Below are 54,432 nucleotides of genomic sequence, written 5' to 3' on the forward strand. Positions count from 1 at the left end.
GCAAATTCCAGTCGTTGCTCTCGGCATGGCGGCCGGGGCCGTCCTGAGCCGCGGCCGGTACCGCGACCAGCATCAGTCCGGCGATGACAACGGACAACACGGCGACGACATGACGCTTCACAGTTCCTCCTCGACGACGACAGTCGACCCGCCCTGCTCCGAGCCGGGGCATGACCGCCGCATGCCCCGGCGCTGGGGCGCAGCGGGGCATGCGGCAACTGCCGAAAACCGGCATGTATGGGGGGAGTCGCCCTGGGGGCGTAGTGCGGTCGGGTCTATCGCATCCCGCCATACGTGGCCACGGCGTTGGCCTGCGAGCTGGCCACCGCGGTGCCGCCTCCCATGGCCACGGCATTGGCCTGCGAACTGGCCACCGCGACGGCCCGCGGATAGGCGTCGTAGCCGCCGTAGCCGTCGGCGAAGCTGACGCCGACGCTGAGGGCGGACAGCCCCGTAACCGCTGCGACTACGACGGCAGCGCGCTGAAACTTGCGCATGGTTTGGCCCTTTCTTACCTGGGCGTGAGAAGCCCTGGGTTGATTGCTCAGCGTGAAGATATATATAAAAATCGCGGCAATCGGGGATCTTTGCCCTGTCATATGTCGTGTCGACCTAGGGCGGGACGCCCCTCAGCCCCTTCGCTGCATGGTGAGGCGGCCGCTGGCTCAACATGGGCCGGAGGGCGTGGAGTTGGTTGGTCCGGGACCGCTGGCGGTGACCAGCAGGACGCTGTGGTGACCCGCGAGGCGCTACCGAGAGCGCTCTCATGCATCGAGGACGGCGGCGACGGGCACGGTCCGCATGCCCGAGCCGGTCGGCCGGAAAGAAATTCCCCTCCGTCTGTCACACCCTCCCGCCGGCCCGTGTCAGGGAAGTGAGAGGAAGCGACGCCGACACCAACATCCAACACCGACCCGTCCGATGGGCCCGCCAAGCGGATTGGACATCACCATGCTGACCAACGTCATGTACGTGACCATCTACGTCACCAACCAGGACCGCGCCCTCGACTTCTACACGGAGAAGCTCGGCCTGGAGAAGCGGCTCGACTTCCCGGGGCCCGACGGACGCTTCCTCACCGTGGGTGCCCCCGGCGGTGGGTTCGAGTTCCTTCTCTGGTCGCACGCGGCCTCCGCGGGGCAGCCGGTCGATCCGGGTGCCACGCCCGGGCCGGTCATCCTCGAATCGGACGACCTACGCGCCGACTTCAAGGTGCTGCGCGACCGCGGCGTAACGTTCGATCTGCCCGAACCGGAGGACTACCCCTTCGGAGTACGCATCGAGGCCATGGACCCCGACGGCAACCGCATTTCGCTGCGCCAGCGCGGCGGGGCAAGCCGCAACAGCTGACCAGCCAGCGGGGGCAAGGGCCCGCTTGCGGAACCGCGCCGCTGGTGTGCGGCGTCCGGCGAGAGCGTCTCGTACCGGCCGTTGCCGCGGTTCTGCTTCACGAACGCGGCCTTCCACGCCTTGTACTTGCCGGTCGACCGCCGCCTGACTTCCGGACGGCCTCAACCGGGCGACCTCAACGCCCCTTCGACGTAAGGGTTTTGGTGACTTCCGAAGGGGATGGCGGGGCCGCTCGGTGCGGCGGTCGCGTAGGGCGCGGCCGTCAGGGCGCCCGCCATGAGGCCCGCCGCCGAGGCAAGGGGCTGAGAGCGCTCTCCTGCGGTGCTGATGGGTCGTGCCGGCCCGCCCTCAACCCGCGTACTGCGAGACGATTTTGGTGAAGGCGTACGGGGACTGGCCGACCCCGCCGCACGAGTCGCCGGCACTCCCGCCCCCGGAGCACTGCCGGTCGCGGTTGACCGCCCAGAACGTGAAGCGCGCTATGTGGTGCTGTTTTGCGTAGCCGAGCATGGTCTGGAAGTCGCCGGTGGTGACGGTCTCGTCGGACTCGTCGGTCTTACCGTTCATGGAGGAGAGGCCTATGTGCCGGTAGGCGGCGCCGTCGTCGTAGCCGTAGGCGCTCTTCACCGCGGCCTTCAGGCCTTCGAGAGCGCTCACTGTGGCCGAGCCCATCGATCCGCTGTGGCTGCCGAAGTCGAACGGCATGATCGTCCAACCGTCGTTGGCGAGCCCGGCGGCCGCCCCCTTCTTGATCAGATCCTTGCCGTTGGCGTCGGGCCCGTTCGGGGTCGTCCCCATGGTCACGTAGGTGACGACGCCGGGGTTGCTGGACTTGACGATCTTCAGCGCACCCACCACCCGCTGCCGCACGGTGGCGTTCGAGAACTCGGTGTCCTCGATGTCGATGTCCAGCGCCTTCAGGTGGTACGCGTTGATCACCTTCTGGTACGCACCCGCGAGGGCCGAGGCGCTGGAGCACTTCTCGCCGAGCTTGTTGCCGCTCCAGCCGCCGACGGAGACGACCACGTCGCCGCCCGCGCCGCGGATGGATTTGATCGCGCTCTCATCGGAGCCGCCGGTCAGGGCGCGCGACCCGTCCCACTTCGGGTTGCAACCGCCGTCGGACAGGATGAAGGCCAGCGTGAACCACTTGACTCCGGTCGCCGCCATGACGTCAGTGGGCTTCTGTGGATTGCCCCAGCCGAGGTACTCGTACGGGGCGACCGCCATCGCGCCGGAGGCGGCCGCCTGCGGGGCAACAGCCGCGCCGGCCCGGGGGGCGGAGGCGATCAAGGGCAGGAGCAGACAGCCGGCACCGGCGAGGGCCACGGTGAGACGGCGCTGGGGTACGACAGCGTGCACGGGGGTTCCTTTCGTGGGACTTACGGGGGGGCGTGGAGCTTTTATGGGGTGCGGGGAAGCGGGCGGTTGCTATGGGGCGCTGGGAAGGTGCGGCTTTCTTGAGACGGATGCGCTCGGGCTCTCGGGGCTACTGGGGACCAGGGGGCCGTGGGGCCATTGCGGGAGCCGCGAAAATCGCCACGTTAGGAAAGGTTCCTAACCATCACTGCATCGCAGCGCCTGGAACGCTTGGTGTCAATGACTCGCGCGGGACCAAATCGCTTTCTCCGTACACGAGTTGAGCGTCGGAAGACAGGCCGGGGACCGGGGTCACGGCAGCCCCGCCACCCCGGCCCGCTTCGGCAGGAGCCGCCCCCCGGCGGCCCTGCCGAAGGTCTCGACATGTCGAAGGCATCGTCAGCCCCGGTACGGGTAGTCCCGGTCCGGGTGGTCCAGGTTCGGGTAGTCCCGGTTCGGGTAGTCCCGGTTCGGTGCGTCGGCGGCGGCGCTCGCCCCGCCTCCCACCTGGCCGGGAGGCGGGCTGAGAGCGCTCTCAGCTCCCTTGTGGGCCACGGGCACGGCCGAGCCCGTCGACGCGTAAGCGCTCCCGAGCCATGTCTCGTCGATCCGCAGCCGCTTGTAGCGGGCGGTGTCCGTCGACGCCGCGTAGGTACTGGTCACCTCCAGGCGGACGTGGCTGATGGTGACGGCGGGGATGTCGATGAAGGCGACTCCCCGTGCGCTCGGCAGGGTGCCGGACTTCACCGGGCTCCCCCAGTTCTTGCCATCGGCGCTGACGTACACCTCGTAGCCCTTGATCCGCGCCGACTGCTCGGTGTCCGAGCGGGCATAACTCACCGAGTCCTCACGCTGGTTGATGCCGAGACAGCGGACGGTCTTCGCCGTACCCAGGTTGAAGTCGAGCCGCACCGGGAGGGTCCTGTCGCTGTCCCAGTAGGTGAGGTAATCGGCATCCGCGGCGGCCACCGCGTCGTGACCGTTTGCCGAGGCCGAGGCGCTCATTGTGTAGCTGGACGGCGGGATGATCCCGCTGCGCCCCTTCGTGATCACCTTGAACACGGTGTCGTACGGGTCCCAGCCGGACAGCCGGGTGAGACTGAGTGTGCCGCCGGACTGGCCGTACGAAATCGCCTCTCCCGTACGGAGGTTGGTCACCGCCGTGACTTGGTAGCCGTTGTCGCGCAGTTTGAGGGTGGAGGTGTTGGGCGGGGTGATGACATGGATGTACTGGAGGCTCGGGTCGGCCTTGCTGATGGTGGTGACACCCTGGGCGCCGTCGTTCCACGACCCGGGTTTGAGGCCGCCGTACATGTAACCGCCGCCCTCGACGCCGTGCAGGGACTGCCAGATCGGGGCGAGGTAGCCGTTCGCGAAGTCGTTGAATGCGCTCTGATTCGAGGGGAACTTGCCGTTCACCTGAGCCGTTTCCGCCATGAGGGCCTTCACCGACGACCCGGCGTTAGTGATGAGCCGTCCGAGGGTGAGCTTCTTGTCCACCGCCGGGTTCGAGCCGTCGTACCACCAGGCCCCGGTGGACGGCAGCTTGAAGTCGGCCTCGGTCAGGCGTGGTTGTGCGGTGTAGAGCGCCTGGGGGTAGTCGTACGACGGTGTCATACCCGTCTTCTGCTCATTGCTGATCATGTCCATGATCGGCGTGTCTTCGTTGTTGTTGCTGATCGTGTAGTTGGGGCGCTGCTGGTAGATCTGCTGGTACAGGTGGTGGCTCAGCCAGTAGTCGTTGTCGTTGTCGATCCAGAAGCCGCCGAGGTCCGGGTATCGGTCCATGACGTCGAAGAAGTTGTCGTAGCTGAACTGCCCGAAGCCGTCCCGGGTGGTCAGGTCGACCTTGCTGCCCTTGTACGCCGAGTAGCCGGCCGAGTCGAGCCATTCATGGCCCCCGTCGGCGTGCCACTGCGGGTCGTCCGTCATGTACAGGATGGTCCTGAGGCCCTTGGCCTTGGCGGCCGCGATCAGCTCGCCGAGGAAGTCCCGCTTGGTGGCGCAACTGCCTGGGATCTTGGACGGCCAGGGCCGGGCGTAGCCGAGGCGGCTGTGGAAAGTGGCGAGTACGAGGTACTGGGCGTGCAGCTTCTGCGCCTCGTTCACCCAGTAGTCGGGGGTCCAGCCCCCGGCCGTGACGTCGGACTCCCAGGCGGCGCAGTTGGTGTGGGCGGGGGCGGTCCGCTCGCCCCAGTGCAGGAAGAGCCCGGAGGTGGAGGCGCGCAGGAAGTCCTGGCGCGGGTTCTGCAGATCGGCGCGAGCGGGAGCCTGGAACGACAGGGCGCCGAGCACCAGGGCCACCACGATCAGGAGTCTTGTGGTCAGGCCACCGCGCCCGACTGAGGGCGCGTATGGGCTCTGGCCGCCGCGCTGGACATGGAGGGCCGCGGACAGTGCGGCGAGTGCGGTGGTCGGTTGCACCAGAGCCAGTAACCCGGCAGGGAGCAGTCCCACGGGTGTGGGCCATCTCTTCATGTGCGGGCGCATGTATGTGTCTCCCCCTGACTAGTGGTCAGACGAGCAACGATGCGGGCGAACGGTTCGGTGGGCGGCCGGAGGAGCGGGCGGATGGGGGGTCGGATGGGTGGTCAGACGAGCTGGTAGCCGCGCAGGTTGGTCAGCAGCAGATACGTGTTCCGCAGGGACCCGGAGGTGTCACCGAGGGAGCGATAGATGCCCCACTTCGGGCGGACCCGGTCGGCGAGAAAGGTGTCGACGCCGGTCACCGACTTGTCGATGACGGTGGCGCCGCCGCTCTTGAGGATCCAGCGCACGGAGCCCGCGGTCTTGTCGCCGACCTTGATCTGGAAGTCGACGTCGGTCCACTTGTCGTGCAGTGGATCGAGGCTCGTACGGCCTACGAGGGTGCCACTGATGGGGAGTTGGAGCTCGATGGTCCCGGAGCCGTTCACCCGGCGCAGCGACTGCACGACGATCGGCGAGGTGCCGTTGCCGGGCTGCTTCATCTGCATGATGTGGGTGAAGGTGGTGGTCGCCTCCAGCGAGCTCGGAATGAACATGGAGTACGTGAGCCGCCAGGTCTGGCCGGGCAGCCACTTCAGGTACGAGCCGCCGTTGCGGAGCCCGGTGACCTCCTGGCGCTGCCGGTCGGTCATGGTGTCACGGTCGACGGTGTGCATGGTGAAGCGGAAGTTGTTGCCGTCGGGAAGGATGTGGGGGTGACCGTCGGGGTGTGAGTTCGCCCGGTCGTCCTCGACCGTTTCGAAGGCCTTGAGCCCGTCGGTGGCCGCCGACGGCGCCCATTTCTGCTGCCAGGACGCGGCATGCGCGCCGACGCCTGCGCCGGGAAGCCCGGCCGCCGCCGCGCCGCCCAGTGCGGCCGAGAGCAGGGCCCTGCGGGTGGGAGTCATCTGGGAGTCACCTCGCCCTGAGTTGTTCGTTCATGATCAGGAAGGCGCCGAGGCCGTGGAAGTCATTGGTGGCCCGAGTGCGCCCGACGTAGTAGGAGTAGTCACCGACGCCGGTACCGATGGAGATGTCGGTGAGGTTGGTCCGGCCGCCCGAGCCGAGCGAGATCCTGGCGAGGACACCTTGGTAGCCGCGTTGGGCGACCGTCTCGAAGTGTGGGTCGATGTAGCCCTGTTGGACGGATCGGTCGAGCGCGTAGGTGAACATGCTGGAGCAGGAGGTCTCGGTCCAGTTGTCGGACTGGGATCCCTTGTCGACGACCTGGAACCAGCGGCCGGTCTCCGGATCCTGATAGCGCTCCAGCCCGCTCGCCAAGTTCCTTATGTACGCGATGAGTTGAGGGCGGCGGTGATGGTTGGCGGGGAGGGCATCCAGGACGTTGACCATGGCCATCGAGTACCAGCCGATGGCTCGACACCAGTGCTCGGGGGCGAGCCCGGTCGCGGGATCGGCCCAGCTCTGGGTGCGCGACTCGTCGTACGCGTGCTTGAGCAGCCCGTTGGCGACCTGCAAGTGACCGCCGTAGACGGCGAGTTGCTTGGCGGCCTCGTCGTCGGTGTACGCCGAGTCCTTGAACTCCCTGCCGTACTCGACGAGGAACGGGTTGACCATGTAGGCCCCGTCCGCCCAGAGTTGATGGGCCCGACTGGCGGAGTCGGCGTGCCAGAAACCGCCGTCGGACGTGCGGGGGTAACTGTTCAGTCGGTTGCGGATCTTCTGGGCGGCGATCCGGTACCGGTCCTGGCCGGTCTCGTGGTGCAGGATCACCAGGAGCCGCCCGGCCTGCATGCTGTCGAGGCTGTCGAAGCTCTGGTTGACGCTGCCCTTGCTGTCGACGAACCGGTCGACGTAACTCTTGATGAAGGACAGCAACTTGGCATCGTGGGTGCGCTGGTAGACCTCGTACTGGCCGTAGAGATACAGGCCGACCGGGTACGACCATTCGCCGATGGAGGTCGGGCTGAAGCGGGCCAGCGTCGACTTCGTCATCGCGACCGACCAATCGGCGGCCTTCGCGTCGCGGGGCTGCGATGCGGTCGCGGGACCGACCGCACCGAGGGCGAGGCCGGCGACGGTGAGGAGCGCGGCGAGCAGGGTCCCTAAAAGCTTGCGGGGTCGACGGCCTCGGGTGCTGTGCCCTGGGCGGGCCGGGGAGCTGATCATGGTCACCTCAGGGGGAAGGTGCGGGGTTGGCTGTGCCGCGTACGGACTTGGAGGGCGCACGGGCATGGAGGGCGGGCGACTCCGTCCGGATCCACTCCCGAGAGCTGGGCGTTGGCGAGCTCGATACGGTCGACTTCCCTGTTGAGACCCGGCTCGACGAGCACCTGGCGGCGAGGGAGGCGTACCCGACGGCGGCGCCGCGGGTGGACGCGCGTACCGGCACGGCCGGGACACCCGCAGCTCCACCGGGGGCACCGCCACCCGCCGCGGTGCCAAGCACCTGCAGCAGCATGGCGCGGCGCCTACCGGTCGGCGTGGAAGTGGCCGGTGACTTCGGGCGCGGTCTCGGCGACCGTGCACCCGGGGGTTTCCCAGACCGCGACCGCCGCCGTTTCCTCCGATGTCTCGTGCGTGTCCTTCATGGGGTGTACCTGCCTTCCTGAGAGGTGGGGTTCAGGAGTGAACGGTGTGTGTCGCGCACATGAGCAGTCACCTGAGCTGGACAGACAGCGTGTTCACATGAGTGTCCGGCGTTCAGCTATGTGCCATAGCGTCGCGCCTTGCCGAGGCATGGTCAATGGTTCGGACCGAGAAGGTCGGAGCTATATCGGCCAATCATCCTGAGCCCCACATCACGCGTTACTGAACGGTGAGTCAGGAGCCGCGCCGACCGGGAGCCACGAGTGGTGCTGAACCGCAGGTCAGCCGCGATCGGACGGTCCCGTTGGGAATGCGTCGCTCCGCTCGTTCGTTGACCATGGGAGTACCAACCGACGACGTAAGGATCGACCGCTCGTGAGCAAGGTCCCCTCCATCACCCTCAACAACGGCGTCGAGATGCCGCAGCTCGGTTTCGGTGTCTGGCAGGTGCCGGACGACGAGGCCGCGAAGGCGGTCGCTACGGCCATCGAGTCCGGGTACCGGAGCATCGACACCGCCGCGATCTACGAGAACGAGCGGGGCACCGGCAAGGCCGTCGCCGCTTCGGGGGTCGCCCGCGAAGACCTCTTCGTCACGACGAAGCTCTGGAACTCGGAGCAGGGGTACGACTCGACCCTGCGGGCGTTCGACGCCTCGCTCGACAAGCTCGGCCTGGACTACGTCGACCTGTACCTGATCCACTGGCCGGTGCCGGCCAAGGACGCGTACGTCGACACGTACAAGGCGTTCGAGAAGATCCTCGCGGACGGCCGGGCCAGGGCGATCGGTGTCTCCAACTTCCAGCCGGTGCACCTGGAGCGGCTGCTCGGCGAGACCTCGGTGGTCCCGGCCGTCAACCAGATCGAGCTGCACCCGCAGCTCGCCCAGGCGGAGTCGCGCGCCCTGCACGCCAAGCACTCCATCGCGACCGAGGCCTGGTCGCCGCTCGGCCAGGGCCGGGGGCTCCTGGAGGTCCCGACCGTGGTCGCGATCGCACAGAAGCACGGTCGCACCGCCGCCCAGGTGGTGCTGCGCTGGCACCTCCAGATCGGCAACGTCGTGATCCCGAAGTCCGTGACGCCGTCGCGGATCAAGGAGAACATCGATGTCTTCGACTTCGAGCTCGACGCGGACGACCTGGCCGCGCTCGCCGCGCTTGACGAGGGCAAGCGCCTGGGGCCGAACCCGGCCGAGTTCAACCTCGGTGCCTAGTCACCTGCACTGACCAGCACGTGACCAGCGCGTAAAGACGTGACCAGCACATAGAAGGGGCGCCGTCCGACCCAGTCGGGCGGCGCCCCTTTTGTCGTTTTTTGACTTTGGTTGGTCAGGGACCAACCAAGAATGTTCATTCAAGTGCACTGCCCAGGCAAAGCGTTCGACATCAAGCACTAAATCCTCTTGTCCTGCGCATGACCTTCCCGATGGGATCGCGAAGACCGCCCCGCGCGGCTTCACCCCACACAGGGAGCATTCATGCGCATAGCTCGCCCCCGGACTCGTACCGCAGCAGCGACAGTCGGGGCCACCGCCCTTGCCGCCGCCGCGGTGATAGCGACCCCGCTGTCCGGGTCCGCCACCGCCGCACCTGCCGTCCCGCAGGTAAAGCCCGTCCCGGCCATCTCCGGACAGCACCTCGCCCACTCGACCAGCGGCCCGCTCAGCACCGAGCAGTGCCAGGCCAAGTGGAAGATCGCCTGCTACGGCCCGCTGCAGTACCGCCAGGCGTACAACCTCAACCCGCTCTACAAGGCGGGCATCACCGGCAAGGGCCGCACGATCGTGATCGTGGACTCCTTCGGCTCGCCGACGATCCAGCACGACCTGGACGTGTACAGCAAGCAGTACGGCATTCCCAGCAGCAAGGTCGACGTGGTCAAGTGGGGCAACGTTCCCAAGTGGGACCCCAAGAACAAGGACATGACCGGCTGGGCCGGTGAGTCCACGCTCGACGTCGAGATGGCTCACGCGGTCGCCCCGGACGCGAAGATCATTCTGGTGGAGACCGCGGTCGCCGAGACCGAGGGTGTCACCGGCCTTCCCGAGATGATGGACGCCGAGAAGCACCTCATCGACCAGGGCATCGGCGATGTCATCACCCAGAGCTTCGGCGCCACGGAGAACACGTTCCCGGGCTTCGACAAGGGCGACTTCTCCAGCATCAAGAACCTGCGGTACGCGTTCAAGGACGCGGCGGCCCACGGTGTGACCGTGCTCGCCTCCTCCGGTGACGGCGGCGCCACCGACAACACGGCGGACGGCAGCGGCTACTACAAGGAGCGCGTCAACTCCTGGCCCTCCTCCGACCCGCTGGTCACGTCGATCGGCGGCACCCAGCTGCACCTCGACGACAAGGGCAACCGCCTCAAGCCCGAGAGCGTGTACAACGACAACGGCGCGGGCGGTGGCGGTCAGTCGCACGTCTTCGAGCGGCCCTCCTTCCAGAACGGCGTGCGCGGCATCGTCGGCAACCGCCGCGGCACCCCGGACATCTCGATGGCGGCCGCGGTCAACGGCGGCGCCTGGGTGTACTCCAGCTACGACCCGACCGCCGTCGGCTGGGACGTGTCCGGCGGAACGAGCGAGGCTAGCCCGCTGTTCTCCGGCATCGTCGCCCTCGCCGACCAGGCCGCCGGCCACCGCCTCGGCAACATCAACGACGCGCTGTACTCGCTGTACAAGCACGAGGGGTACAAGCCCGGCTCGGGTCTCGTCGACGTCAACGACGGCACGAACAACAGCTACCAGGGCGTCACCGGCTACACCGCGGTGAACGGCTACGACATGGCGACCGGCGTCGGCACCATCGACGCGGCCCACTTCGTGACCGCGCTGGCCCGCGAGAGCCGCCACCACTGACGGCACCGCACTGTCAGGTGACCGCACTGTCACGTGACTACGCCGCCGCCCGATTCCTCCGTGCGGCGGCGTTGTCATGACCGTATCCTTCGAGATCATGAATGACACGCGGAACCCCGCCCTGCCCGAAGGCCGCTACCTGGTACGCAACGTCGCCAGCGGGCTACTGCTTGAGGTGTACGGCGGCGCCAAGGGCAGCGGGGCCAATGTGCAGCAGGGCAAGGAGAGCGGTTCCACCGCGCAGCAGTGGCACATCTCCCCCGTGCACAGCGGTGGCGGGCTCTACCACCTGGTGAACGTCAACAGTGGCAAGCGGCTCGACGTCGCCAACGCCTCCACCGAGAACGGCGCCAATGTCCAGCAGTGGAAGGCGAACAACTTCGGCGCCCAGGAGTGGCTCGTGGAGCGGCACTTGGACGCGCCCGGCCGAGTCACGCTGGTCAGTTACATCAGCGGGCTGCTCCTGGAAGTCGCCCAGGGTTCGGCCGAGGACGGCGCGAACGTACAGCAGTGGGAGGACACCGACTCTCCCGGGCAGTGGTGGGAGTTGGAGCCTGTTGTCGAGTGAGCGGGGCCTTTGTCGAGTGAGTCCGTCTTTCGGCGGGCGAGCGGATCCCTTGGCAGGTGGGGCGGGCGGCCCGGCGAGAGCGCTCTCAGCCGGCGGCGGAACCCCCATGGAGCCTCGGAACCTCCGGCCCATGGAACGCCGGAGCCATGGAACCCCGGAGCCGAATCGACCATCAACTCCTTTGACATGGGCCCCATTTGATACGCGAGGGAACGGCACAAGGAGAGGTGCGAAGGTGACTCAGGAAAGCGGACCGAATCGGCGGGCAGTGCTGCTCGGACTGGCGCTGGCCGCGCCGGTCGTGGCGGCGGGCTGCGGCGGCGGCCACGACGAACCGTCCGCATCGAAGAGTTCGGCTCCGCCCGATTCCGGGCGCGACACCACGATCCTGATCATCAGGCATGGCGAGAAGCCCCGTTCCGGTGATCCGGGCTTCGACGAGTCCGGGAAGCAGGACAAGAAGTCGCTGACCAAGCGGGGCTGGGAGCGCTCTCACGCGCTGCCCCGGCTCTTCGTCCCCAACGGCAGTGGCTCCCCTGCCAGTTCTGGGGCGGCGCCGCTCCCCCGCCCGGCCACCATCTACGCCGCGGCGGACCAGGGACCGCACGCCGGTGCGCACCGGATGCGGCAGACCGCGACGCCGCTCGCCGAGGCCCTCCATCTCCGGGTCGACACCGAGTTCGCCGAGGGCAAGGAGAAGGCGCTGGCCGCCGCCGCTCTCGCGGCGACGGCCCCTGTGCTGATCTGCTGGGAGCACTCCAAGATCCCGCCGATCGTCGAGGCGCTGGGTGCTTCGCAGGCCGACGGGGTCCCGGAGGAGTGGCCCGACCGCTTCGACCTGGTGTGGGTCTTCACGCGCCGGGCCGGCGCCTGGACGTTCCGGTCGGTGCCCCAGCATCTGCTGGCGGGCGACGCCTAGGGTCTGTCCGGCGGATCGGATCGCCGTCGAGGTGGCTCGGCCTTCTGAGGGCCCCGTCCGACCGGAACGCACTCTCTGTTCTCAGGACTCTCAGGTCTCTCAGGGACTCTCAGGCCGGCTCGACCTCAGCCGATCTGTGCTCCGTACGCCTGGAGTGCTTCCGGTACGGGCTGGAAGAAGGTCTCGCCGCCCGAGGTGCAGTCGCCGCTGCCGCCGGAGGTCAGGCCCAGGGCCGTACTGCCGTCGAAGAGCGAGCCTCCGCTGTCGCCGGGCTCGGCGCAGACGGTGGTGTCGATCAGGCCGTCGACCTGCCCCTCCTCGTACGTCACGGTGGCGTTCAGGCCGGTGACCTGGCCGCCCTGGACGCCGGTGGTGGAGCCGCTGCGCTGGACCTGCTCGCCGACGGTGGCCTCGCGGGCGCCGCTGATCGGCTGGGAGGAACCGTTGTACAGGTCGACCGCGCTCGGATGGTCGATGTCGCTGGTGTAGCGGACCAGGGCGTAGTCGTGGCCGGGGAACGTGGAGGCTTCGGTGACCCCGATCTCCGAACCGCCCTGCTGGTCCGACCAACTGGAGACCGCGTTGCCGCAGTGTCCGGCGGTCAGGAAGTAGGGCTGGCCGCCGACGGTGACGTTGAAGCCGAGCGAGCAGCGGGCGCTGCTGCCCCAGATCGCGTCGCCGCCCGCGATGAGCGGCTGGAAGCGTCCGGCCGATCTCTTGAGGGTGACCGTGTCGCCGAGGCCTTGGATCACCTTGTTGAGCTGGGCGAGGCGGTCGCCGGTGACGGTGCGGTCGGCCTTGACGACCATGGTGTTGCTGACGGGGTCCATCGACCAGGAGGTCCCGGGTATGGACGCCTTGGCCTTCAACTCCTGCCGCGACGCGTTGAGTTGGCTCAGTGAGTGCTTGACGGTACGGGCTTCGGCGCCCGCCTTGCGGACGCTGTCGGCGGTCGCGTTGTCGACCACGTTCACGACGAGCTTCTTGCTCACCGCGTCGTAGTACGAGCCTGCCGTGCGGCCCGCGAGAGCGGTGTCGATCCGGTGTGCCAGCTGTCCGGCGAATGCGGCGGACTGCGGGGCGGTGGCCGGTGCGGGGGCTGCGTCGGCGCTCTGCATCGTCAGGGTCGCGCCGAGCGCAAGGGCTCCCGCGGCGGCGGTGGCCGCACGTCGGCCTGACATCCATCGCTGCTTCAACTCAAAACCTCCTGTGGGGGGTTGAGCCCGGCCACGGGTGTTCGCCGGGCCCGTCGGGCGCGATGGCCAGGACGCGACGACCGGGGTCCCCGGTGTGCACCGGCGTCCATGCCAACTCGCCGCGTCGAGTATCCGTACCCTCACAGGCTCACAGCAAGCAACGAACTCGCCTAGTAAGTAAGGGAGTTGGGGACACCTGAGCGTGAGCGGGGGTGGTACGCGGAGGAATGCGGGCCCGTCGTGGAGGAACCAGAGTCGTTCGTGAGGGAGTTGAGTCGGCGAGGCCGCAGGGGTGGCCGGGAAGGGATTATTCCTGCCCCAGGTCCCGGTAGCCGGCCAGGATGAAGTCAACGGTGCGGTCGAAGCGTTCGGCGAAGTCCAGGCCGGCGCGGGTGGCCGTCACCTCGGCGAGCAGGGGAAAGCGCTCCGGGTCCGGGGCCACGTCGTCGAGGTCGGGGGCGTCCGCGCGCTCACCCGGGGTACGGCCGGCCTCGGCGAGGGTATGGCCGACGGTGAACGTGGCCAGGGCGTTGATGACGTCCATCGCCCGGCCGAGCGCGAGCCCCGCCCCTGTCAGAGCGGCGAGCCACTCCTCCATCAACTCCAGATCGTCGGCGGAGCTCAGCGGGCGGGTGGCGATGAGCGGCAACACGCCCGGGTGACGCAGCAGTTCGGCCCGCAGTCGCGATGCGAGGGCCCGGGCCCACCCGGTCCAGTCGTCGGCGGTCCCGACGGACGGGGAATCCGCGCCGTCGTACGGCAGCCCGACGGCGGCTCGGCGCACCACCCGGCCGACGAGGGCATCGAGCAACTTCCCCTTGTTTCCCACGTGGTGATAGAGCGTCATGGCTTCCACGCCGAGTTCGGCGCCGAGTGCCCGCATGGTGAGCGCGGCGACGCCTTCGCGGTCGACGAAGTCCAGCGCCGCGTCCAGCACCTTGTCACGGCTGAGCCCCGCCTTGGGTCGCCCCCGTCGATCCGCCATCAGGTCCTCCCCATCCGCCTCTTGACGATTCTTACGACGTAAGGGCACTCTATCCCCAACGTGAAACTTACAACGTAAGAATCAAGCCTCACCCCACCGCACTGCCCCACCGCACCGCCCCTACCGGAGGTTCACCATGCTGATCGGGACTTCGCTGCGCCGCCTCAACGAGGGAGTCGACTACGCCGCCTTCCGCAATGCCTGGCTGCCCGACGAGACCTTCCCCGGCGACCCGCGCCGCGTGCTGAGCGCGCTCAGCCTTGAGGACCCGCGGGAGATCCTGACCTGCGCCTTGATCGATGCTGATCCGGAGGACATCCCCGTATGGATGGAGCGCATCGCGGCGAGCGAACAGCGCCGCATGGACCGTCTCGCCGGCCTGGTCGGCCCGTCGCTCGGCGGCGGGGTGTTCCGGGTGGTCGGCGACGACGATCTCTCGCAGCCCATCCGGGCGTGAGAGCGCTCTCCGGCCTGCGCTCGGGGCACCTCGCGCGCCCCTTGGCCAGTCGGCGTTCAGTCGCTGCGGCGAAGAGCCCGGTGTTCCTGAGGGCTGATGCCGCGAACGCGTTTGAACGCGGCGCTCAGTGCGAATGCCCCGCTGTAGCCGACCTGCCGGGCGATGGCGTCGACGGTGGCGTCCGTCTCGCGGAGGCGGTCGGCGGCCAGGGCCAGGCGCCATCCGGTCAGATAGGCCATCGGCGGCTCCCCCACCAGCTCGGTGAAGCGGCGCGCGAAGCCCGCTCGTGACACCCCGCACTTGGCGGCGAGGGACGCCACCGTCCAGGGGTGCGCCGGGCTGTTCTGCATCAGCCGCAGCGCGGGTCCGACCACCGGATCGCCCATCGCGTGGTACCAGGCGGGCGCGTCCGCGCCGGGCCGTGAGAACCACGAGCGCAGCACCGCGATGAGCAGCAGATCGAGCAGCCGGTCCAGGACGACACTCTGGCCGGGTTCGTCGCGCGAGATCTCGTCGTCCAGGAGCGGCATGAGCGAGCAGTTCCACTCCTGCGCGGTCAGCAGCACCACCGGCGGCAGCGCGTCGAGGAGCCGCCCGCTGATCTCCCCCTCCATCAGATACGTGCCGACGAGCATGGTGGCCGAGCCGTCCGGGGCGTTGCCCCAGGTGCGTATACCCAGGTCCATGGAGGCTGAGAGCGCTTCCCCGCGCAGGGTGGTGCAGGTCTCGCCGGGGCCGATCCGGGTGAACGGTGCGAGCTCCGGTGAGTGCGTGACGGTGTACGGGTCGGGGCCGCGCACGATGACGACATCGCCGGGGGCGATGTGCACGGCCTCGCCGTGGTCGGGCACGATCCAGGCCTCGCCCGCCGTCATGGACATCAGGCAGATCGGCGCGCGGTCCTCGATCCGTACGGACCACGGGGGTTCCATCACCATGCGCAGCAGGAAGGCGCCTCTGGCCCGCGGTCCGTCGAGCAGTCCGGCGAGTGCGTCCATGGAGCCAGCGTAGAACGCGTCGGACCGCACGAGGCGTAGACGAACGCGTATCGGGATTGGCCTCTGGCGCATGGAGAGTCCAGGGCCGTCCGACGAGGCTGGACGCATGACGAACACGACGCAAGGCGCGCGGCGGACAAGCGAGTTGAAGGGAGCGGACCACATGAACGAGGGGGCGGACCACATGAACGAGCGGACGGTGCTGGTGACCAGCGGCACGGGGAAGACGGGCCACCGGGTGGTCGAGCGTCTCACCGCGCGCGGGATTCCGGTCCGGTCGGGGTCGCGGTCCGGCGAGGTCCGCTTCGACTGGGCGGACGACTCCACATGGGGCGCCGCACTATGTGGCGCGTACGCCGCGTATGTGGCCTACTACCCCGACCTCGCGGCGCCGGGCGCGGCAGACGCGATGCGCCGGTTCGGCCGGCTCGCCGCGGCCAACGGCGTGGGCCGGGTCGTTCTGCTTTCGGGCCGGGGCGAGCCGGAGGCAGCCCTCGCCGAGAGCGCTCTCCGCGAGGCGTGCCCGGATCTCACGGTGGTCCGCGCCGCCTTCTTCGCGCAGAACTTCAGTGAGGGCGCGATGGTCGAGGGCGTATTGGCGGGAACGGTGGCCTTCCCGGGCGGCGACACCGCCGAACCCTGGGTCGACGCCGGCGACTTGGCCGATGTCGTGGTCGCCGCGCTCACAGAGGACGGCCACGCCGGGCAGACGTACGAGCTGACAGGTCCGCGCCTGCTCACCTTCGCGGAGGTCACGGCCGAACTTTCGCGGGCGACCGGGCGCGCGATCCGCTATGTGCCGGTGTCGGCCGCCGAGTACGCGGAGCAGCTCACCCAGTACGGTCTGCCCGGGCCGGACGCCGAGTGGCTGGCCGGGCTGTTCAGCATGCTGCTCGACGGCCACAACGCGTCGACGACGGACGGCGTGAAGCGGGTCCTGGGCCGCGAGCCCCTCGACTTCGCGGACTTCGCGAGGGACGCGGCGACTGCGGGCGACTGGCACGTATGACCCGGCGCGGGCGGGGCGGACGGGGGTCGGTCCACCTGCGCCGGCCCCGCGCCGGCCAGCGCTGCGGGCAAACGGCGGCCCCCGGCAAGAGACGCTCTTGTCGGGGGCCGTCGGAGACGATCAGCGGAGCCCCTACGATCAGAGGAGCTTCTGCGGAGCCTGGTACTGGTCGACGGGCGCGAGGTTGCAGGCGGCCTTGGGGCCACCGAGGCCGTGTCCGCCGATGCCCTCGCCCTCCGGCAGCGGCACCAGGCAGCGGGCGTCGACGTTGATCAGCGAGGCGCCGTAGGTGTTGAGGATGCCGCCCGACTCACCCGCGATGGCGGTGTCACCGTTGCGGGTCCCGAAGCCCGTGGCGCCAGTGGCGCTCACGGTCGTGCCCGACACGGCACGGGCAGCACGGATGCTGTCGTGCGCATTGGGAGCCTTGTTCGCGGTGGTGTGCGCCGACGCGGGTGCGGCGACGGCCATCGCGGCAGCGGTGGCGAAGACCGCGCCGGTCAGAACCTTCTTGATCACTATGGTGCTCCTGGTGTGGAGGTGGTCTCAGCGTGAGGGGCCCGTTCCTATGTGGCGCCGCCCCACATAGCCACAGAACAGGGACCACGGCGCGGAAGTTACTCTCCGCTACTCGTTCAGCCCAACGGCGAGGTCGACGGTGAGGGCATCGGTTGGGGCGATGCCTGGGGCAACGGTTCGGCGCGATCGAGCAGGGGGGACCACTCGTACGGCATGCGGTCCCATCGGCATGGCTCGATATCGCTCACTCGGTATACAGGTCAGTCAACTTCCGTACGGTAGCGGCAAGTTGAGACCTCAGCTCCGCCGGTGCCAGCACTTCGATCTCCGCCCCGAGCGCCAGGAATTCGCGGTGGGCCTGGTCGAGGGATTCGATGGGGAGGACGGCACGGGTCCAGCCGTCGGAGTCCTCGGCTCCGGTCTCGGCGAAGGCGCGGGCCACGGCACCGGTGAGCCGTTCGGCGCCGCGCGGCGAGAGGCGCACCACCGCCTCGCCCCGGTGCAGCCGGGCATGGAAGTCGTCCTGCGCCCGCCGCCAGTACCCGGCCAGGTCGAACCCCTCCGGGGTCTCGAACTCCTCTTCGGCGATGGACAGTTGGAGGATCTGGTCGACCCGGTAGGTGCGCGGCCCGGGCCCGGCCACGACGTACCAGCGGCCCGCCTTCAGGACCAGTCCGTACGGCTCCAGGCGGCGGTCGACCTCGGTCGGCTCCTTCCAGCGGCGGTAGCGGACGTCGAGGACACGGCCGCGCCACACGGCGTCGGCGACCTGCTCCAGGAACGGCACCGGATCCGCGTCCGCGTACCAGCCGGGGGTGTCCAGATGGAAGCGCGATCGGATGCGGTCGGCGTGGGTGCGCAGTGCGGCCGGGAGCGCGGCGCGCACCTTCATCTGGGCCGCGGCCAGGACCGGGCCGAGCCCCAGGTCCGCGGCCGGCCCCGGGAGCCCGGACAGGAAAAGGACCTCGGCCTCGTCGCTGGTCAGGCCGGTGAGCCGGGTGCGGTAGCCGTCGACGAGCTGGTATCCGCCCGCATGCCCGGCGTCGCCGTAGAGCGGCACGCCGGCGGCGGCCAGGGCCTCGGTGTCGCGATAGACCGTGCGTACGGACACCTCCAGCTCGGCGGCGAGCTGGGCGGCGGTCATCCGTCCCCGGGTCTGGAGGAGGAGCAACAGGGATACGAGTCTGCTCGCGCGCATGCCGACCAGCTTGCCCGACTCTCCCGACTCCACTGACAGTGGATGTCAGTGGAGCGCTCTTACTGTCCTCCCCATGAACGACTTCGACTTTCTCGTAGGCAGCTGGAACGTCCACAACCGCCGGCTGCTCGACTTCCTCGACCCCGACAGCGGCTGGGAGGAGTTCCCCGGGCGCACCGAGGGCTCCGTGCACTTCGCGGGCGGCGCCCACTTCGACGAGATCTCCTTTCCCTCCAAGGGTGTCTCGGGTCTGACCCTGCGGCTCTACGACCGCGACACCGGTGACTGGTCCCTGAACTGGGCCAGCAGCCGCACCGGTCGGCTCGACCCGCCGGTGCGCGGGCGCTTCGGGCCCGACGGCACCGGGGACTTCTTCGGCGACGACACGTACGACGGCAAGGACGTGAAGGTCCGCTTCCACTGGTCCGGTATCAGCCCCACGACCGCCCGTTGGGAGCAGGCGTTCTCCACGGACGGCGGCGACACGTGGGTGCTCAACTGGATCATGGAGATGACGCGGGTGGCGGGCTAGCCAGGCTGGGCGGGCTGGGGCGAGAGCGCTCTCAGCGCTTTCTGTGGTGCCACCCGCAGCGGTGTCATCCCGCGCCGTGGCCCGCAGCGATCTCCTCCACCCGGTGGGCGAGTTGGAAGTCCAGGTCGGTGAGTGCGCCGCCAGCGTCGTGGGTGTTCACGGACAGGGCGATCGTGTTGTAGCCGAGGGTGAGGTCGCTGTGGTGGCCGAGCTCCTCCTGGATCTGGGCCACGTGGACGACCATGGCCGTCGCGGCGAAGTGGTTGGCGAGACGGAAACTCCGGGAGATCCGGTCGTGGTCGTCCGACAGCGACCAGCCGGGCAGCTCGCGCAGCCGGTCCTCGATGTCCTTCTGTGACAGCGGCTCAACAGGCATGTCCGGATACTCCTTACGGGGTGGTGACATGGCGGGGTGGAGCGGTGACGCGGAGGCTCCACATCCGTAGCGTCTCCTCTATGCGTGTACTTGTCACGGGAGGCGCGGGCTTCATCGGCTCGCACATTGTCACAGCGCTGGCCGCACACGGCCACGAGCCGCTCGTCCTGGACCGGGCGGTCCGTCCGGGGGACGACGTCCGCGATCCGGACGTCGTCGCCGGGGCGCTGGTCGGGGTCGACGCGGTGTGCCACCAGGCGGCGATGGTCGGACTCGGCACCGGTTTCGCCGACGCGCCCGCCTATGTGAGCTGCAACGACCTCGGCACCGCGGTCCTCTTGACGGCGATGGCCGACGCGGGGGTACGGGAACTGGTCCTCGCGGGGTCGATGGTGGTCTACGGGGAGGGGCGCTACGAGTGCCCCGAACACGGGGTCGTTCGCCCCGGGCCGCGGCCGGTCGAGTGGCTCGACGCGGGGCGGTTCGAGCCCCAATGCCCTTGCTGCGACGCCGAGTTGAGCCCCGGGCTGGTATCGGAGGACGCGCCGGTCGATCCGCGCAACGTGTACGCCACGACCAAGCTGGCGCAGGAGCACCTGGCCGCCGCCTGGGCCCGGGCGACCGGCGGACGTGCGCTGTCGCTGCGCTACCACAACGTGTACGGGCCCGGGATGCCGCGCGACACTCCCTACGCCGGGGTGGCCTCGTTCTTCCGCTCGTCGCTGGCACGCGGCGAGGCGCCGCGGGTCTTCGAGGACGGCCGCCAGCGCCGGGACTTCGTGCACGTACGGGATGTGGCGGCGGCGAACGTGGTGGCGCTGGAAGCGCTCTCAAGCCGGCCGCCCGGCGCACTCACCGCCTACAACACGGGGAGCGGGACGCCGCACACCGTGGGCGAGATGGCCCGGGCGCTGGCCTCGGCGCACGGGGGCCCCGATCCGGTGGTGACGGGCGAGTACCGGCTCGGCGACGTAAGGCACATCACGGCGGACTCGGCGCGGCTGCGGAGCGAGCTGGGCTGGAAGCCGGCCGTCGGGTTCGCGGAGGGGATGACGGAGTTCGCCGCGGCGGGGTAGGACCGCCGTCGGTGTGTAGCGGGGCCGGGGTGCGGGGCCCGGGGTGCGGGGCCCGGGGTGCGGGGTGCGGGGCCCGGGGTGCGGGGCCCCCGGGGTGCGGGGCCCCCGGGGTGCGGGGCCCCCGGGGTGCGGGGCCCCCGGGGTGCGGAAGGGGGGCGGGCTGCTCGCCTGGCCCCCCTTCCCTCCGGCTTTCGACTGGCAGGCCGTCGGTGGCTTGTCGCGCAGTTCCCCGCGCCCCTATGGGGCGCCTACGCCGGGGCCACCGGGAGGGTCAGTTCGAAGCGGCAGCCGCCTGCCACGTTGCGCACTTCGGCGCGGCCCGAGTGGGCTTCCACGATGCCTCGGACGATCGCGAGGCCCAGGCCCGCCCCGCCGGGCGGGGTGCGTGCTTCGGTGCCGCGCCAGCCGGTGTCGAAGACGCGGGGCAGGTCGTCGTCGGGGATGCCGCCGCAGCCGTCGGTGACGGAGAGGGTGACCGCGCCGTCCCGGTCCTCGGCGGTGACCGCGACGGTACCGTCGGCCGGGGTGTGCCGGATGGCGTTGACCAGGAGGTTCGCGAGGACCCGGGTCATCTCCTTGCCGTCCACCTCGACCGGCACGGCATCGACGCGCTCTCCGACGAGACGCACCCCGTGTTCGCGCGCCAGCGGGTCCGCGCCCGCCAGCGCGTCGCCGATCAGGTCGTGGACGGACATGCGGGCGGGGTTGAGTGAGAGCGCTCCCGCATGGATGCGGGACAGCTCGAAGAGGTCGCCGACCATGGAGTTGAGGCGTTCGACCTCGGTTCTGATCTGGCGGAAGTAGCGGTCCGGGTCCTTGGCCATGCCGTCTTCGAGGGCCTCGGCCATCGCGCGGAGCCCGGCGAGCGGGGTGCGCAGGTCGTGCGAGATCCAGGCGACGAGTTCGCGTCGCGAGGTTTCCAGGGCCCGCTCGCGCTCTCGCGACTCGGTCAGTTTCGCGCTGGTCGCCGCCAACTCCCGGCTCAGTGCGGCCAGTTCGGCGGTGGCGGGCCCCGTGGGGGCGTCGAAGCTTCCGCCCTCGCCGAACGAACGGGCGGCCAGCGCGAGACGTCGGCTGCTGGCCACGACCCGGCGCCCCAGCAGCAGCGCGGTGCCCAGTGAGGCGACCGCGGCCATGGCGACGACCACGGTCACCACCGTCAGGTCGTGGGAGTTCAGGAGCATCGCCCAGGCGACGGCGAGCGTGCCGGCCAGCATGGCGATGACCGCGACGGCCGCGACGACGGCCACGGACGCGGTGAGCGAACGGTGCCGAAGGAGCCGCAGGGCCAGCGCCCCGCCCAGCCCGGCGGCCGCGGCACCGAGGAAGGCGTACAGCGCGATGAGGAGGACGTCACTCATGGTCGCCTCCGTGGCGCACGGCCGCGTCCGTCCCGGCACCGCCGGGCTCGGCCCCGCGTACGTCGGCCGAGGCCGCGCCGGGCTCGTGCCGCGCGGCCGCGTGCGACTCGGCCGTGTGCTGCGCGGACATGTGCGGCTCACCTATGTGCGGCTGGCCCATGGGAGCCTGCCCCATGGGCGGCTGACCTGCGGACGGCCGACTTATGTGCGGCTCACCCATGTGCGCCTCACCTACGTGCGGCCCACCCACGTGCGGCCCACCCACGTGCGCCTCACCCACGTGCGGCCCACCCACGTGCGCCTCACCCACGTGCGGCTCGCCCTCCCTCAGCCCGCTGCCATATGGCTCTGCCCCATGTGGGTCAACCCCACCCCCACCCCCATCGGGCTCCGCCTCGAAGCGGTACCCCACCCCCCACACCGTACGAATCAGCACAGGCTTCGCCGGATCCGTTTCGATCTTGCCTCGGAGGCGGCGGACGTGGACGGTCACCGTGGACAGGTCGCCGAACTCCCAGCCCCACACCTCGTGCATCAGGCGTTCGCGGGAGATGGCCTCGCCTGGGCGGGCGAGGAGGTAGGCCAGGAGGTCGAACTCCCTTAGTGTCAGGGCGAGTTCGTTGCCGTCTTTCGAGGCGGTGCGGGCTGCGGGGTCGAGGGCGATGCCGGACCGGGACATGCTCGGGCCGGGACGGGCGGTGACGGTGCGGGCGCGGCGCAGTACGGATTCGACACGGAGCACCAGTTCGCGCGGGCTGAAGGGCTTCGTCACGTAGTCGTCGGCGCCTACCTCCAGGCCGAGGATGCGGTCGTCCTCGTCGCCCCGCGCGGTCAGCATGATCACCGGTACCGGGGCCGTGGCGCGCAGTCGGCGGCACACCTCCAGGCCGTCCATGCCGGGCAGCATCAGGTCGAGTACCACCAGGTCAGGGCGGCGCTGCGTGGCCGCGCGCAGGGCGGAGGGGCCGTCGGCGGCGAGGTCGACGGTGTGGCCCGCGCGTTCCAGGTAGCCGGTGACGACCTCGGCGACGGTCGGATCGTCATCGACGACGAGGATGCGGCTCTCGGTGCTGTGCATGGAATCCAGCGTCGCACCGCCTGGGGGCGGCCGTCTGCGCCGGGTCGGCCTCGGGCGGGCGATGTCCGCGTTTCGTAAGAACCCGATATCCGGTTTGTCCGGTTTGGATTCGTACGGTGAGGGCGTGACTGAATCCCCCGGCGCATCACCTTCCGCCTCACCTTCCACGCCCCCATCGGCGGCCTCATCAGCGGTCCCGTCAGCGTTGCCGTCAGCGGCTCCTTCGGCGTCCCCGTCCGTATCCCCCTCCGCATCCCTTCCCGCCCCGGGTGCCGAGAGCGTGGACGTCGTGCTGCCCTGCCTCGACGAGGCCGAGGCGCTGCCCTGGGTGCTGGCCCGGATCCCGGACGGCTGGCGGGCCGTCGTGGTCGACAACGGCTCGTCGGACGGTTCGCCCGAGGTGGCGCGCTCGCTCGGCGCGACGGTCGTGCACGAGCCCCGCCGGGGTTTCGGCGCGGCCTGCCATGCCGGGCTGCTCGCGTCCGAGGCCGAGTACGTCTGCTTCTGCGACTGCGACGCCTCCCTCGATCCGGCGGAGCTCGTGCCCTATGTACGGGAGGTGGCGTCCGGCGTCGCCGATCTGGTGCTCGGCCGGCGGCGGCCGCAAGGGTCCGGCGCCTGGCCGCTGCACGCGCGGGCCGGGAACCTGGCGCTCGCGCGGATGCTGCGGCGCCGCACCGGACTGCGCCTGCACGACCTGGGGCCGCTGCGGGCCGCGCGCCGCGAGGCGCTGCTCGGGCTCGGGCTCACCGACCGGCGCAGCGGCTACCCGCTCCAGATGGTGGTGCGCGCGGCGGACGCGGGATGGCGGGTGGCCGAGCGCGAGGTGCCCTACCGGCCGCGAACCGGGAAGTCGAAGGTCACCGGGACGTGGCGGGGCACCTGGCAGGCGGTGCACGACATGCGCAAGGTGCTGGCCGAGCCGCCCGTGGCGGCGCGTACGTCGGCGGTCGCCCGATGACCGGGGCCGCGGGCGGGCCGGTGTCGGGCGCGACGCTGATCGTCCTGGCGAAGGCTCCCGTGCCCGGCCGGGTCAAGACGCGGCTCACCCCGCCGTACACCCCCGAGGAGGCGGCCCGGATCGCCGAGGCGTCGCTCGCCGACACCCTCGACGCGGTGCTCGCCACCCCCGTACGCAGAAGGCTTCTGGTGCTCGACGGTGAGCCGGGGCCGTGGCTTCCGCCCGGCATCGAGGTGCTGCCGCAGTGTGCGGGCGGCCTGGACGAGCGGATCGCGGCGGCGTTCGCGGCGTGCACCGGGCCCGCGCTGCTGATCGGCATGGACACCCCGCAGGTGACCCCGGCGCTGCTCGCACCCGCGCTGGCGGACCCCGGTCCGGGTGACGCGTGGTTCGGCCCGGCCGAGGACGGCGGGTTCTGGGCCCTCGGCCTGACCGAGCCCGACCCGTCGCTGTTGCGCGGGGTCCCGATGTCGGTGGCCGAGACCGGGCGCGTCCAGCGGCAGCGGCTGTACGACGCCGGGCTCACGGTGCGCGAACTGGCGCGGCTGCGCGACGTGGACACCGCGCGGGACGCCCAACTGGTCGCGGCCGAGGCCCCGCATGGCCGCTTCGCCCGCTCCCTGACCGCCGGACCCCCCGCGGCCGAGCCTCCGACAGCCGGTTCTCCGACCGCCGAGCCCCCGACGGCCGGCTCCCTCACCGCCGGGCCCCGCGCATGGTGAGAGCGCTCTCGACCACCGCCCCGGCCGCCTGGCACGCCGATCCGTACACCGATGCGCTGCGGTCGGGGCGCGGCCCGCTGTTCCTGCGCAGGCACGACGGCTGGCTGTTGCCGCTGGAGGTCGAACGCTGGTGTGCGGAGCCGGACTTGGCGGACCGTACGGTGCTGCGCCGCTGCCGGGGCGCGGTCCTGGACATCGGCTGCGGACCCGGCCGTCTGGTGGCCGCGCTCGCCGCCGAGGGCGTCGCCGCGCTGGGGGTCGACGTGAGCCCGGAAGCGGTTCGCCGCACCCGGGACTGGGGCGGCAGCGCGCTGTGCCGCTCGGTCTTCGACCGGCTGCCGGGCGAGGGGCGCTGGGACACCGCGCTGCTCGTCGACGGGAATGTGGGCATCGGTGGCGATCCGGCGGCGCTGCTCGCCCGGGTGGCCCAACTCGTCGTCCCTGGTGGTCTGTTGCTGGCGGAGACCGCCCCGTACGAGATCGACGAGCGGATCCGGGTCCGGGTCGCCGATGCGAGCGGCGCGGCGGGGGGCGACTTCCCCTGGGCGCGGCTCGGCACGAACGCGCTGCTGTCCTGCGCCCGCCCCCTGGGCTGGCGCCCGGCCGGCCGCTGGACCGCGGCGGGCCGCCCCTTCGTGGCCCTGCGGCGCGGGTAGGTGGTGCGTCCGTCTGAGCACGTACGGACGGGGCCGCACAGACATGGACGTACGAGGCACGAAAGGGCGGGGTGGGGGATGAACCCCGCCCCGCCCTACGCCTGTTCAGGTGTTCAGGTCAGCTCACGTTGACCGCCGTGTCGTCGACGACGAACGACGTGGCCAGGCTGCTGTCCTCCACGCCGGTGAACTTGAGGGTCACCGTCTGCCCCGCGAACGAGGAGAGGTCGAAGGACTTCTGGGCGAAGCCGGTGTTCTTGTTGAGGTTGGAGTAGCTCGCCAGGGTGGTCGAACCGGCGGTCACCGTCAGCTTGTCGTAGGCGGTGGAGCCGGTCGTCTCCCTGGTGTCGATGTGCAGGTAGTAGGTGAGGGTGGCGTGGCAGCCGACCGGGATGCTCACCGTCTGGGAGAGCGAGTCGGTGTGGCTGTAGCCGTAGCCGTCGAGCCAGGCCTTCCACGAGCCGGAGTGCGCGGCCTCGCCGCTGGAGTTGTCGATGACGCCGGCGGTCGCGGTCCAGGGTGCGGCGCTGCCGGTCTCGAAGCCGGGGTTGCCGAGCAGCTGGGCCGGGGTGCAGCCGCCGCCCGCGGTGGTGACGGTCCAGTTGAAGGACGTCGAGCCGCTGGCGTTGGTGGTGTCCTTGGCGGTGACGGTCACGTTGGAGGATCCGGCGGTGGTCGGGGTGCCGGAGATCAGGCCGGTCGAGGAGTTGATGGACAGGCCCGCCGGGAGGCCGGTGGCGCTGTAGGTCAGCGACTGGCCGCTGTCGGAGTCGGTGGCGTGGATCTGGAGCGAGGCCGCCGTGTTGACCTGCGTCGACTGGTTGCCGGGGTTGGTCACCGAGACGGTGTTGCCGGTGCTGGTTCCGCCGGTGAAGGCGGCGGTGCCGTTCGGGGTGCCGAGGCCGGTCGGGCCGTCGTAGCCGGCGCCCGCCTTGCACAGGTAGGTGCCGCAGGAGCCGTTGGCGCCGGTGGTGACGTCGTTCAGCGAACCGGTGTGGGCGTACGGGAAGGAGGCGGGGTAGCTGCCCGCCGCCGGGGTGCCCGCGAGTGCGTACACGCCGGCGATGATCGGCGCGGAGGCGCTGGTGCCGCCGTACACGTTCCAGCCGCTGGCCTGGTAACTGTCGTACACCGCAAGGCCGGTGGCGGGGTCGGCGACCGCTGAGACGTCGGCGACGGTGCGCTTGGCGCAGCCGGTGTCCTTCTGCCAGGACGGCTTCGGGTCGTACGCGGAGCAGCCCGAGCCCGCGCCCTGGCCTCCGGAGCTGGAGCCCCAGACCGACTCGGACCAGCCGCGGGCGTTGCTCGCGCGGCTGAGCGAGGTGCCTCCGACGGAGGTCACGTACTGGGAGGCGGCCGGGTACTCGACGCCGTAGCCGCTGTCACCGGAGGAGACGGTGATCGCGACGCCCGGGTGGTTGAAGTAGGAGGCGTCCGAGCTCGGGTCGGTGGAGTCCTCGCTGCCGCCGTAGCTGTTGGAGACGTACTTGGCGCCCATGGTGACCGCGCGGTTCACGGCCGCGCCCAGGTCCTCCATCGACGGCTGGTTGGCCTCGACGAGGAGGATGTGGCACTGCGGGCAGACGGCGCTGACCATGTCGACGTCGAGGGAGATCTCGCCGGCCCAACCGGAGTCTGCGGTCGGGTAGTTGGTGCCGCCGTTCTGGTCGACCTTCTTGAAGCAGCCGTTGGCGGTGGTGCAGGCGGGGAGTCCGTACTGCGAGCGGTAGGTGGCCAGGTCCGACTCGGCGTTGGGGTCGTCGTACGCGTCGATGATGGCGACGGTCGCACCGGCGCCCGCGCTCGACGACAGGGCGTAGGCGCTCTGCAGGTCGGTGGGGCCGTACCCGGAGGGGGCGGCGGCCGGGGATATGCCGAGGTGGTGCTGCACATCGGTGCGGGCCAGGGCCAGGCAGGACATCACGCCGGCCTTGGTGGGCTGGGCGCACAGCCGCTGGGTGTTGGCGGGCTGGGCGCCGGAGGGCTGCGTGGCAGCGGCGACGGACGGGGCCACGGCGATGAGTCCACCGGTGACCAGGGCCGCCGCGGACAGCGCGGCCGTGGCGGCCCGCCGGGTGAATCCGGGGAGGCCGAAGGGTCTCTTCGAGTACAAGGAACTGCCCTCCATGGGGGTCGGTTCGCCGGATCGAGGCGAGCGGAGGTGCCGTGGCGGGTCTGGGTGTTCGGCGGGGCGGATCCGGCGCGTTCGGCAGTACGTGTGCGGACGATCGGCGGTATCCGTGCGGGTGATCGGCGGTGCGTGTGCCGACGATCGGCGGTGCGCGCGTGGCACGTTCAGCGGTACGTGTGCGGCACGTTCGGCGGTACGTGGGTGCACGTGATCAGCGGGTGCGGCCAAATCTGATCAGTGCATGACAGTGGCACCTCGCGAAAACTGCCACCCGCTCAGGTGGTGGCAGGGATGAAGGTAGCGACGGCGGCCGGGGTCGACAACAGCCTTTGGCAAGCCCCAGGCAAAGCCTTGCCCTCGAAAAGGGATGGATCACCACGAGGACCCCCGGAGAATTCCCAAACGATCACAGGGCTGCTCAGAGCCGGGTGTACGTGTATACGGTGGCGGGCAGCTGAGCCGAGGAGAACGCACATGGAGTCGGACGGGGATACGCATGGAGCCGGATGAGGGGTCGGTCAGCGACCTCGTCGAGCTGGGCCTGTCCCGCTACGAGGCACGGGTCTACCTGGCCCTCGTCAGGCGCGACTCCTACACCGCGGCGCAGGTGGCGCGGGAGGCCGAGGTGCCCCGGCAGCGCATCTACGACGTCCTCGACGGCCTGGTCCGCGCCCAGCTCGCAGTGGCTCACCGAGGGCGCGTCGCCACCTTCACCGCGGTCGCTCCGGAGCTTGCCGTCACGCGGCTGATGAACCGTCAGAGGGAGTCCCTGGAACGGCTGGAGAAGCTGTCGACGGGGCTGACCTCGCTCCTTCTCCCGCTATGGGCGGACGGCCGGGCGCACACCGATCCGCTGGACTACATCGAGGTGCTGCGCGACCAGCGGCAGATCGCCGAGCGTTTCGCGGACATCCAGGAGCAGGCCGACTCCGAGCTCCTCACGTTCTGCATGCCCCCGTTCGTGGCCCCGGCCGCCAACACCTCCGGGATCAAGGCGACGCGGCGCCTTCGGCGGGCCAAGGGCACGGTACGGGCGGTGTACACGCACGACGCGCTGGCCGACGAGGAGGTCCTGGAGAACGTGCGGCGTTTCGCCGAGGCCGGCGAGGAGGCCCGATTCACCCAGCGCCTGCCACTCAAACTGGTCATCGCGGACGCCTCGTTGGTGCTGTGCGACATGCCGGATCCGGTGGCGGGGACGGGCTCCACGACCGCCCTGTACATCGAGCACCCGGCGCTCGCGGCCTGTCTGCGGCTGGCGTTCCAGAGCGTGTGGGAGGCGGCGGAGCCGATGCGGGCGGCGGGGGGCGCGGGCTGACGGAGGGCTCCGCCCCCACCGAAGCCCGTGTCCGACCACCCGCGTCGGAGCCCTTGTCCGACCGCCCATGTCGGAGCCCGTGTCCGACCGTTCCCGCGTCGGAACCGGTGTCCGAACCGCGTCCTGATCGGGCTCTCAGCCCTCCGGATCGTCCGGCCTGCCCGCCCTCCCCCGGGCCCGGCGCCCCGCGCCGAGCAGCACCGCGAGCACCGCCACCGTGGCGAGGGAGATCAGCAGGCCCCGTACGTAATCCAGCGGCAGCACCGAGGAGTTGGCCGTCGGGAGGGGGCGGAGCAGCACCGGGAGCGCGACCAGGGTCAGGCAGCCCGCGGTCATCAGGGTGGCGCGCACCAGGCCGCGGTTCTTCAGGCCGCCGAGCAGCAGGCCCGCCCCGAGGACAAGCGGCGCGATCACCGCGTCGTGCAGGACGACGGCCCCGGCCAGCCAGATCAGCACGTCCCAGTGCGTGGTCTGGTCCCAGAGCAGCAGTCCGCCGAACGCCATCAGCGCGAGCCCCGCCGCGCCCGTCACCGTCCGCATCACAGCACCTCCAGCCGGGTGACCCACTTGGTCTGCAGCACGCCGGGGCGGTTCGGCGCGATGATGCGCGCGGGGTAGCCGTGGTCCGGCGTGAGGGTCTGACCGTTGAGTTCGAGGGCGAGCAGGGTGAGCGGGTCGTGGGCGTATTCGCGGCCCATCTCCATCACGCGGTACGAGCCGTACTTCTCAAGCGAGGTCACCCGCACCCGTGCGTCCGGCGGCGCACCGGCCCGGCGCAGCAGCTCGGTCATGCGCACGCCCCTCCAGTGCGCGGACTTGCTCCAGCCTTCGACGCAGGCGATGGGCAGCACGGATTCGTGCTGGGTGAGCGCGGACAGTTCGGCGAGGGTGAGGGTGTAGGGGCGGGGGCCGACCACCGTCAACAGGTAGGCGGCACCGTTGACTTGGCCCACTCCCGCCGTCGCCGCGGTCCGGTTGACCGGGAGGCCCTGGGGGCCGTGGTCGGGGTGGCGCGGCGCGAGGACGTCGAAGGTTTTCAGCGGGGTGAAGGACTGGCCGACGGTGGTGAGGGTGACCGCGCCGACGGCCGCCGTCACGCCGGTGAGGAAGGAGCGCCGGTCGGGGCCGTCGGCCGCGGGCAGCGACAGCGTGCCGGACGACCTCCGACTCCAATGCCCTTTGATTTCCGGGTACTTGACGGCAACGTGCAGCAGCAGGGCCCCTGCGAGCAGCCACGCCACGGCGAAATGCACCGGAACGAAGTTGAACGGCCACGGATACCACTGCACCGTGTTCAGGAGCCCGGTGAGCAGTTCGAAGACAGCGCCCGCGACAAGGACCGCGACCGAGAGGCGCTCCAGCGCGTGGCGTACGGAACGCACCGGCGGCCACGCGAACAGCTTCGGGTACACCGTCCACAACTTGGCGAGCAGCAGCGGAATCGCGGCGATACCGGCCGCCACGTGCAGGCCCTGAGTGAGCCGGTACCCCCAGAGGGGCTTGCTCGGCAAGTGGTCCGCGAGCCATCCGGGCGGGTGCTGGAGGTAGTGGCTGATGAGTCCCGTGCCGAAGCAGATCGCGATCGCGACGCCCAGCAGGCGGCCGATCGAGGTCGCGGTGCGGGCGTCGTGCAGTCGGCCCTTGAAGTCGGGCGGCCGCACTGCGGGAAGTCGTGGCTTCATGGCTCCATCCCACCCCGACCGACCCCCGTTCGGGGCGGCTCGACACCTTACGGTTCGCGAACGCCGCCGGCCGGCGGGGGAATGTGATGACGCAATCAATACCGTGACAGGGACAGGACCATGTGGTTAGGATCTTTGGGCAGCATCGCGTGTCGGTCACCGGCCGGGTGAGACATGGAGGTGTCTGTGAGATGCCTGTTGGAGGCATTCCACCGTGTCAGTACAGTTGAATCACACCATCATCGCTTCCCGCGACAACCGGGTGTCCGCCGAATTCCTGGGCGAGATGCTCGGCCTTGAGGTCGGCAAGGAATGGGGGCCGTTCATCCCCGTCACGACCAGCAACGGAGTCACTCTCGACTTCGCGACGGTTCCCGAGGGCACCGACATTCCGGCGCAGCATTACGCGTTCCTCGTGTCCGAGGAAGAATTCGACGCGGCATTCCAGAAGATCACGGATCTGAAGCTTCCGTTCTTCGCGGATCCGCACCGGAAGCACCCGAACGAGATCAATCACAACGACGGCGGTCGCGGGGTCTATTTCCCCGATCCGTCGGGCCACTGGCTGGAACTTCTGACCGTTCCGTACGGCGGGTGGAAGTAACCCGGTAGCCGAGTAATCCGCCCCCGCGTGTCCCGCCGGATCTTACGGTTCGCGGACGGCGGGGGCGGCCTGCCGTCCGTGGCGGCTTCGAGCTGCGAGGCTCGCTGGGTGACCCATGGACGTACCGCATGCACCGCCGCCCTGCTCGCCGCGCTCACCGTCGTGCTCGCCCTCACCGTCCGCCGCGACGGCTATGCCACCGACCCGGGCGGGCTCTCCTGGTGGTACGCGGCGGCCTGGCTGCTGTTCGCGGCGGCCGCGTGGTCGGTGCGCAGGGTGCCGGTCCGTCACCGGGCCGCGCTGGTCGTCGCGGGCGGGATCGCCGTCGCCGCGACCGGCCTCCTCGCTCCCCCGCGCACCAGCACCGACGCCTACCGCTACGTCTGGGACGGCCGGGTGCAGGCGGCCGGGATCTCCCCGTACGACCATGCGCCGGCCGACCGCGAGCTGGCCGGGCTGCGCGACCGCTGGCTTTTCCCGACCGACCCGGCGCAGTGCGCGCTGCCGGACCACGCCCCGGTGGACGGCGGCTGCACCCTCCTCAACAGGCCGTCCGTACACACCATTTATCCGCCGGTCGCCGAGGCGTACTACCTGGTGGTGGACGAGATCACGCCCCGCTCCGCCCGCATCAAGCCGCTGCAGATCGGCGGCGCGCTGTTCGCGGTGGGCACCACGTTGGGGCTGTTGCGGATCGTCCGGCGGCGCGGCCCGGACGGGGCGGCGGGATCCGTGCCGGCCGTGGCGTACTGGGCATGGTGTCCGGCCGTGCCCGTGGAGGCGGTCAACAACGCCCATGTCGACGCCCTGGCCGTGCTGTTGACGGTCGCCGGGCTCGGCGCGCTGACGGGCCGTCCCGCGATCGGGCGGCTGCGTGCCGCGGCGGGCGGGGTATTGATCGGCGCGGGGGTCGCGGTGAAGCTGCTGCCCGCGGTGGTGCTGCCCGCGGTCCTGCGACGGCGACCGGTCACCGTCATCCTGTCGACGGCCGGTGTGATCGCGCTCTCCTACCTCCCGTACGCGCTCGCCTCCCACTCCTCGGTGTTCGGCTATCTCGGCGGCTACACCGAGGAGGAGGGGTACGACGATCCCTCCGCGCGGGGCCGGTTCGCGCTGCTGCGCCTGGTGCTGCCCGACAGCTGGTCCCTGCCGGTCACACTCGCCGTCCTGCTCTCGGTGACCGCGTACGTGCTGCGGCGCGGGAACCCCGAACGCCCTTGGTCCGGTGGGCTGTTGCTGATCGGCTGGGCCTTCCTGCTGCTCACACCGGGCTACTCCTGGTACGCCCTGCTCCTGGTCGCCCTCGTGGCACTGGACGGGCGCTGGGAGTGGCTCACCGTCGCCGCGGCGGGCGCGGCCGCGTATGTGACGACTCCGGCGGCGCCGGACTTCCCCGTACCGACGACGGCGTACGGCCTCGCGGCGGGCGCGGTCCTCGCGGGCTGGGCGCTCCGGCGGCGGCGCAAAGGGCCGGATGCGGGAGGCGCGGAGGCATTGTCGGAGGAGCGGGTTAATGTCTGAGCTATGACAACTGCCGCACTCGAAACGGGAGTAGGGCCGATGCTGCGCGGCTGGCGCGAGGAGCGCCGGATCAGCCAGCTGGAGCTCGCGCTGCGCGCCGACTCGTCGGCCCGGCACATCAGCTTCATCGAGACCGGCAGGTCCCGCCCGAGCGAGGAGATGATCCTGCGCCTCGCCGAGCACCTGGACGTGCCGGTCCGCGAACGCAACGCGCTTCTCCTGGCGGCCGGTTACGCCCCGCACTACGCACAGACCCCGCTCGACGACCCGTCGATGAGCTCCCTGCGCGAGGGAATGGAGCGGCTCATCCAGGCCTACGACCCGTACCCGGCGCTGATCGTGGACGCGACGTACACGGTGCTCGCCGCGAACCGGGGCATAGAGATGCTGCTCGAAGGCGTGGCCGGGCATCTGCTGGCGCCGCCGGTGAACGCGATGCGGCTCACCCTCCACCCCGAGGGCCTCGCCCCGCGCATCCGCAACCTGCCGCAGTGGCGCGGCCACCTCCTCGAACAGATGGAACGGCAGATCGCGCTGCTGCGCAGTGACACCCTGCGCGCGCTGTACGAGGAGGTCGCCGCCCACCCCGTGCCGGCCGGCCGGGAGGAGCCGGGCGATGCGGAGCCCCGCCAGGCGTACCCGTTCGCGCTGCCGCTGCTCATCGAGCACGCGGGGACGCCGCTCTCCTTCATATCGACCATCGCCACGTTCAACACGCCGATGGACGTCACCGTCTCCGAGCTGGCCATCGAGACGTTCCTGCCGGCCGACCCGGAGACGGCGAAGTACCTTCAGTCGCTCATGCCGTAGCCGGTACGCGGTCCAGGAACCCGGCGACGGATCGGATGCGGCCGTCCTCGGCGAGGGTGATCACGTCGAACCCGGCGACCGGGGCCGAGCCGTCGGCGACCGACACCAGCTCCCACCCGAAGCGGGCGACGTCGTGATGGCCGTCGACCGCACCGAGCAGCCGGAACCCGAACCCCGGGAACTGGGCGTGCGCCCCGGCGATCACCGCGGCGACCCCTTTGTGGCCGGCGACCTCGGCGAGCGGGTCGGTGTAGGTCCCGCCCTCGGTCCACGCCGCGGCGACGGCCTTGGCGATATCCTCGGCCGAGTCGGCGTTCCATGCCTCGAAGTAGCGGGCGACGGCGGTCTCGTAGCGGTTCTCGGACATGGAAATCAGCCTCCGTGACGTATGTGATGCCTGGTCAGAAACCCGGGACCCGACCGGAGTGCGCCGCCCGGGTCCCGATGTGCCCAACTCTGCCGGGGGACGGCGAGGGGGTCGATTACCCCATGGGTAATGGAGAGGTGATGGGGTGGACGGCAGCTCGGCCGTAGGCGGTCCGGGCGGCGCGGGCGTGATGGTCTGGTACGCCTCGTACGGCTCCAACATGCATCTCGACCGGCTCGCCCACTACATCGAGGGCGGGCGGCCGTCCGGCGCGGCCCGGGCGTATCCGGGATGCCGGGACCGTCGCCCGCCCGTCGAATCCGTCCCGGTGGAACTGCGCGGGGCGCTCTATTTCGCGACCCGGTCGCCGGTCTGGCGCGGTGGCCGGGCCTTCTACGATCCCGATGCGGAGGGCCGCGTGCTCGCCCGCGCCCACTTGGTCTCGGCGGGCCAGTTCGCCGACATCGCGGCGCAGGAGATGTACCGGGAACCCGGCGCCGACCTCGACCTCGGCGAGGTGCTGAGCACCGGACGGTCCGTACTGGGGGCCGGCCGGTACGAGACCCTCGTCTGTACGGGCCGGCTCGACGGGCGGCCCGTGCTCACCTTCACCGCACCCTGGCGCATGGACGAGGTCACCTGGACGGTTCCTTCGGCCGCCTATCTCAGACACCTCGCCAGAGGCCTGTTGGAGGCGGGCGCCTGGGACGCGGACGTGGTGACCGCCTATCTGGCGGCGTGCCCAGGCACGGCGGGCCTGTGGACCGCGCGGGCCGTCGCGGCACTCCTCGCGGACTGACGACGTCCGCGTCAAGGGCCTGACACCCTCCCTGCGGTAGCGGGTGAGAGCATGCGCAACAATCATCCCCCACCGGCCAGTTGGGGGAGACGACCCCCTGGGGAACCGGCCGCCTCACCTCCGTACTCTTTCGCATGCGGCAAGGGAACCGGGACCGCGTTTCGAGGAGGACTTTGATGACGGTGACTCTGCGGGTCGAGGCGACGGCGGCGTCGGGCGGGCTGGTGCTGCGACCCTGGCTGCCGGACGACGCCGACGGGGTGATCGAGGCGTACAGCGACCCGGACATCGGCCGCTGGAGCAGCCCGGTGGCGACCTCCGAGGACGCGGTGCGGTGGCTGGAGCGGCAGTGGGAGGGCTGGGAGACGGGGAAGCGGCTCAGCTTCGCGGTCTGCGCGGCCCAACTGGGCGGCGACTACGGCAAGTTGCTGTGCAACATCTCCCTGAAGTGGAACGAGGACGGCCGCGAGGTCGGCGAGGTCGGCTACTGGACCATGGCCCACGCCCGCGGCCAGGGCGTGGCCCCGCGCGCCCTGGAAGCGCTCTCAGCGTGGGCCTTCGACGCCTTCGCCGGGGACGGGCTGCGCCGCCTCGAACTGCTCCACCAGGTCGACAACCTCGCCTCGTGCCGCGTCGCGGAGAAGACCGGCTACCGCCTCGATCGGATCCTGCCCGCCTACCCGCCCTACCCCAGGGACGGCCACGTTCACGTACGCGAGGCGGGCTGATCCGGACCGGAGTCCGGGACGCACATCATCTCGTACCCGCGGCCGGTTCCCCCGTACGGCCCCCTGATCCGGGCGCACGGCGGGCCCCGATGCCAAGATCTCCAGGTCTCCGCAATTGTGGGTTCGGTATCCCTGGAGTCCCATGTCCGCTCGGTCACGCTCCCGCATCCGCTGCTGTCTCGCGGCGCTCACCGTCACGCTCTCGGTGGGGTTCGCCGCCCCACAGGCCGGCCCCGACGACCCCCGTCCCGGCCCGTACTGGGTGAACCCGGTGACCTCGGCCGCCGTACAGGCCGCGACGTGGCGCTTCGCGGGGCGGACCGCGGACTCCGCGCTCATGGAGCGGATCTCGCTGCGGCCGCAGGCGGAATGGCCGCCGCCCGACGGGGTCGAGCAGACGGTGCGGGGACTCACGACCGCCGCCGCGTACACCGGGCAGGTCCCGGTCCTCGTCGCGTACAACATCCCCCACCGCGACTGCGACGGCGACTCGCAGGGCGGCGCCGACGACGCGGCGCACTACCGGTCGTGGATCGACGGGTTCGCGCGCGGCATCGGCGAGCACCCGGCCGTCGTGATCGTCGAGCCGGACGCGATCGCGCACCTGGTGGACGGCTGCGAGGCCGCCCCGTCGGGCGAGCGCCTGGCTCTTCTCGCTTATGCCGTGGGGCAGTTGAAGCGCGGGCCCGCGACGAAGGTGTACCTGGACGCGGGCCACTCCGACTGGATCACCGATCTGTCGGCCCTGTCGAGAGCGCTCCTCCGGGCGGGCATGGCACAAGCGGACGGGTTCTCGCTCAACGTCTCCGCGTTCCAGACGACCGCGTCCACCGCCGAGTACGGCCACCGGCTCTCGGCCGCGCTCGGCGGCAAGCACTTCGTCGTCGACACCAGCCGCAACGGCAACGGCCCGTACCGCGGCAGCGACTCCTGGTGCAACCCGCCCGGCCGTGCGCTCGGCACCCCGCCCACAGCGGCCACCGGGGACCCGCTGATCGACGCCTACCTGTGGATCAAACGCCCCGGCGAATCGGACGGCACCTGCCGGGGTGGGCCGGCGGCGGGGCGCTGGTGGCCGGAGTACGCGCTGGAACTGGCGCGCGGAGCGAGGGGTTGAGCTCGCGCGGAGGTGGGGCTTGAGCGGGTTTGCGGAGGTGGGCGCCTGAGAGCGCTCCCGGAAGTGGGCGCCTGAGAGCCGCTGCTCCGAGGCTGGGCACCTGAGAGCGCTCCCGGGAATGGGCGCCTGGGAGCCGCTGCTCCGAGGCTGGGCGTCTGAGAGCGCTCCCGGAAGTGGGCGCCTGGGAGCCGCTGCTCCGGGGGTGGGTGCCCGAGAGCGCTCTCGGGCACCCACCCGGTCGGCTCCTAGCTGCCCTGCCTACGGTCCTGCCGCTCCTCCCCCGGGCGTTCGTCCCGTCCCTCGGCCGTCTTCGTTGTTTCCTCGGGAGTTCCGGTCCCGGCGGGCCGGATGCGGGCTGCCTCAGCTCGGATCATGGCGTTGAGCGCCGCGAACGGGTCGATGGGCATGAGTGAACCACCTTGCTGCATAGGTGAGTTGGCTGACTGATCCGGTTCCGTACGGAACGGTCAGCAGCGGAGCACCACACAGCGAGCGCCCGTCGCCGCAGCGGGCCGACGGGCGTTGTCGTACGAGGCGGCGGGCGGCGGCGACACCGGCTCCGCTCGCGGCACGTCGGTAGCCGACGGGCGGATCAGCCGCGCGGGGCGGCCCGGTTGTACGGGAAGTACCGCTTCGGACGCGTCCTGGGCGCCCTCGTCCAATGGTTCGGGCGCGACCGACACCACGGCCGAATCCACCGTCCGCCCCTCGCACGCCGGCACTCCGGGCGCCGCCCCGAACAGCGCGCCGAGCACCGACAGCACCACGAGGGCGCGGCGCAGGGCGGCGAGGGAGGCGGACGGCACGAGGACAGCTCTGCCCAGCCACGCCCGTGACGTGCCTCAATCCCGGCAGATCCGCTCTACCGGGTGACTCCCGTTGACGTACCGACCAGCCCTGGCGTTGACGTACCGACCAGCCCTGGCGTTGACGTACCGACCAGCCCTGGGGCATGGAGCAGGTCACGCGCCGGGCATCACGCACCCGCCCTCGCTCGCGATCCCTGGGGATCGGCGAGGGCGGAGTCGTGGTCGCGGCGCCAGGGCCCGGCCAGGCCCCCGCGTCCCGGACAAGGTCCGCCGGGCAGGTCCTAGCTCTGCGGAGGGGTGTCCTGTGGCTTGTCGGAGCCCAGTTGCTCGTTGATCTTCTGCTGGGCCATGTCGACCTGGCTCTGGTACTTGTTGCCGGTCTTGGCGTCGAAGGCGTCGCCGGCCTTTTCGACTCCCTGCCGCGCGGTGTCCTCATGGCCCTTGAGCAGGCCCTTGAGCTTGTCGAGCATCGACATATCTGCCTCCTTGCGGATGCTGGCACACCCAGCATCCGCGCATTCGCCCGGGTTCGCACCCCAGAGGCAGGCCGGACCGGGGGCGGGTGGAGGCGTTGGCGGCTCAGAGCCGTGTCCACCGGACGCCTCCACGCGGACGGCCGCCCGCCGTGCCAACCGGCACCTACTCCGTCAGCGACTTCGCGAACAGGCCGTAGAGCTTGTGGTTCGCCTCGTCCTGGTTCGGGATGAGGACGAGTACGCGAATGGTCAGGTTTCCCTTGGCCGGGACGATGTGCACGCCCTCGGGAGGAGAGCCGAGGACGACGTTTCCGTCGGAGCCGTCGTTGATGATCAGCCCCCAGAAGCTGGTTTCGAATTCCGGGGCGAGAACGGATCCGTCCGGGAGCTGGCCGAAGCCGACATTCCAGTGCTTCACATCGGTCTCCCCGGCGTACATGGTGACGTCGTAGGAGTGGATGTACTTGTGGGTCTGCCAGTCCTGCCACGAGGAGTTGAATTTGTATTCGACCTTGAGGTTCTTGTTGGCCGCGGTGAAATTCACGGTGTCGGGCTCCGACTCCTGGCCGCCGCGGACGGCCGTCGCCGTCACACTGTGCTTTCCGAGCGACCAGCCGCCCTCGCGGGCGTAACTCCATACGTTGCTGGTCACCTTGGCGGTGCCGAGCTGGGTGCCGCCCGCGGTGAGCGTCACCGTGTCGGCGTTGAACGCGACGCCGTCGACGGTGGCCCCGCTGTCCACTTCGTCGCCCTCCTTGGGCGACCTGATGTCCACGACGGGCGTGGGCAGGGTGACGTAGAAGCGCAGCGGCGCCCGGCCGGACTGCACGTTGTCGCGCACGGCGATGGCGTACAGGTCGTGCTGGCCGAGCGGCCAGTCCGTGTCCGGGGCGTACTCCCACGTGTTGTCCTTGACCGGGCAGCTGCCGACGAGCTTGGCCCCTTCGTGGAGCAGTACCTGCTGGACGTCGGGGGCCGCGTTTCCCTGGATGGCCTGGCGGCGGTCCTGGGTCTGCGCGCTGGGCTTCGGGGCGGTGAACACCGGCAGCGGCACGGGCTTGTTGAAGGCGAGTGCGGACTGGGCCTGGTCGTTCCAGGTGCCGGTGGGGCTCCCGGAGAGCGGGGTTTTCGTGAGGTCGGTGATCGAGGAGTTGGCGGGGACGGGCAACTGCGCGCCGCCCTGGTTGGTCCGCGTGAAGAGGATGTTGTCCCGATCGGTGTTGTTGACGACGCTGCTCACCCCGTCGTCGCTCTGGTCGAAGCCGTAGTCGCTGAAGTTGTTCGCCGTGCCGTTGGCCGGAATGACGAGGATTTTGGTGCGGGCTCCCCCGACGTTGTAATTGACGTCGGCGAACAGGGAGAAGGCGTTCTTGGGCGCGGCTTCCTTTCCTCGCCCGGTGATGACGTACGGCTCGTCGGCGGACTTTCCGTTCCCCTTGACGGTCATGCGCGTCCCCAATCCCTCTGCCGATTCGGTGGGCGCAAGGCTGCCCGCGGTATGTGGGGCCGTCAATTGCGCGGGGCGCGTTCGCGTGGCGTTCAGGCCACCGGGGGTGGTGGCTGAATTCCGGGCGGCGGGACGGGGGAAATCGGCATGGGTTCCGAGCCCCCGCCCCGGCCGCGTGCGGCGGCGCCACCCGCGCCCAGGGGGCCACTCACGAGCGGCGGCGCACTGGACTGGCCGAGTCGATGACGATCCGGTGAGCGGCCGGGGCGTGCTGCGTCCGGTTCAAGTCCATGGGTTGTCAGGGGAGTTGGGGCGACGGGCGGCCAGGGTCGCAAACAGATGGGGTGGAGCCGAGCGCCCACAACCGGCCCTAGCCCCCGCTGCGCATCATCGCCATCAGCAGGCCGTGGGTCTCGGCGTCGGCCGCCGCCACGAGGCCGCGGGTCGCCGGGCCGAGCGGGGCGCCGTCGATGCCGGTGACCACGCAGCCGGCCGCCCGGCACACGGCGATACCGGCGGCGAAGTGCACGCTGCCCGAGAGGTCACCGCCGTCGGTGACGTACGCGGCCCGTTTGCCGGCCGCGACCCAGGTCAGCGCCAGCGTCGTCGACAGCACCCGCGGCCGGAACCGGGCGACGAAGTCGGGGTGGGCCAGCAGGTCGGCGGCGCGGACCCCGGGCGCGCTCGGGAACGGCGGATCCAGGTTGACGTCCACCAGCCGCGTGGCGGGCGTGGGTTCCAGCGGGGCATCGCTCCCGTGGTGCCGCAGCCAGGCGGTCTCGCCGTCGGTCCAGAAGATCTCTCCGCTGAACGGGTCGGCCACCGCCGCCGGGCCGTTGCGCAGCGCCACGTTGACGGCCACCAGCATGCTGCCGACGGCGTAGTTCAGCGTGCCGCACAAGGGATCCACCAGCCACTGGCGCACCTCGTCGGCGCCGCCCTGACGCCCGCCTTCCTCGCCGAGCAGGGCGTCATCGGGTCGAGCGGCACGGATGACGTCGAGGATCGCCTTCTCCGCCGCCACATCGGCTGCGGTGGCGAAGTCTCCGGCGCCCTTGTCGATGCGGGTGAGCCGCTGGCCGTACAGGGTGCGCACCACGTCCGCGCCGGCAACCGCCCCGGCTATCGCGATGCCGTCGTCGTCGGAACGCGTAGGTGAGTTGATCATGCCGCGCAGAATACGACGCACCCCCCTGTTGCGGCGTACCCCACCGTTACGGCGTCACCGGCGTTACCTACCCTTCCCCACCGCCAGTCCCATCCCCGAGACCGTCGCCACGATCCCGTTCTTCTCGACTCGCACCCCGCGCAGTTGCAGGTTCCGTGCCTCCTTGGGGAGCGTGAACGAGAACGACAGGCGGTCGGAGAGCTCCGGAGGGCGCATCGCGATCAGGCCGGTGATCAGTTTCGGGTCGATGCCCACCTTGGAGAGGAGCCAGGGGTGGTCTGCCACGACGTCTACGAGGTTGACCTGCATCAGCTGGTCGATGAACCGGGGCGTGCCCACCAGTTCGTGGAGCTTCGCGTCGTTGCGCAGGGCCAGCTCGACGTCCTTGTCCGGCACTCCGAGCCGCTTCACCACGGCCGGTATGGAAAAGAGCGCCTTGACACGCGCCGTGTCCCGGCTGATGAGTTCGGCGGTCTCGCGGTGCAGGGTCAGGCCCCTGTCCCGGCCCGGGCGGTACACAGCGATGCCGGGCATGTCGAGGCTCATGCCGTCGATGTCGGTGGACAGACCCTGGTTGCCGACGAGGCGCAGCTGGGCCTCCGCGCTGACGCGGAGTTCCTGTCCCGCGATGCTCAACTTGCCGTCCGCGCCCACCGAGTTGTCGCTGCGGCGGCTGAACTTGACCTGGGAGGCGGCGAGTTCGCGGTTCATGTCGTCGAAGGACAGGGTGATGTCACCGTCCAGGTTGCCGACGACCGCACCGCTTATGTCGCTGGGCAGGTTGCCCGTCAGCTCGATGTTGCGCGCGCTGGCCTGCACCTTCGCAAGGGACACGCGGTCGGCGGGCACGTGCGGCACGGCCACGTCCACGCGCTCCAGGTGCTTGTCCAGGACCTGGGTGAGGAAGGGGAAGCCGTGGATGTCCACCTGCGGCGCGGCCGCCAGATGGAGATCGCTCTGGAGCGCCTGCTGCGCCTTCTTCTCCGCGTACATCGCCGCGCACCGGTCCGCGAGGACCAGGAACCCGGCGCACACCACCAGAGCGGACAGCAGCTTGGCCGCGCGGGGCACGGCCGCGAGCAGGCTCCCGCGGCTGCGGCGGGCGCGCCTGGCCCGGCGGCGGTCCGGCCGGGACCAGAAACCGTGGTCGGGATCGGCGTCCACGAGGCCGGAGGGCGCCTGCGGGGGTATCGCCTCCGGTATCTCCTGGGTGGCGTGACCGGGGTCGGTCCAGGGTTCGTACGGTGCGCCGGTCCAGGACTCCTCGGCCGGGCGGGGGTCGGGCTCCGGGTCGGCCAGGGCCGCGAGTTCGTCATAGGGATTGCGGTAGCGAGGGCGCATGCGTGTGGGAGGTCGCATCACCTCATCCCACCACACATGATCCACTCGCACGCAATCCACTACCGGCGGTACGTCCGGAATGGGCCGAACCCTGACGCCCCCATGACGCCGTGCGGCACGCGAGCGTGGCGAACAACACGTCAGGCGGCGGACCGCTCCTGGGCGTGCTGCTTGCGGGCCGCCATCCACGCGTACACGAGGACGCCCGCGAAGAGGAACAGCACGCCCTGGTAGACCGCCTCGTAGCCGGAGCCCGCCACCAGCCACATCGAGAAGCCGAAAGCGAGGACCGCCAGGACCGCGTCGCGGATCAGGCGGGTGCGGTGCACGCGCTCCCCCTGGCCGGAGGCGAGGAAGTAGATCTGCGCGGCGGTCGACAGGAGGTAGGGCACGGTCGCCGTGAACGTGGTCACCAGGACCAGGATCTCGAAGACGCCCTTGGATCCCGCGGTGTAGTTGTAGACCGTCAGGAGCGAGGCGAGGACGGCGGTGACCAGGACGCCGACCGTCGGGACGCCGCGCTTCTTCTTCCCGAACACCTGCGGGAACAGGCCGTCCTTGGCGGCGGCGTACGGGGTCTGGGCGCTCAGCAGGGTCCAGCCGTTGAGGGCGCCGACCATGGAGACGAGGGCGGCGAGGGCGACCGCGGTGCCGCCCCAGGAGCCGCCGAACATGGAGTTCACGGCGTCCGTGAAGGGCGCGGTGGAGCCGACGAGCTTGTCGTGCGGGACCGTACCGAAGACGGAGAGCGTGCCCAGGAGGTAGATCACGGCGGCGCCCAGGGTGCCCAGGATGGTGGCGCGGCCCACGTTGCGGCGCGGGTCGCGGACCTCGCCCGCGCTGACGGCGGCGGACTCGACGCCGAGGTAGCTGAACAGCAGGATCGCGGCGGAGGCGGATATCGCGCCGAGCCCGGACTGCCCGCCGGCCTGGAAGGGGCCGAGGTTCGCCGGGTCGAAGAAGAAGAGGCCGCCGACGGCGACGAGCAGCAGCGGGGCGAACTTCAGGACGGTGGAGACGAGCTGGACCGCGCCCACATACCGGGTGCCCGCGAGGTTGGCGAGGGCCGGGAGCCACTGGAGCAGCAGAGCCGCGGTGATCGTCGCCGCTTTGGACGCGTGGACGGGTATGAGGACGTCGAGGTAGCCGACGGCGGCGACCGCGAGGGCCGCGTTCGAGACCCAGGTGGTGATCCAGTAGGACCAGGCGGCGAGGAACCCGGCGAAGTCGCCGAAGGCCTCGCGTGCGTAGACGTAGGGGCCGCCGGTCTGCGGGTGCCGCTCGGCGAGCCGGCCGAAGACGAGGGCGAGCGCGATGGCACCGGCGGTGAGAACGGCGAACGCGACCAGGCTGATCGTGCCGAACGGGGCGACGGAGGCGGGCAGCAGGAAGATTCCGCCGCCGATGATGTTGCCCATGACCAGGGCGGTCGCGACCGGCAGGCCGAATTGCCGGGCGTGCTTGTTCTGGGTTTCTTGCGTGGTCATGGTGGGTGGGTGCGCCTCTCGTACGGGACAAACCTGACCATGGTCGGGTACGTGAGGCACCGCACAAAATCAGCTGCTTTTGTCCTGTCGAGCGAGGCCACCAACCGGAAATGGTCCTTCCGGTTGGGTCGTTGACGGCGAATTCTCCAGTCCGGCCAGGGCCTCGGCACCCACCGGGATCCGCGGGTCCCGGCCTTCGCGCAGCCAGCGGCGCAGGACGTGGTGGACCTGTTCCGCGCCGACGAGTTCCCCGCCGTCCGGTACCGGTTCGGTGAGGTCGAGCGGGGAGAGCAGGAAGGGGTGGGACTGCTCGCCGCCGAGGCCGCCGTGCGAGCCGATCTGCTCCTCGAAGGCGTGCACCTGGCCGGTGGCCGGGTCGTACATCGAGTTGACCATGATGTCGGCGGTGTGCGGGAAGGTGTCCGTGCGGCGCACCGCGTCGGCCGCGCCGGGCCCGAATCCCTTCAACGGGCCTTCCCCGTCGGCGAGTTGGGCCAGCGGAACCTCGCTGCCGCCGGGGCCGAGCACCACCGCGCCGTGCTCCTGGCTGCGTACGAGGAGGAAGCCGATGCCGGGGTGGTTCGCCAGGGTCGGCAGGAGCGCGGGGTGGCGGCGGTCGATGTGCTCGCGGGTCATGCGGCCCTCGGTGTCGGGGAAGGAGACCAGGCCGAGGTTGCCGGAGGCGAGCACGACGGGGTCGGATCCGGGGCCCGGCCGGTATGCCCGCTTTTCGGGCCTCTCCTCGACCGGGCGGTGCAGCGCGACCCGCACCGCGTCCCTGGCCTCCGCGTCGCTGCGGGTGCGGCGGGCCCGGCGCGGCACGGGCAGCCCGCAGCCGGCCCGTACAAGATCCTTCAGGGTCAGTCCGTAGGCGCCCTCGAAGGTCTCGCCGGGGCTCTGACCGTGGTCGGACAGGAGCACGATCCGGTAGCGGCGCGGGGCGTGTTCGGCGGCGTCGGCGATCAGCGCGAGGGAGCGGTCCAGGCGCCCGAGGACCTGATCGGTGTCCCTGCCGCGCGGTCCCGAGTGGTGAGCGACCTCGTCGTAGGCGACGAGGTCGGCGTAGACGGCGGTGCGGCCGGCGAGCATGTCGCCCATGACGGCGGCGACGACCACGTCCCGCTCCACGACCGTCGCGAAGGCACGGATGAAGGGGTAGAGGCCGCCGCGTTTGATGCGCGGGGCCTGCTTGCGGATCCTGGCCCGGGTCGACTGGGCGATCTCACGGCCGACCTCGGCGACGAACGATCCGGCGGTGCGGACCGCGTTGGCGGGGTCGGAGAAGTAGGCGAAGTATCCGGCGCGGGAACGGTTGCGGCGGCCGCGCCGGGCGGCCGCGGTCAGGACCAGGGCGACCTGGTCGGCGCCGCCGGAGAACAGGTTGCCGCGGCTGGCTCCGTCGAGGGTGAGCAGTCCGCCGTCGCCGGTGCGCTCGACGGCCCGGCGCTGGAGTTCGACGGCACAGGCGGGCCGGTTGGAGACCATCACCTCGCCGCTCTCCTTCTCGTACCAGCGGAAGGCCGGCACGTCGAAGGTGGAGCCGTGCAGGATGCCGAGCTGGCTCGCGCCGGTCTGGCTCGACCAGTCGGTACGCCACGGGGTGAGCCGGTGCGTGGCCTTCAGCCAGGTGGCGACGGTCGGCATCAGGCCGGCGTCGACGGCGTCGCGCAGCACGCGTTCGCCGACGCCGTCGAGCTGGAGGAAGACGATGCCCGGCGGCTGCGGCACCGGCCCTTCGCCGCGTCTGCGCCGACGGCGGTGGGCGAGCCGGGAGAGTCTGCGCCGGTAGGCGTCGTCGTCGCGTACGGCGAGCGCGGTCGAGGTCGCCGAGGCCACCGCCGACATCACGGCGGCGACGATCACCGCGGTCTCGGGCTCGGCCGCACCCCGGCCGGTCGGGATGAGACGCAGCGCGACCAGGAGCAGCGAGCCGTTCAGGAAGAACACCAGGAGGCCGAGCACGAGCGCGGGCACCAGCAGGAACGCGCGCACCACCAGCGGCCACACCAGCGCGCTGAGCAGGCCGAACGCGCCGGCGCCCCAGGCGGCGGTGAGCGCGACCCGGGTGATGCTGTCGCCGTTGTCGGAGGTGAGCTTGAAGTCGGGCAGGATGCCCGCGAGCGCCATCATGGTGAGCGTCGAGACGACCCACACGACGATCACCCGCAGCAGGGCGTTGCCCGTCGTCCGCCATCGCCCCACGTCGCTCGCCTTTCGCCTTGCCCGTTCCTTCTCCACCCTGCCATAAGGGTGCAAAGGGGCTGCGGCGTCGTGCGGGGGGCGTCAGCAGCCGTCGTATCCGGCGGTGGGCATCGAAAGGCGGCGGTGGATGTGGGCCTTCATCGTCGCGTCGTAGGCGGGCTCGTCGAGTCCGGCCGTCTCCAGGCGCACGCCGCGCCGCTCGCACTCGGCGGAGAACTCCGGCACGGACGTCAACGCCCGTGCCAGAACACGCTCGTTGGGCGCGACGAACACGTCGACGAGGCCCGCGTCCACATCCGCCCAGAGGCCGACGTGGTCCGGACGCAGACCGTAGAAAAGCAACTGCCTGGTGACTACGTATCCTCGGCCCGCGGCCCACTTCGCACACATCTCGTGCTGGCTGCGGGTGTCTACCAGGAAGGGATCGAGGTCGAGTTCTTCGAGCGGGGTCAGGCTGGCGATCGCCGCCACACGTACGTCGTCCATACCGTCCCCCTGTACGAGCTGTCGGGGCCGACCCTACTCCCCGTTCAGGGCGGTGAGGAGTAGCCGCAGGAGTGGCAGATCTTCCAGCCGTCCTGGCTCACCGCCAGGACCCCTCCGCAGCGCGGGCACTGCTCGGAGTGCATGGTCACGGCGCGCCTCCCCTCTGGTGCCGGGATGCCTACCCCGACTCCCGTGCTTTGCGCGCGCGGAGATTTAGGCTCGTCATCAACCATCGTCGAGCCGGGGAGAGGGTCGCGTGCCGGTGGAGGTCACCTGGTGGGGTCATGCCACCTGCACGATCGAGGAGTCCGGGGTACGGCTGCTGACCGATCCGCTCTTCGCGCGCCGACTCGCGCATCTGCGCCGGCGCCGCGGCGTCCTCCCGCCTCCCGAGGCGGCCGTCGCCGACGTGGTGCTCGTCTCACATCTGCACGCCGACCATCTGCACGTGCCCTCGCTCGCGCGGCTCGCGCCCGGCACCCGGCTGATCGCGCCGGCGGGGGCGGCGCGCGCGGTGCCGGGGCTCGGGAGGCTCGGCCTGCGCATCACCGAGGTGCGGGCCGGCGACACCGTCGAGGTCGGGGCCCTGCGGGTACGGGCCGTGCCCGCCCGGCACGACGGGCGCCGACTGCCGGTGGGACGGCACCGCTCCCCCGCGCTCGGGTACGTCGTCGAGGGCGAGGCCCGCACCTACTTCGCCGGGGACACCGGTCTTTTCGAGGACATGGCGGAGGCGGTCGGGCCGGTGGACGTGGCGCTGCTCCCGGTCGGCGGCTGGGGCCCGCACCTGGGGCAGGGCCATCTTGACGCGGGGCGCGCGGCGCAGGCGCTGGCCGCTCTGGGAGCGCTCTCGGCGGTGCCGGTGCACTACGGCACGTACTGGCCGATCGGCATGGACGGCGTGCGGCCGCACGAGTTCCACGCGCCGGGCGAGGAGTTCGTACGCCACGCGGCCCGACTCGCCCCGAAGGCCGCGGTGCACCGGCTCGCGCACGGCGAGCGCGTACGTCTGGAGGCCGGTCAGTGATCGCGGGCCGGGCGCTGATCGCGGGCCGGATGCTGGAGGCGGCTTCGACGGTGACGCCGGAGACGACGCAGCAGGCCGTCGGCTACCCGACGCTGTTCGTGCTCGTGATCCTCGGGGCACTGGTGCCGGTGGTGCCCACGGGGGCGCTGGTGTCGACGGCCGCCGTGGTGGCCTTCCACCAGACCGCCTGGTTCTCGCCGCTGCTCGTGTTCGGGGTGGGCGCGCTGGCCGCGTTCCTGGGTGATGTCGCGCTGTACTGGCTGGGGCAGCGCGGGGTGCGCTCGAAGAACGGCTCGCGTTGGCTGGCGGCGCTGCGAGGCCGGGCCGCGCCGGACCACCTGGAACAGGCCCGGCGCAAGCTCAATGACCACGGGGTGGTCGTCCTGGTCCTGTCCCGCCTTGTGCCGGCCGGGCGGATCCCGGTGATGCTGGCCTGTCTGCTCGGCGGGATGCCGCTGCGGACGTTCGTGCGCGGCGACATCCCCGCGTGCCTCGCCTGGGCGGGCGCGTACGGCCTCATCGGCATCCTCGGCGGCTCCCTCTTCGACGAGCCGTGGAAGGGTGTGGTGGTGGCCGTCGCCCTGACCCTGCTGATCAGCGGCGCGCCCGCGGGGTGGCGCAGGGTGCGGGGGCGGCGGGGGCGGGTGGCTGCGGGGGAGCGTTGAGGGCGGCGAGGCGCTGCCGGCGCCGGCGCCGGTGCCGAGGGTACCGAACGGTTCCGAGAGCGCTCTCAGGCTTGCGCGGTCGCGGGTGGCTCGGCCCGCGCCGGCACCTGGGAGCGCTCTCAGGTGCGAGGGGTCGCGGATGGCGCGGCTCGCCACCGAGGGCGGAGAGCGCTCTCAAGCGTGCCTGCCCCCGGATGCCCCCGCGGCTCTCGTTCGGGACCGGCACGGGTCAGCGCAGTTCGGCGAGTACCGACGCGAAGCGACCCAACGCATCGCGTACGTGCGGGAGTTGGAGTGAGTCCGGTGCGGCGAGGGACTCCAGGCGCTGCTCGTCGTTCGAGCCGAGCAGAGGTCCGGTGGCGAGGCGGACGCGCAGGGCGCCGAGTTCGTCGCCGAAGCGGTGGCCGCCGGGGGCGGGGGCGGCGAGGCGGGCCGTCAGGTAGTCCTCCAGTTCCATGGAGTCGGTGACGCCGAGGGCGGCGAGGCGGGTGCGGAACGGGCCGAGGTCGGCGTAGAGGTGGCGGCCGGCCTGCGGGGGCCGCGCCATGGCGCCGGCGTCGAGCACGGCATGGTGGGCGGCGGCCGCGACACGGGCGTGCAGGGCCGCGGCCCGGCGGGTGCGCTCGACGACGGGGGCCGGTTCGGTGAGCGCGAGGGCGGCGGCCGCGGCCAGTGGCGCTGCGACGACCGCGCCGAGGGCGGCCAGGATGTCCAGGGTGCGGGCGCGGCGCGAGGCGTCGGCCGCGGTGTCGGGGAAGCGGGCGACGGCGGCGGGCCAGCCGGGCGGGGTGAACGCGCCGCCGAGGTCGGCGAGCACGGTCACGTCGTCGGGGCACATCTCGGCGGGGCTGATCGGCACCGTCTCGTGCGGGCGGTGCACGGTGTCCCGCCAGGTCTCGTCGCTGATGACGTGCAGCCCCTCGCCGACGGCTGCCTCGCAGGCCTCCCGTACGGTCTCGGGCGGCGCCACGGTCGCCGTCGGATCGTCGGCGACGCAGAGCAGAAGCAGCCGGGGGCTGCCGCCCTCGGCGCGTACCCGGCGAACGGTTTCGAGCAGGGCGTACGGATCGGGCACGCCGCCGCACTCGGCCGGGGTGGGCACGTGGTAGGCGGGTGTGCCGAGCAGCCGGGCCTGCGGGGTCCACCACGCCGGGCAGGGCCGCGGCATCAGCACGTCGCCGCCGTACGCGCCGAGCAGCGCGATCAGGAGCGCCTGGGCGCCCGGGGCCGCGGCGATCCGGTCCGGGGAGGTGGGCAGCCCGCGCCGCAGCCAGTAGCCGCAGGCCGCCTCGCGCAGTTCGGGCCCGCCGCCGGGCGGCTCGGGTTCGGTGCGCCCCGTGCCGCCCGCGAGCACCGCGGCGAGTTCCGGGAGCACGGGCAGCCCGGGTCCGGGGGCGGGCGGCCCGTAACGCACTGGCCCGCGGCCTTCACCGGCCGTTCCCAGCATCCCGTTCCCTCCTTGAGCCCTGTCCGGCACGCCTTGTCAAGCGTTTGCATGCCTTCAAGCCTTTATACGGAGGTTTGGGCCGGGGCGCCGCTTGTGGGGGCGGCGGGATGCGGCGCGGGTCAGTTGTCCGGACCCGCCAGTGCCGAGAGTTCGGATTCCAGGCCGCGGCCCTTGGCGCGTACGACCGCCTCGGCGACGTCGGCGAGTTTGCGGTTGGTGCGTTGGGAGATGGTGCGCAGGATGCCGAACGCCTCGTCCGCCTCGCAGGCCAGGACGTGCATCACGATGCCGCTCGCCTGGTCGATGACCGGGCGGGAGCGCAGGGCCGTCTCCAGGTGTTCCACCTCGGCGAGCGCCGCGCGGTAGCGGCGGTCGCGGACCAGGCCGGTGGTGGCCTGCTCGGCCAGGATGCCCACGGGGCCGCGCACGAGGTGCTCCAGGGAGCCGGGGCGGTAGCCGTACAGGCTGACCGTGACCTCGATCCCGGACCGGCGGAAGGGGAGGGTGACGCAGGAGCGTACGCCCGATTCGAGGGCCAGGGCGCGATAGCCGGGCCAGCGGTCCTCCGTCAGGAGGTCCTCGGTGTCCACGGGTTCGCCCGCGTCCAGCGCGCTCGGGATCGGCCCGTCTCCGCACGCGAGCTGGACGGAGGCGAGCGGCGCGAGGTCGGGGTGGGTGGCGGTGACGCGGCGTTCGGGCCCGCCGTCGGTGATGGTGGCGACCGCCCCGCAGCAGGCCGGTGCACAGCGCACGGACTGTTCGGCGAGCAGGGAGAGCCGCCGGGCGATGCTCGTCGTCTCGGGTTCCTGGCGTTCCGGCTCGGGCAGCATCGGAAAAACCTCCTCATACTGCGGCTTCCCGGTCCGAGACCCCCGAAACGGCGGGGCTCCCGGCACCGGCCCGACGGGTTAGCTTTCTCCCATGACGCAGACGGAGGACGAATTCGGCGAGGAGCTGGCGGATTTCGTCAGACGGGTGGGTGAGCTGCGCACCGCACGCGCCCGCCCGGTGGGTGAGCAGTTGACGGTTCTGGACGCGGCACTCTTCGAACTCCAGCATGTGGCCGAGCAGTTGTGGCCCCGGTACGAGCGGATCCTGGCCGGGGCGGGGGCGCCCTCGCCCGTCGAACGGCAGGAACGGCAGCTCCTCAAGGCCCTGTTCCAGCGGCTTCCGCTGCCGGTCGCGCTGGTCGACCGGGAAACCGTCGTACGCCGGTTGAACTTCGCGGCGACCGGCCTCACCGGGGTCCGTGCCGGGTACGCCACCGGGCGGCCGCTCGCGGCGCTGCTCACGCCCGGCGACCGGGCGGCGTTCCGTTCACAGGCCGCCGCGGTGGCCAGGGGCGAGGGCGACCGGGGGCTCACCGTCCATCTCCAACAGCGCCCGGAGGAGCCCCTGTTGGCGACCCTGACCGCACTGCGTCCGCCGGACGAGCCGCAGCCCGCGGTGCTCGTGGTGTTCCAGGCGGGCAGCGCCCGGGGCTCGGCCGCCGCTCCCCCGCCGCCGGAGGTTCCCGACCTCGCCGAGTCGACCCGGCACGCCGAACTCCTCGACCTGGTCGACCGCATGGCGTCCACACTGCTCCAACTGCCGCCCGGGGAACGGCAGTCGGCGCTCGCCGGGGCCGCCCGGGTGCTCTGCGGGCGGTTCGCCGACTGGATCGTGGCCGACCTCGTCGACGGGGGGCTGCGGCGCGTAGTGGTCCTCGGCCCGTCGGACCCGGCCGCGGCTCCGCTCCTGCACGCGATGGCCGGCCAGGATCCGGCGAGCTGCCCGTTGGTCCTGGAGGCGGCGCGGGCCGGGAACGGGGCGCTCCAGGTGCAGCCCGAGGACATCGAGGGCTTCGGCCACGACCCGTCGGGCACCCCGGTGCTCGCCCGCGCCGAGGTGTCGTCCCTGATGTGCGTGCCGCTGGGCGCGCCGGGACCCGTGGCGGGAGTGCTCACCCTGTTCCGCACCGGATCGGCGCGCCCCTTCTCGATGGCTGAGGGACAGGCCATGGATGTGATGTCCCGTCACATCGCGCTGGCTATGCGGCGTCCGGCTCCTGACGGGCCCGACCGTTCTGACCTTCCTGAGGGTCCTGATGCGCCCTTCGGACCTGACGGTCCGCCAGATCCCGCTCCGTGCACGACAGTTGGTCCGCCCGATGAGTCCTGCGCGTCCGCGTCGCCCTCGGCGGAGCCGTCGCCCTCAGCTTCGTCTTCGCCGGCTCGTCCGGCTTCGGATCCGCGTCCGCCGCGGCCTCGTCCCGCACAGCCACGGCGGCCGGCCTCGACGGCGGCCGGTGATCGTCACGCAGATCCCGCAGGACCTGGTCCCGCGGGGTCTGGTCCCGCAGGGCCTGGTCCCGCAGACGGCCGCAGCAGCGCGTGATCAGCCGGGACACGTGCATCTGCGAGATGCCGAGGTCCTCGGCGATCCGGCTCTGGGTCATGTCCCGGAAGAACCGCATGTAGAGGATCTTCCGTTCGCGCTCGGGGAGGCAGCTGAGGCCGGGCTTGACGGCCTCGCGGTCGACGACGATGTCGAGGGCCGGGTCGGAGCTGCCGAGTGAGTCGCTCAGGGTGTATCCGTCCTCTCCGCCCGGGAGTTCGGCGTCGAGGGAGAGCGCGCTGAAGCTGTCGATGGCCTCAAGGCCGGCCCTGACTTCCTCCTCGCTCATCCCGGTGTGCGCGGCGAGTTCCGCCACGGTCGGCCGGTGGGATCCGGCGTTCGAGGCGAGTTCCTGGGTCGCGGCCCGCACCCGGCTCCTCAGGTCCTGGACGCGGCGCGGCACATGGAGCGTCCACATGTGGTCGCGGAAGTGCCGCTTGATCTCGCCGGTGATGGTGGGCACGGCGTAGCTCTCGAACGCGGCGCCCCGGGACGGGTCGTACCGGTCGACGGCCTTGACAAGGCCGAGCGCCGCGACCTGGCGGAGGTCCTCCAGGGCCTCGCCCCGGTTGCGGAAGCGTCCGGCGAGCCGCTCGGACATGGGCAGCCAGGCGCGGACGAGTTCCTGGCGCAGGGCGTCCCGTTCGGGTCCATCGGGCAGTGCCGCGAGGCGCTCGAAGGCGGCGGCGGTCCTGGGTGCGTCGTCGTGCGGGTGCCTGTGCTTCGCCGTGGTGTTGGTACGCATATGCGGTCCAGCTCCCTGAAACGGTGCGGCGGATGGTTGTCACCGAGGGAGCCTTCGGCCGGGCAGCGTGACACGCCCGGAGCGGACAGCCGCTCCCACGGACGTGCCTCCGGTCCGAAGCACGAGGTTCGCCTGCCCCGGCCCCGCGGGACCAAACGTGCCCGTTCGCGAAATGGCGCGGAAAGCGTGTTTCCGCCCGGTCGGACCCTGGTACCCGTTCCGGGGCACGGTGGCCGACGCCGACGCAGGGGCCCAGGCCGGGCGAGGCCGACCGACCATGGAGATCAAGAGAAACGGGGCGCGCAGCCATGGCACGTTTCGTGCGGGAAGTGATGACGGCGGGCGTCACCGCCGTGCCGCCCGATGCCTCACTGGTGGAGGCGGCGCAGCTGATGCGGGCCCAGGACATCGGAAACGTACTGGTCACCAGGGCCGGCCGGGTCATCGGGGTGCTCACCGACCGGGACATCACGCTGCGGGCGGTCGCCGAAGGGGCCGATCCGCTGACCGTCAGCGCCCAGGCGGTGTGCACGCGGCCTCCGGTGTGCGTGGGCCCGGACGACGAGGTGGCCACCGCGGTGTCGCTGATGCGCCGGCACGCGGTGCGGCGACTGCCGGTGGTGGCGGAGGGGCGGCCGCTCGGCATGGTGAGCCTCGGCGATGTGGCGAACCATTACGACGCGGGCCCGACCGTGGAGTTCTGACGCGGTCCCCACCCTGGAGTGCTGGGGAACTTCCCAACAGTTCCAGGGACTTCTCAACTCCGGTGCCGCATCGTGCCCCTGTCGGGGCGGGGCGTCGGGCCCCAGGCGGGGCCGGTTGGCCAGGGGGCGGCCGGGTACTCGCGGGCCATGACGTACTCCCCTTGGCACAAGCGACTCGGCGCCCACGACCGGGCGCTGTTCCACTTCGCCGCCACCCGGCACTGGCCGGCCGCCGAGACCGTACTGCCGCGGCTGAGCCGGGCCGCCAACCACGGCGTGCTCTGGTTCGCGGCGGCCACCGCGATGGGCGCGACCCGTTCGCCCCGCGCCCGCCGCGCGGCGCTGCGCGGCGTCGCCTCGCTGACGCTGGCCTCGCTGACGGTGAACACCGTGGCCAAGCGCTCGGTGCGGCGGGCCCGCCCGCTGCTCGATGCGGTGCCGCTGGTGCGCCAGTTGAAACGCCACCCGATCACCACGTCGTTTCCCTCCGGGCACGCCGCGTCCGCCGCCGCCTTCGTGGCCGGCGCCGCCCTGGAGTCCCGTGCGTGGGGCGCGGCCCTTGCTCCGGTGGGCTTCTCGGTGGCGGCGTCCCGCGTGTACACCGGGGTGCACTATCCGGGCGACGTGGTGGCAGGCGCGGCCCTCGGGGTGGGCGCCGCACTCGCCGTACGCGGGCTCGTACCGACCCGCACCCAGCTTCCGCCGCCCGGCCGCCCGTACGCCGACGCGCCCGCGCTGCCCGCCGGCCAGGACTTGGTGGTCGTCGCCAACCGCGCGTCCGGCACCGCGCTCGCGAAGGCCGCGCTGGTGCGTGCGGCACTCCCGCTCGCCGAGGTCGTCGAGTGCGACCCCGATGATCTGCCCGCCTCCTTGGAGAAGGCGGCGGGCCGCGGCCGGGTGCTCGGGGTGTGCGGCGGCGACGGCACGGTCAACCTGGCGGCGTCCGTCGCGGCCCGTCTCGGCGTGCCGCTCGCCGTGTTCCCCGGCGGCACCCTGAACCACTTCGCCCTCGACCTCGGCATCGAGGAGGTCCAGGACACCTGCCGGGCGCTGGTCTCGGGCGACGCGGTACGGGTGGACCTCGGCCGGTTCCGTCCGGGCCCGGGCGGCGCGGACGCCGGGTACTTCCTCAACACGTTCAGCCTGGGCGTCTATCCGGAGCTGGTACGGGTGCGGGAGCGCTGGTCGCCGCGGATCGGCAGCTGGGCCGCGGAAGTCCTCGGCGCATACGAAGTGCTGCGCGGGGAACGGCCGTTGAGGGCCGATCCCGGGGGCAGCCGCCCCGCGCTGTGGCTGTTGTTCGCGGGCAACTGCGTCTATCAGCGCCTGGGCCCGGCCCCCGTGCGCCGCTTCGACCTCGCGGACGGCCTGCTCGACGTGCGCGCGGTACGCGGCGGCCGACTGCCGGGCCTGCGCCTCCTGGCCGCCGCCCTGGCGGGCCCGCTGCACCGCTCCCCCGTCCACACCTCACGCACGATGACCCGCCTCAGGATCACCGGCCTGGCGCCGGGCACTTCATTGGCGTACGACGGTGAAGTGGCGGCGGCGCCGGGCGAGTTGACCGTGGACAAGCTCCCGGAGGCCCTGACGGTCTACCGGCCCCGGGTCCGCCCCTGAGACCGCCTCGGGCCCGAGAGGCGAAAAGAACCCAGGAGGCGAAAAGCACTCAGACGGAAAGGCTCGACTCGCTCGACTCGGCTCACAACTTCTGGCTCGGGACTTCCGACTTGAGGCTTTCGGCTTAGGCGAGGAATTCCGGGGAACTCGGATGCAAGGAGGT

53 protein-coding genes and 2 pseudogenes (1 of these 55 cut by a window edge) are annotated in these 54,432 nt (G+C 71.2%); 24 read left to right on the forward strand and 31 right to left on the reverse strand.

Features of this window, described 5'->3' with window-relative positions; genetic code table 11:
- Both ACWC2B_RS09755 and ACWC2B_RS09760 read right to left on the reverse strand, forming a co-directional pair.
- Positions 1-121 carry the 5' portion of a hypothetical protein gene (locus ACWC2B_RS09755; RefSeq protein ID WP_450715939.1) on the reverse strand. Its footprint begins 26 nt before the window's first position, so only the first 121 of its 147 coding nucleotides appear in the window; the start codon lies at positions 119-121; its stop codon lies beyond the left edge, outside the window.
- Between the two features lie 154 nt (positions 122-275).
- Positions 276-497 (reverse strand): hypothetical protein, encoded by a 222-nt coding sequence (locus ACWC2B_RS09760; RefSeq protein ID WP_450715940.1) that lies wholly within the window; start codon positions 495-497, stop codon positions 276-278.
- A gap of 454 nt (positions 498-951) precedes the next feature.
- Here ACWC2B_RS09760 and ACWC2B_RS09765 point away from each other — a divergent pair, with 454 nt between their 5' ends.
- A complete protein-coding gene (locus tag ACWC2B_RS09765; protein WP_450715941.1) occupies positions 952-1,350 on the forward strand; it encodes a VOC family protein in 399 nt (132 codons plus the stop codon).
- A gap of 348 nt (positions 1,351-1,698) precedes the next feature.
- Here the strand turns inward: ACWC2B_RS09765 and ACWC2B_RS09770 are convergent, their stop codons facing one another.
- The 4 genes from ACWC2B_RS09770 to ACWC2B_RS09785 all read right to left on the reverse strand — a co-directional run bounded on the left by ACWC2B_RS09770 (position 1,699) and on the right by ACWC2B_RS09785 (position 7,305).
- Positions 1,699-2,712: a chitinase gene (locus ACWC2B_RS09770; RefSeq protein ID WP_450715942.1), complete on the reverse strand. Its 1,014-nt coding sequence runs from the start codon at positions 2,710-2,712 to the stop codon at positions 1,699-1,701.
- 396 nt (positions 2,713-3,108) lie between these two features.
- On the reverse strand, positions 3,109-5,133 hold the full coding sequence (locus ACWC2B_RS09775) for a discoidin domain-containing protein (RefSeq protein ID WP_450715943.1): 2,025 nt from the start codon (positions 5,131-5,133) through the stop codon (positions 3,109-3,111).
- A gap of 167 nt (positions 5,134-5,300) precedes the next feature.
- Positions 5,301-6,083, reverse strand: coding sequence for a Tat pathway signal sequence domain protein (locus tag ACWC2B_RS09780; RefSeq protein ID WP_450715944.1), 783 nt, complete (start codon positions 6,081-6,083; stop codon positions 5,301-5,303).
- Positions 6,084-6,090: 7 nt separating this feature from the next.
- A complete protein-coding gene (locus ACWC2B_RS09785; RefSeq protein ID WP_450715945.1) occupies positions 6,091-7,305 on the reverse strand; it encodes a glycoside hydrolase family 88/105 protein in 1,215 nt (404 codons plus the stop codon).
- Positions 7,306-8,100: 795 nt separating this feature from the next.
- Here ACWC2B_RS09785 and ACWC2B_RS09790 point away from each other — a divergent pair.
- The 4 genes from ACWC2B_RS09790 to ACWC2B_RS09805 all read left to right on the forward strand — a co-directional run bounded on the left by ACWC2B_RS09790 (position 8,101) and on the right by ACWC2B_RS09805 (position 12,071).
- On the forward strand, positions 8,101-8,937 hold the full coding sequence (locus tag ACWC2B_RS09790) for an aldo/keto reductase (RefSeq protein WP_450715946.1): 837 nt from the start codon (positions 8,101-8,103) through the stop codon (positions 8,935-8,937).
- A gap of 264 nt (positions 8,938-9,201) precedes the next feature.
- Entirely contained in the window at positions 9,202-10,584 is a 1,383-nt protein-coding gene (locus ACWC2B_RS09795) for a S53 family peptidase (protein ID WP_450715947.1), read from the forward strand.
- A gap of 97 nt (positions 10,585-10,681) precedes the next feature.
- Positions 10,682-11,152, forward strand: coding sequence for an RICIN domain-containing protein (locus ACWC2B_RS09800; RefSeq protein ID WP_450715948.1), 471 nt, complete (start codon positions 10,682-10,684; stop codon positions 11,150-11,152).
- A 235-nt stretch (positions 11,153-11,387) separates the two neighbouring features.
- Positions 11,388-12,071: a hypothetical protein gene (locus tag ACWC2B_RS09805; RefSeq protein ID WP_450715949.1), complete on the forward strand. Its 684-nt coding sequence runs from the start codon at positions 11,388-11,390 to the stop codon at positions 12,069-12,071.
- 125 nt (positions 12,072-12,196) lie between these two features.
- On the opposite strand, the gene ACWC2B_RS09810 is transcribed toward ACWC2B_RS09805, so the two are convergent.
- Both ACWC2B_RS09810 and ACWC2B_RS09815 read right to left on the reverse strand, forming a co-directional pair.
- Positions 12,197-13,267: a S1 family peptidase gene (locus tag ACWC2B_RS09810; RefSeq protein WP_450715950.1), complete on the reverse strand. Its 1,071-nt coding sequence runs from the start codon at positions 13,265-13,267 to the stop codon at positions 12,197-12,199.
- Positions 13,268-13,574: 307 nt separating this feature from the next.
- Positions 13,575-14,252 (reverse strand): TetR/AcrR family transcriptional regulator C-terminal domain-containing protein, encoded by a 678-nt coding sequence (locus tag ACWC2B_RS09815; protein ID WP_450715951.1) that lies wholly within the window; start codon positions 14,250-14,252, stop codon positions 13,575-13,577.
- 136 nt (positions 14,253-14,388) lie between these two features.
- Here ACWC2B_RS09815 and ACWC2B_RS09820 point away from each other — a divergent pair, with 136 nt between their 5' ends.
- Complete coding sequence (locus tag ACWC2B_RS09820; RefSeq protein ID WP_450715952.1) at positions 14,389-14,709, forward strand: hypothetical protein; 321 nt, start codon at positions 14,389-14,391, stop codon at positions 14,707-14,709.
- 56 nt (positions 14,710-14,765) lie between these two features.
- Here the strand turns inward: ACWC2B_RS09820 and ACWC2B_RS09825 are convergent, their stop codons facing one another.
- Positions 14,766-15,707, reverse strand: coding sequence for a cupin domain-containing protein (locus ACWC2B_RS09825; RefSeq protein WP_450715953.1), 942 nt, complete (start codon positions 15,705-15,707; stop codon positions 14,766-14,768).
- A gap of 163 nt (positions 15,708-15,870) precedes the next feature.
- Between ACWC2B_RS09825 and ACWC2B_RS09830 the strand changes: the two genes are divergently transcribed.
- Positions 15,871-16,716 carry an NmrA family transcriptional regulator gene (locus ACWC2B_RS09830; protein ID WP_450715954.1) on the forward strand — a complete coding sequence of 282 codons (846 nt, stop codon included), beginning with the start codon at positions 15,871-15,873 and terminating at the stop codon, positions 16,714-16,716.
- Positions 16,717-16,854: 138 nt separating this feature from the next.
- Here ACWC2B_RS09830 and ACWC2B_RS09835 read toward each other — a convergent pair whose 3' ends face one another.
- Positions 16,855-17,235, reverse strand: coding sequence for a hypothetical protein (locus ACWC2B_RS09835; RefSeq protein WP_450715955.1), 381 nt, complete (start codon positions 17,233-17,235; stop codon positions 16,855-16,857).
- A gap of 244 nt (positions 17,236-17,479) precedes the next feature.
- Positions 17,480-18,433: a helix-turn-helix transcriptional regulator gene (locus tag ACWC2B_RS09840; RefSeq protein ID WP_450715956.1), complete on the reverse strand. Its 954-nt coding sequence runs from the start codon at positions 18,431-18,433 to the stop codon at positions 17,480-17,482.
- Between the two features lie 73 nt (positions 18,434-18,506).
- On the opposite strand from ACWC2B_RS09840, the gene ACWC2B_RS09845 reads away from it, so the two are divergent.
- Entirely contained in the window at positions 18,507-18,965 is a 459-nt protein-coding gene (locus ACWC2B_RS09845) for a hypothetical protein (protein ID WP_450715957.1), read from the forward strand.
- A gap of 64 nt (positions 18,966-19,029) precedes the next feature.
- Here the strand turns inward: ACWC2B_RS09845 and ACWC2B_RS09850 are convergent, their stop codons facing one another.
- Positions 19,030-19,341 carry a 4a-hydroxytetrahydrobiopterin dehydratase gene (locus ACWC2B_RS09850; protein WP_450715958.1) on the reverse strand — a complete coding sequence of 104 codons (312 nt, stop codon included), beginning with the start codon at positions 19,339-19,341 and terminating at the stop codon, positions 19,030-19,032.
- Positions 19,342-19,421: 80 nt separating this feature from the next.
- On the opposite strand from ACWC2B_RS09850, the gene ACWC2B_RS09855 reads away from it, so the two are divergent.
- Positions 19,422-20,417 carry an NAD-dependent epimerase/dehydratase family protein gene (locus tag ACWC2B_RS09855; protein WP_450715959.1) on the forward strand — a complete coding sequence of 332 codons (996 nt, stop codon included), beginning with the start codon at positions 19,422-19,424 and terminating at the stop codon, positions 20,415-20,417.
- 248 nt (positions 20,418-20,665) lie between these two features.
- Here the strand turns inward: ACWC2B_RS09855 and ACWC2B_RS09860 are convergent, their stop codons facing one another.
- Complete coding sequence (locus tag ACWC2B_RS09860; protein WP_450715960.1) at positions 20,666-21,778, reverse strand: sensor histidine kinase; 1,113 nt, start codon at positions 21,776-21,778, stop codon at positions 20,666-20,668.
- Between the two features lie 385 nt (positions 21,779-22,163).
- Positions 22,164-22,856 (reverse strand): annotated as a pseudogene (locus tag ACWC2B_RS09865) (response regulator transcription factor); the annotation flags it as partial.
- A gap of 280 nt (positions 22,857-23,136) precedes the next feature.
- Here ACWC2B_RS09865 and ACWC2B_RS09870 point away from each other — a divergent pair.
- From ACWC2B_RS09870 to ACWC2B_RS09880, 3 genes are read left to right on the forward strand one after another with little or no spacing between them, the layout of a single operon-like run.
- Positions 23,137-23,817, forward strand: coding sequence for a glycosyltransferase family 2 protein (locus ACWC2B_RS09870; protein ID WP_450715961.1), 681 nt, complete (start codon positions 23,137-23,139; stop codon positions 23,815-23,817).
- Positions 23,814-24,539, forward strand: coding sequence for a TIGR04282 family arsenosugar biosynthesis glycosyltransferase (locus ACWC2B_RS09875; protein ID WP_450715962.1), 726 nt, complete (start codon positions 23,814-23,816; stop codon positions 24,537-24,539). The genes ACWC2B_RS09870 and ACWC2B_RS09875 overlap by 4 nt, the downstream gene beginning before the upstream one ends.
- Positions 24,533-25,195, forward strand: a complete 663-nt coding sequence (locus ACWC2B_RS09880; RefSeq protein ID WP_450715963.1) for a class I SAM-dependent methyltransferase — start codon at positions 24,533-24,535, stop codon at positions 25,193-25,195. The genes ACWC2B_RS09875 and ACWC2B_RS09880 overlap by 7 nt, the downstream gene beginning before the upstream one ends.
- Positions 25,196-25,313: 118 nt before the next feature.
- Here the strand turns inward: ACWC2B_RS09880 and ACWC2B_RS09885 are convergent, their stop codons facing one another.
- Complete coding sequence (locus tag ACWC2B_RS09885) at positions 25,314-27,308, reverse strand: putative Ig domain-containing protein (protein WP_450715964.1); 1,995 nt, start codon at positions 27,306-27,308, stop codon at positions 25,314-25,316.
- A 514-nt stretch (positions 27,309-27,822) separates the two neighbouring features.
- On the opposite strand from ACWC2B_RS09885, the gene ACWC2B_RS09890 reads away from it, so the two are divergent.
- A complete protein-coding gene (locus ACWC2B_RS09890; RefSeq protein WP_450715965.1) occupies positions 27,823-28,644 on the forward strand; it encodes a TrmB family transcriptional regulator in 822 nt (273 codons plus the stop codon).
- Positions 28,645-28,779: 135 nt separating this feature from the next.
- Here ACWC2B_RS09890 and ACWC2B_RS09895 read toward each other — a convergent pair whose 3' ends face one another.
- Entirely contained in the window at positions 28,780-29,184 is a 405-nt protein-coding gene (locus tag ACWC2B_RS09895; RefSeq protein ID WP_450715966.1) for a hypothetical protein, read from the reverse strand.
- The gene (locus tag ACWC2B_RS09900; protein WP_450715967.1) at positions 29,184-30,326 is read right to left on the reverse strand and encodes a molybdopterin-dependent oxidoreductase; all 1,143 of its coding nucleotides are present in this window, start codon (positions 30,324-30,326) and stop codon (positions 29,184-29,186) included. The genes ACWC2B_RS09895 and ACWC2B_RS09900 overlap by 1 nt, the downstream gene beginning before the upstream one ends.
- Positions 30,327-30,540: 214 nt before the next feature.
- On the opposite strand from ACWC2B_RS09900, the gene ACWC2B_RS09905 reads away from it, so the two are divergent.
- From ACWC2B_RS09905 to ACWC2B_RS09915, 3 genes are all read left to right on the forward strand, one after another.
- Positions 30,541-30,930: a VOC family protein gene (locus ACWC2B_RS09905; protein ID WP_450715968.1), complete on the forward strand. Its 390-nt coding sequence runs from the start codon at positions 30,541-30,543 to the stop codon at positions 30,928-30,930.
- A gap of 108 nt (positions 30,931-31,038) precedes the next feature.
- Positions 31,039-32,451, forward strand: coding sequence for a glycosyltransferase family 87 protein (locus ACWC2B_RS09910; RefSeq protein WP_450715969.1), 1,413 nt, complete (start codon positions 31,039-31,041; stop codon positions 32,449-32,451).
- A gap of 3 nt (positions 32,452-32,454) precedes the next feature.
- Entirely contained in the window at positions 32,455-33,261 is an 807-nt protein-coding gene (locus tag ACWC2B_RS09915) for a helix-turn-helix domain-containing protein (RefSeq protein WP_450715970.1), read from the forward strand.
- Here ACWC2B_RS09915 and ACWC2B_RS09920 read toward each other — a convergent pair.
- The gene (locus ACWC2B_RS09920) at positions 33,251-33,628 is read right to left on the reverse strand and encodes a nuclear transport factor 2 family protein (protein WP_450715971.1); all 378 of its coding nucleotides are present in this window, start codon (positions 33,626-33,628) and stop codon (positions 33,251-33,253) included. The genes ACWC2B_RS09915 and ACWC2B_RS09920 overlap by 11 nt on opposite strands.
- Positions 33,629-33,818: 190 nt before the next feature.
- Here ACWC2B_RS09920 and ACWC2B_RS09925 point away from each other — a divergent pair, with 190 nt between their 5' ends.
- The 3 genes from ACWC2B_RS09925 to ACWC2B_RS09935 all read left to right on the forward strand — a co-directional run bounded on the left by ACWC2B_RS09925 (position 33,819) and on the right by ACWC2B_RS09935 (position 36,272).
- On the forward strand, positions 33,819-34,427 hold the full coding sequence (locus ACWC2B_RS09925) for a histone deacetylase (RefSeq protein WP_450716213.1): 609 nt from the start codon (positions 33,819-33,821) through the stop codon (positions 34,425-34,427).
- Positions 34,428-34,603: 176 nt separating this feature from the next.
- Entirely contained in the window at positions 34,604-35,155 is a 552-nt protein-coding gene (locus tag ACWC2B_RS09930) for a GNAT family N-acetyltransferase (protein ID WP_450715972.1), read from the forward strand.
- A gap of 142 nt (positions 35,156-35,297) precedes the next feature.
- Positions 35,298-36,272 carry a glycoside hydrolase family 6 protein gene (locus ACWC2B_RS09935; protein ID WP_450715973.1) on the forward strand — a complete coding sequence of 325 codons (975 nt, stop codon included), beginning with the start codon at positions 35,298-35,300 and terminating at the stop codon, positions 36,270-36,272.
- 245 nt (positions 36,273-36,517) lie between these two features.
- Here the strand turns inward: ACWC2B_RS09935 and ACWC2B_RS09940 are convergent, their stop codons facing one another.
- From ACWC2B_RS09940 to ACWC2B_RS09985, 10 genes are all read right to left on the reverse strand, one after another.
- The gene (locus ACWC2B_RS09940) at positions 36,518-36,679 is read right to left on the reverse strand and encodes a hypothetical protein (protein ID WP_450715974.1); all 162 of its coding nucleotides are present in this window, start codon (positions 36,677-36,679) and stop codon (positions 36,518-36,520) included.
- Positions 36,680-36,739: 60 nt separating this feature from the next.
- Complete coding sequence (locus tag ACWC2B_RS09945; RefSeq protein ID WP_450715975.1) at positions 36,740-37,078, reverse strand: hypothetical protein; 339 nt, start codon at positions 37,076-37,078, stop codon at positions 36,740-36,742.
- Between the two features lie 284 nt (positions 37,079-37,362).
- Positions 37,363-37,557 (reverse strand): antitoxin, encoded by a 195-nt coding sequence (locus tag ACWC2B_RS09950; protein ID WP_386031501.1) that lies wholly within the window; start codon positions 37,555-37,557, stop codon positions 37,363-37,365.
- Between the two features lie 163 nt (positions 37,558-37,720).
- The gene (locus tag ACWC2B_RS09955; RefSeq protein ID WP_450715976.1) at positions 37,721-39,004 is read right to left on the reverse strand and encodes a hypothetical protein; all 1,284 of its coding nucleotides are present in this window, start codon (positions 39,002-39,004) and stop codon (positions 37,721-37,723) included.
- Positions 39,005-39,374: 370 nt separating this feature from the next.
- Positions 39,375-40,172 (reverse strand): inositol monophosphatase family protein, encoded by a 798-nt coding sequence (locus ACWC2B_RS09960; protein ID WP_450715977.1) that lies wholly within the window; start codon positions 40,170-40,172, stop codon positions 39,375-39,377.
- A 63-nt stretch (positions 40,173-40,235) separates the two neighbouring features.
- The gene (locus tag ACWC2B_RS09965; protein ID WP_450715978.1) at positions 40,236-41,531 is read right to left on the reverse strand and encodes an LmeA family phospholipid-binding protein; all 1,296 of its coding nucleotides are present in this window, start codon (positions 41,529-41,531) and stop codon (positions 40,236-40,238) included.
- Positions 41,532-41,653: 122 nt separating this feature from the next.
- On the reverse strand, positions 41,654-43,000 hold the full coding sequence (locus ACWC2B_RS09970; protein ID WP_450715979.1) for an amino acid permease: 1,347 nt from the start codon (positions 42,998-43,000) through the stop codon (positions 41,654-41,656).
- A gap of 69 nt (positions 43,001-43,069) precedes the next feature.
- Positions 43,070-45,202, reverse strand: a complete 2,133-nt coding sequence (locus ACWC2B_RS09975; RefSeq protein WP_450715980.1) for a phage holin family protein — start codon at positions 45,200-45,202, stop codon at positions 43,070-43,072.
- Positions 45,203-45,283: 81 nt separating this feature from the next.
- Positions 45,284-45,688 carry a hypothetical protein gene (locus tag ACWC2B_RS09980; RefSeq protein WP_450715981.1) on the reverse strand — a complete coding sequence of 135 codons (405 nt, stop codon included), beginning with the start codon at positions 45,686-45,688 and terminating at the stop codon, positions 45,284-45,286.
- Positions 45,689-45,732: 44 nt separating this feature from the next.
- On the reverse strand, positions 45,733-45,837 hold the full coding sequence (locus ACWC2B_RS09985; RefSeq protein ID WP_323177933.1) for an NADH pyrophosphatase zinc ribbon domain-containing protein: 105 nt from the start codon (positions 45,835-45,837) through the stop codon (positions 45,733-45,735).
- 107 nt (positions 45,838-45,944) lie between these two features.
- On the opposite strand from ACWC2B_RS09985, the gene ACWC2B_RS09990 reads away from it, so the two are divergent.
- Positions 45,945-46,715 carry an MBL fold metallo-hydrolase gene (locus tag ACWC2B_RS09990; RefSeq protein ID WP_450715982.1) on the forward strand — a complete coding sequence of 257 codons (771 nt, stop codon included), beginning with the start codon at positions 45,945-45,947 and terminating at the stop codon, positions 46,713-46,715.
- 29 nt (positions 46,716-46,744) lie between these two features.
- Positions 46,745-47,380, forward strand: a complete 636-nt coding sequence (locus ACWC2B_RS09995; protein WP_450716214.1) for a DedA family protein — start codon at positions 46,745-46,747, stop codon at positions 47,378-47,380.
- 229 nt (positions 47,381-47,609) lie between these two features.
- Here the strand turns inward: ACWC2B_RS09995 and ACWC2B_RS10000 are convergent, their stop codons facing one another.
- Both ACWC2B_RS10000 and ACWC2B_RS10005 read right to left on the reverse strand, forming a co-directional pair.
- Complete coding sequence (locus tag ACWC2B_RS10000) at positions 47,610-48,827, reverse strand: aminotransferase class I/II-fold pyridoxal phosphate-dependent enzyme (protein WP_450715983.1); 1,218 nt, start codon at positions 48,825-48,827, stop codon at positions 47,610-47,612.
- 119 nt (positions 48,828-48,946) lie between these two features.
- The gene (locus ACWC2B_RS10005) at positions 48,947-49,657 is read right to left on the reverse strand and encodes an ANTAR domain-containing response regulator (protein WP_450715984.1); all 711 of its coding nucleotides are present in this window, start codon (positions 49,655-49,657) and stop codon (positions 48,947-48,949) included.
- A gap of 91 nt (positions 49,658-49,748) precedes the next feature.
- On the opposite strand from ACWC2B_RS10005, the gene ACWC2B_RS10010 reads away from it, so the two are divergent.
- Complete coding sequence (locus ACWC2B_RS10010; protein WP_450715985.1) at positions 49,749-51,203, forward strand: PAS domain-containing protein; 1,455 nt, start codon at positions 49,749-49,751, stop codon at positions 51,201-51,203.
- Here ACWC2B_RS10010 and ACWC2B_RS10015 read toward each other — a convergent pair.
- Positions 51,160-51,948: pseudogene (locus tag ACWC2B_RS10015) on the reverse strand (RNA polymerase sigma factor SigF); the annotation flags it as partial. The gene ACWC2B_RS10010 and the pseudogene ACWC2B_RS10015 sit on opposite strands and share 44 nt — an antisense overlap.
- 308 nt (positions 51,949-52,256) lie before the next feature.
- Between ACWC2B_RS10015 and ACWC2B_RS10020 the strand changes: the two are divergent.
- Positions 52,257-52,652: a CBS domain-containing protein gene (locus ACWC2B_RS10020; protein ID WP_450715986.1), complete on the forward strand. Its 396-nt coding sequence runs from the start codon at positions 52,257-52,259 to the stop codon at positions 52,650-52,652.
- Positions 52,653-52,799: 147 nt separating this feature from the next.
- Positions 52,800-54,269 (forward strand): phosphatase PAP2 family protein, encoded by a 1,470-nt coding sequence (locus ACWC2B_RS10025; RefSeq protein WP_450715987.1) that lies wholly within the window; start codon positions 52,800-52,802, stop codon positions 54,267-54,269.
- Positions 54,270-54,432 lie beyond the last annotated feature (163 nt).

It is taken from the genome of Streptomyces sp. NPDC001415, assembly GCF_053597395.1.

Coding starts and splice junctions, on each gene's coding strand:
- ACWC2B_RS09830 (WP_450715954.1), top strand. CDS start 15,871: ATGAACGAGGGGGCGGACCACATGAACGAGCGGACGGTGCTGGTGACC.
- ACWC2B_RS09980 (WP_450715981.1), bottom strand. CDS start 45,688: ATGGACGACGTACGTGTGGCGGCGATCGCCAGCCTGACCCCGCTCGAA.
- ACWC2B_RS09955 (WP_450715976.1), bottom strand. CDS start 39,004: ATGACCGTCAAGGGGAACGGAAAGTCCGCCGACGAGCCGTACGTCATC.
- ACWC2B_RS09840 (WP_450715956.1), bottom strand. CDS start 18,433: ATGCGCGCGAGCAGACTCGTATCCCTGTTGCTCCTCCTCCAGACCCGG.
- ACWC2B_RS09915 (WP_450715970.1), top strand. CDS start 32,455: ATGACAACTGCCGCACTCGAAACGGGAGTAGGGCCGATGCTGCGCGGC.
- ACWC2B_RS09760 (WP_450715940.1), bottom strand. CDS start 497: ATGCGCAAGTTTCAGCGCGCTGCCGTCGTAGTCGCAGCGGTTACGGGG.
- ACWC2B_RS09890 (WP_450715965.1), top strand. CDS start 27,823: ATGGAGCCGGATGAGGGGTCGGTCAGCGACCTCGTCGAGCTGGGCCTG.
- ACWC2B_RS09820 (WP_450715952.1), top strand. CDS start 14,389: ATGCTGATCGGGACTTCGCTGCGCCGCCTCAACGAGGGAGTCGACTAC.
- ACWC2B_RS09960 (WP_450715977.1), bottom strand. CDS start 40,172: ATGATCAACTCACCTACGCGTTCCGACGACGACGGCATCGCGATAGCC.
- ACWC2B_RS09995 (WP_450716214.1), top strand. CDS start 46,745: ATGCTGGAGGCGGCTTCGACGGTGACGCCGGAGACGACGCAGCAGGCC.
- ACWC2B_RS09970 (WP_450715979.1), bottom strand. CDS start 43,000: ATGACCACGCAAGAAACCCAGAACAAGCACGCCCGGCAATTCGGCCTG.
- ACWC2B_RS10025 (WP_450715987.1), top strand. CDS start 52,800: ATGACGTACTCCCCTTGGCACAAGCGACTCGGCGCCCACGACCGGGCG.
- ACWC2B_RS09850 (WP_450715958.1), bottom strand. CDS start 19,341: ATGCCTGTTGAGCCGCTGTCACAGAAGGACATCGAGGACCGGCTGCGC.
- ACWC2B_RS09940 (WP_450715974.1), bottom strand. CDS start 36,679: ATGCCCATCGACCCGTTCGCGGCGCTCAACGCCATGATCCGAGCTGAG.
- ACWC2B_RS10020 (WP_450715986.1), top strand. CDS start 52,257: ATGGCACGTTTCGTGCGGGAAGTGATGACGGCGGGCGTCACCGCCGTG.
- ACWC2B_RS09900 (WP_450715967.1), bottom strand. CDS start 30,326: ATGAAGCCACGACTTCCCGCAGTGCGGCCGCCCGACTTCAAGGGCCGA.
- ACWC2B_RS09930 (WP_450715972.1), top strand. CDS start 34,604: ATGACGGTGACTCTGCGGGTCGAGGCGACGGCGGCGTCGGGCGGGCTG.
- ACWC2B_RS09815 (WP_450715951.1), bottom strand. CDS start 14,252: ATGGCGGATCGACGGGGGCGACCCAAGGCGGGGCTCAGCCGTGACAAG.
- ACWC2B_RS10010 (WP_450715985.1), top strand. CDS start 49,749: ATGACGCAGACGGAGGACGAATTCGGCGAGGAGCTGGCGGATTTCGTC.
- ACWC2B_RS09825 (WP_450715953.1), bottom strand. CDS start 15,707: ATGGACGCACTCGCCGGACTGCTCGACGGACCGCGGGCCAGAGGCGCC.
- ACWC2B_RS09935 (WP_450715973.1), top strand. CDS start 35,298: ATGTCCGCTCGGTCACGCTCCCGCATCCGCTGCTGTCTCGCGGCGCTC.
- ACWC2B_RS09795 (WP_450715947.1), top strand. CDS start 9,202: ATGCGCATAGCTCGCCCCCGGACTCGTACCGCAGCAGCGACAGTCGGG.
- ACWC2B_RS09965 (WP_450715978.1), bottom strand. CDS start 41,531: ATGCGACCTCCCACACGCATGCGCCCTCGCTACCGCAATCCCTATGAC.
- ACWC2B_RS09895 (WP_450715966.1), bottom strand. CDS start 29,184: ATGCGGACGGTGACGGGCGCGGCGGGGCTCGCGCTGATGGCGTTCGGC.
- ACWC2B_RS09845 (WP_450715957.1), top strand. CDS start 18,507: ATGAACGACTTCGACTTTCTCGTAGGCAGCTGGAACGTCCACAACCGC.
- ACWC2B_RS09780 (WP_450715944.1), bottom strand. CDS start 6,083: ATGACTCCCACCCGCAGGGCCCTGCTCTCGGCCGCACTGGGCGGCGCG.
- ACWC2B_RS09920 (WP_450715971.1), bottom strand. CDS start 33,628: ATGTCCGAGAACCGCTACGAGACCGCCGTCGCCCGCTACTTCGAGGCA.
- ACWC2B_RS09950 (WP_386031501.1), bottom strand. CDS start 37,557: ATGTCGATGCTCGACAAGCTCAAGGGCCTGCTCAAGGGCCATGAGGAC.
- ACWC2B_RS09855 (WP_450715959.1), top strand. CDS start 19,422: ATGCGTGTACTTGTCACGGGAGGCGCGGGCTTCATCGGCTCGCACATT.
- ACWC2B_RS10005 (WP_450715984.1), bottom strand. CDS start 49,657: ATGCTGCCCGAGCCGGAACGCCAGGAACCCGAGACGACGAGCATCGCC.
- ACWC2B_RS09765 (WP_450715941.1), top strand. CDS start 952: ATGCTGACCAACGTCATGTACGTGACCATCTACGTCACCAACCAGGAC.
- ACWC2B_RS09860 (WP_450715960.1), bottom strand. CDS start 21,778: ATGAGTGACGTCCTCCTCATCGCGCTGTACGCCTTCCTCGGTGCCGCG.
- ACWC2B_RS09925 (WP_450716213.1), top strand. CDS start 33,819: ATGGTCTGGTACGCCTCGTACGGCTCCAACATGCATCTCGACCGGCTC.
- ACWC2B_RS09800 (WP_450715948.1), top strand. CDS start 10,682: ATGAATGACACGCGGAACCCCGCCCTGCCCGAAGGCCGCTACCTGGTA.
- ACWC2B_RS09880 (WP_450715963.1), top strand. CDS start 24,533: ATGGTGAGAGCGCTCTCGACCACCGCCCCGGCCGCCTGGCACGCCGAT.
- ACWC2B_RS09875 (WP_450715962.1), top strand. CDS start 23,814: ATGACCGGGGCCGCGGGCGGGCCGGTGTCGGGCGCGACGCTGATCGTC.
- ACWC2B_RS10000 (WP_450715983.1), bottom strand. CDS start 48,827: ATGCTGGGAACGGCCGGTGAAGGCCGCGGGCCAGTGCGTTACGGGCCG.
- ACWC2B_RS09785 (WP_450715945.1), bottom strand. CDS start 7,305: ATGATCAGCTCCCCGGCCCGCCCAGGGCACAGCACCCGAGGCCGTCGA.